Consider the following 55,474-nt stretch of genomic DNA (forward strand, 5'->3'; position numbering starts at 1 on the left):
TGCGCCTGTTGTGGGCATACTGCGAAGGATAACCGCCAGACGCAAAGCCAGTTTAAATGCGCTGCGTGTGGTTATGAGGCGAACGCCGATGTGAACGGCGCTCGCAATATTTTAGCGGCGGGACACGCCGTTTTAGCCTGTGGAGGCGTGGTGCAATCAGGCCGCCCGATGAAGCAGGAACCCGGTACTGCGCGAGCAGCTATCACCCAGTAATGGGAATCCCCCTCCTGTGACGCGAAGCGCTAAGGTGGGGGAGGATGTCAACGAATCGGTCTATTGCCTGGACCCGGATTAGAACCTCATCGAGATCAGCCGCTATTGCTGAGCTCTTGGCACCTTGCGATTTGTGTCATTGCTCCCTGGTGCGCCCCTTGCGCAGCAGAGGGATCACGGTGAGCACCATGCCGGTGAAGAGCAGCAGATAGCCCAGGGGCAGCAGGGCAAAGGGCTCGTGCAGGAAGCCCTGGGCATCGAGGGTGGAGCCCAGCAGGTTGAAGGCCACAAAGCAGCCGAGCCCGGCCAGGATCAGCAGGGCACCTGTTTTCATCGTCATCTTGTCATCCTCGTCAGCGAGATGGAGCGGATGGGAGACTTTCATGCCTGGGTGAAGAGAGTGTGAAGTCGCGCCAGGCACAAAACACAACGGCAGCCCAAGGGCTGCCGTTGTGTTGAGGGTGAAGCCCCGGGCCAGGGCGCTCAGCAGACCCCTTGCGCCAGCATGGCGTCGGCGACCTTGACGAAGCCGGCAATATTGGCGCCGCTTTCGTAGTTCACATGGTCATCATCCTGACCGTAACGGACACAGGTGGCATGGATACTGGTCATGATCCCCTTGAGGCGGGCGTCCACCTCCTCCCGGGTCCAGGAGAGGCGCTGGGCATTCTGGCTCATCTCGAGGCCCGAGGTGGCAACCCCGCCGGCGTTGGCCGCCTTGCCCGGGGCGAACAGCACCTTTGCTTCGTGGAAGAGGCGGATGGCGGCGGCGCTGGAGGGCATGTTGGCCCCCTCGGCCACCAGCTGCACGCCGTTGGCAATAAGCTGCGCCGCATCTTCGGCATCTAGCTCGTTCTGGGTGGCGCAGGGGAGGGCGACGTCGGTCGCCAGGTGCCAGGGGGTGCGGCCGCTGAAGAACTCGAGCCCGAGCTCGTGGGCGTAATCCGCCACCCGCTTGCGCTGCTCGTTTTTAAGCGCCATCAGACGGGCCAGCTTCTCGGGGGTGAAGCCGTCCGGATCATAGACGGTGCCGCCGGAGTCGGAGGCGGTGATGACGCGGGCGCCGAGGGCCATCGCCTTCTCGATGGCGTATTGGGCCACGTTGCCCGAGCCCGACACCGAGACCCGCAGGCCATCGAGGGACTGGCCGCGATGGGCCAGCATGGCGTCGACAAAGTAGAGCAGGCCGTAGCCGGTGGCTTCCGGACGAATGAGGCTGCCGCCAAAGGAGAGTCCCTTGCCGGTGAAGACGCACTCGGCGCTGTTGGTGAGCTTCTTCATCATGCCCGCCATGTAGCTCACCTCGCGCCCGCCCACCCCGATGTCGCCCGCCGGCACGTCGGTGTTGGCCCCCAGGTGGCGATAGAGCTCCAGCATGAGGGCCTGGCAGAAGCGCATCACTTCTCCTTCGCTCTTGCCCTTGGGATCGAAGTCGCTGCCCCCCTTGCCGCCCCCCATGGGCAGGGTGGTGAGGGCGTTCTTGAAGGTCTGCTCGAAGGCGAGGAATTTCAGCACCGAGAGATCCACCGAGGGGTGGAAGCGCATGCCGCCCTTGAAGGGGCCGATGGCGGAGCTGTGCTGCACCCGGTAGCCGCGATTCACCTGCACCTGGCCCTGGTCATCCACCCAGCTCACCCGAAACTGCACCAGGCGCTCGGGTTCCACCAATCGCTCCAGCAGGCCGTGTTGCAGGTAGCGGGGGTGGCGCTCCACATAGGGCCAGATGGAGGCGATCACCTCGCTCACGGCCTGGATGAACTCGGGCTGGTGAGGGTTGCGGCTGGCGACCTGGGCCAGGAAGGCCTCCTGGGAGAGGGAATGACTCATCTTTAACTCCTGTCGTGAATGATGAAAGTGGCGTCCTGCCAGAGAGGGGACCATGCCCGTCTTCAGGGTTCGCGGGGCTCAAGGGGCCCGTTGTTGCGCCCCGATGGGGGTGTCATTTCCCGTCGTCGGCGGGTCAGAGCAGATAATTCGCGATGACCAAAATCTTTTTATGCATTTTTTCTGGATAAATATCAAGCGTTAGATCATCTGGCTATCTGCCGAAGGCCGCACCCTATCTTCGGCGGCGGGGGCCCGGCCCATGAAGTGAGCACCATGAAGTGAAAAGAGGCGGGGAGTGCGCGGTGCAGCCCAATCAGGGCCGCGGCGTCACCGCACGCTGGATAATGGGGGGCCTGCTGCTGCATCAGGGGCAGCACCCCCTGTGAGCCAGCGGGCAGGGGGCGACGGGGCCGGGCGCGGGCCCGTGCAATGTGCTACTGTAGCGGCGTTTTTTGCCGAACATGCAGGGCGCAGGCCCTTATTTCATGGAGTTGTATGCAGACGAACCCGACCACAGCGCGGCTGATCCAGCCAGCCATTCTCAAGGCCCATCCGACCCGGGAGGTGACCCATGCTGGCCGATGAATCCATGCGCCTGAACAAATACATCAGCGAGAGCGGCATCTGCTCCCGTCGTGAGGCCGATCGTTTCATCGAGCAGGGCAACGTCTTCATCAACGGCAAGCGGGCCGGGGTGGGAGATCAGGTGTTTGCCGGGGATCTGGTCAAGGTCAACGGTCAGGTGATCGAGCCGCGCGAAGCCGACAGCCTGGTCTTCATCGCCCTCAACAAGCCGGTGGGCATCGTCAGCACCACGGAGGCGGGGGAGAAGGACAACATCGTCGACTTCGTCAACCACAGCACCCGCATCTTCCCCATCGGTCGCCTCGACAAGGACTCCCAGGGGCTCATCTTCCTCACCAACCACGGGGATCTGGTGAACAAGATCCTGCGGGCGGGCAACGATCACGAGAAAGAGTACCTGGTGACCGTGGACAAGCCGGTGACCGACGAGTTCGTCCGGGGCATGGCGGCCGGGGTGCCCATCCTCGGCACCGTCACCAAGAAGTGCAAGGTGAAACGAGAGGCGCCCTTCGTGTTTCGCATCACCCTGGTGCAGGGGCTCAACCGCCAGATCCGCCGCATGTGCGAGCACTTCGGCTTCGAGGTGACCAAGCTCGAGCGCATCCGCATCATGAACGTCAGCCTCAAGGGGCTGCCGGTGGGGGAGTGGCGCGACCTCACCGACGACGAGCTGATCGAGCTGTTCAAGCTCATTGAGGACTCCTCCTCCGAGGCGAAACCGGCCAAGGGGGCTCAGGTTGCCAAGCCCAAGGCGGCTGCGGCCGGCACCCCGGCCCAGGGCAAGAAGCCGCGGCGCAGCGACGATCACGAGATTGGCGGGCGGCCCAATGTGCCGGGTCCCGAGGCCTTCGAGAAGAAGAGCCCCGCAGGCAAGGGCGGGGCGGGCAAAGGGGCTGCCAGCAAAGGGGCAGCAGGTAAAAGCGCGCCCGGCAAGGGGGGCAAACCCGCCCCGGGCAAACCGCGGCCAGGGCAGGGCGGGCGCCAGAAGAAGGGGCGCTGAGCGCCAGGCCTTCCCGCACCCTGATGCACAACACCGGCCTTGGCCGGTGTTGTGCTTTCTGGCCCCCAAGGCCGGTGCTCGCCGGATCAGGCAGGTTTGTGGCCTGCCGTCTGCACAGCCATGGCCTGCTCCGGGGGCAGGCCCATGGCCCTTGGGTAGTGGCGCGGGTTGAGACGCACCACCAGCAGGCTCATCAGGACCAGGGCGCCGAGCTGCCACTGCCAGGCGGCGGCGAAGTCACCGCTTGCATGGTGCAGGCGGGCCGCCACCCAGGGGCCGGTAGCCGCCACCATGAAGCCGACGCCCTGCATCAGGGCGCAGAGGGCGCCCGCCCGGCGCGGGTCGGGCAGGTGATCCAGCGCAATCACCATGATGAGGGAGAAGCTCCCCCCAAGCCCGGCGCCGCACAGCAAACACCAGAGCAGGGGGGCGGTCTGAGGAGCGAGCCAGAGGCCGCCAAAGCCCGCCAGCTGCATGGCGATGGCCAGCGCCATCCAGGGGCGGCGGTCCAGCCGACCGGCTGCCAGCAGGGGCAGGCCAAGGCCGCTCGCGGTCTGGGCCAGGGCGAGCCAGGCCACCAGCTCGCCCCCTTGCTGGGCGCTCCAGCCCGCCGCCATGTAGGCCGGGGCCAGCCAGGCTACGACGATGCCGTAGCCGCTGTTGATGATGCCAAAGCAGGCGATGAGCAGCCAGGTGCGGGGCAGGGGGAGCAGCCGCTGCTCCCCGGTGGGGGCGGGCGTGCTGGCCGGGGCAGGCAGGGGCACCCGCCAGGCCAGCCAGCCGAGGGCCAGCAGCACCGGCAGGCCCCAGAGCGCCAGCGCCCGAGACCAGTCCAGATACTCGGCAAGGCGCGGGGTGAGCACGGCCCCGAGCGCCCCGCCCCCCATCATGCAGGCGGAGAAGATCCCCATCACCAGGGGCACCTTTTGGGCGAACCCCTCCTTGATGAGGCCGGGCAGTACCCCCTGCACTAGGGCCGAGCCCAGCCCGCACAGGGCGGCGCTGGCGATGAGCAGGGCGCCGCTCGCCAGATCGACGCGCAGGGCGCTGCCAAGGGCGAGCAACAGCAGGGCCGTCCCGAGCAGGGGGCGCGGGCCCGTGCGACCCAGGAGCGCCGGGGTGAGCAGCACGCCGACCCCGATAAGCCAGAGGGGCAGCAGGGTGACCCAGGCCAGGGTATCTACCCCGAGGGCCAGCCTCGCGTCGATGCGAGGGGCCAGGGGGCCGATGGCGGTGAGGAAGGGGCGCAGGTTGAGGGCGATGAGGATCACCAGCACCAGCAAGGCGCCGCTGCCCGGGGGGAGGCGGCGCTTATGCATGGGGCAGGGGACCGTAGAGGGTTTCGGCCGCGATGGGGCTCGCCAGCTTGATGAGGGGCAGGGGCGGCGGGCACAGGGGCAGTCGCAGGGCCGCGTAGGCCGCGCGGCTGTCATAGCCGAAGGGGGCGGCATCGTCGTTGTCAAAGGCGTAGTAGACCGCCTGGATGCCGTTCATCACCAGGGCCGACAGGCACATGGGGCAGGGGTGCCCGCTGGCATAGACGATGGCCCCGGCCAGCGGCCCCTGGCGACTCCCTTCCCGCAGCGCTTCCAGCTCCGCGTGACGGGTGGGGTCCCCCGCCTCCAGCATGCGGTTGACGGCGCTCGCCACCAGCCGGTTCTCCCTCACCAGCAGGGCGGCGAAGGGGCGCCCCCCTTGCTGGCGATGGGTCAGGGCCAGGTGCAGGGCCTGCTCCAGCCACTCCTGATGGCTGGGGGCCGAGGCGGCGGTGAGGGAGTTGAGGAGGCGGGCACCGGACTGGGAAGGAGGTGGCATGGTCATATCCTGGCAAAAAGGGGGAGGACAGCAGCCTAGAGGGTCGCCGCATCATTTGGAAATTAAATGATAAAATGACTTCCAGTGGTTTTATAAATGGAGATTGCTCATGGAGCGCCCCCTGCTGGACCCCCAATTGCTGCAGAGCTTCGTCGCCATCGTCGAAACCGGCAGCTTTACCCGCGCCGCCGAGCGTATCCACCTCACCCAGTCCACCCTGAGCCAACAGATGCGCCGCCTGGAGCAGCAGCTGGGTTGCACCCTGCTCGACCGATCCGGCCGCCAGGTGGTGACCACGGCCCAGGGGGAGACCCTGCTCGGGCTGGCGCGCCGCATCCTGGGGCTGCTGGCCCGGGCGGGGGAGCGGGTGAGCGAGGCGAGCCACCCCCTGCGCCTCGGGGTGCCGGAGGATTTTGCCGCGGGGGCCATGACCCCGGTGCTGGCCGCCTTCGCCCGCACGCACCCTCAGGTGCGGCTGGAGGTACAAAGCGATCTCAGCCATGCCCTGTGGCAGGCATTCGAAGGGGGAGAGCTGGATCTGGCCCTCATCAAGCAGGGGCGCGGCCAAGGGGAGCCCATCGCCCGCTGGCGCGAGCCCCTGGCCTGGGTTGACAGCCGGGAGTGGCCCGCCGCCGGGCGCGACCCCCTGCCTCTGGTGGTGTTTCCAAGTGAGGGGCTCTACCGGCGCCAGATGACCGACGCCCTGGATGCCGAGGGGATCCCCTGGCGCATCGCCTACGTGAGCGGCAGTCTCGCCAGCCTGCAAGGGGCGGTGAGCGCGGGGATCGGGGTCAGCCTGCTGCCGGCGCGCCTGCTGCAACCGGATCAGGTGGTGCTGGCCCACTGGCCTGCGGTGCACTCGGTGGAGCTGGCCCTGCACCAGGGGCCGGGCACGAGCGAGCCCCTCGCCCGGCTGGGGGAGGCGCTGATCGCGCTCTGTGACGAGGTGATGGGGCCGAGGTAGCCCGGGCGGCCAGGGGTCAGGCCAGGGCCTGTTTTGGTACCACGGCGAGCCAGATTTCCACTTCGCCGCTGCCGGTGACGGCGTCAAAGCGGGCGCCGTAGCGCTCGAAATCCGGCTGCTGGGCAGATTGATAGTCCGATTGCGCGAGCCACGCCAGGGCCTGGCGCCAGGTGTGTGGCAGGGTCGCGACATGCCCCTCATGCAAGAAAATGGCGTAGGTCTGGGGGGCGATGCGCATGCGGCCAAGCCCGGGAGGCAGCACCTCCAGGGCGGCGACCTCCACCCCGCAGAGGTATTCGCAGTGGGTGTCGGTGGCGGCGCAGATGACGCCATAGGCGTGCTCCCCGAGCTGGCCCGGCAGGGGAAGCAGGGCGCTGAGGTCGCGCCACTGGCCGGCGAAGTCCCCCTGCTCGAAGGGGTGGTGACGGCGCAACCCCCCGAGGAGCATGGCGCGGCCTTGTTCGATGCGAATGGGGGCTGACATGGTGCCTCCTGCGGGGGCGCTCAGGCCTCCCGACCTTCCTCGAGCTTGCGCTCATAATCCCGGCGAACGATGGCGAGTGCCGCCAGGGCCAGCGCGGGGGCGATGTGGTTGGTTTCCAGCAGTTCGATCAGATCCACCGCGAGCTGGACCTCGGGGGGGGCATTTTCCAGGGACATCTTGGGTTCTCAAGGGCAAGGGTGGTCGCCATTATAGCGCCCGGCGGCGCGAAGACACGCCCCGGCTGCCCGGGGCGGGACGGGTCACATGTGCTGGCGCATCTCCTTGTCCAGCTCCTCGCGCAGGGCCATCAGCTTTTTGGCGTACTGCTGCAACTGCAGATCGCTCTCGCTCACCGGCTGCCACTGGGGCACCGGGGTGGGTTTGCCATGCTCGTCCATGGCCACGAAGATGATGATGCAGTGGGTGGTCTTGCGCCGCTCCGGGTCGGTGGGGTGGCGGCTGTAGACATCCACCGCCAGGTGCATGCTGGTGGTACCGGTGTGGATCACCTTGGCGTGCACCTCCACCAGCTGGCCTATCTGGATGGGGCGCAAGAAGCGGATGCCCCCCACATAGACGGTGACGGCATAGCCGCCACACCAGCCGGCGGCGCAGGCGTAGCCGGCCTGGTCAATCCACTTCATCACCATGCCGCCATGGACTTTGCCGCCAAAGTTGACGTCGGCGGGTTCGGCGAGAAATTGCAGGGTCAGTTCACGGGCGCTCATGGTACTTCCTTATGTCGAGGCAAGGGGGGACTCCTTGGCTGTCCCCCGGGGACAATAGCAGCGGGCGGGGCCGACACTGATCCAACCAGCGCCTCTTCTTGTCTGCGCCGTCATTCACCTTGAGTTCAGCGCAGGCGGCCCAGCATGACTCATCACGCGAGGGAGGAGGCCCCATGAAACAGATGCTGGAGCAATTGATGGGAGCTGGCAAGGGCTGGCTCAACGACGGTGGTGACACGCGCAAGGCCCAGATGAAGGGCATGGCGCAGGGGGGATTGGCCGCCGGGGCCATGGCGCTGCTGCTTGGTAACAAGAAGATGCGCAAATATGGCACCAAGGTGGCGGCGGTGGGAGGCGCGGCGGCTCTCGGGGGACTGGCCTACAAACTCTATCAGGACTGGCAGACCCAGCAGTCCACCCCGGCCCAGCCGACCCAGCCCCTGGACACCCTGGAGGGCAAGGCCCTGGATGCCCGCGCCAACCTGCTGGTGCGCGCCATGGTGGCGGCAGCCCGGGCCGACGGCCACATCGATGCCGCCGAGCGCCAGAAGATCCAGGAGTACCTGACCGAACAGGGGGAGCGGGATGCGGCCCGCTGGATTGACGCCGAGCTCTCCCGCCCCCTCGACCCCCATGTCCTGGCGCGAGAAGTGACCGACATGGAGCTGGCGACCGAGGTCTACCTCGCCTCTCTCCTCACCATCGAGGTGGATCACTTCATGGAGCGCGGCTATCTGGACGAGCTGGCGCGGGCCTTGAAGCTGGATGACAACCTCAAGGGAAGCATAGAGCGCCAGGTGGCCCAGCTGGGGGCGTCGGGCTGAGCCCGGGAGTCAGCGGATGCACAAGGCCCCGTCATGGGGCCTTGTCGTTGCCGGGGGCTGTTGATTGCCGTGACGAGCCGATAAGATGCGGGTTCCAAAGGGTGACCGCCGAGCCTCTTTCCTCGCTGGCGACCCTCACTGCAAGGAGCATCAGGTGGACATTCGCAAGGCAACTGAACAGGATATCGACGCCATTCTGGCCCTGAACCGGCAGATAGGTCAGCTCCACTTCGAGCAGGTGCCCGAGGTGTTCTGCCCCCCGTCCCCGGAGGACAGGGCCTTCTTGCTCGGCGCCATTGCCGACGAGGCACGTCTTTTCTGCGTGGCGGTGGTGGCGGGGGAGGTGGCGGGTTTTCTCACCGCCCGCATCGACCTCAACGAGAGCGTCCCCTTTCTCAGCAAGCTGCCCGTCTGCCGCATCACGACCGTGGTGGTGGATGAGGGGCTCCGCTCCCGGGGCATCGGTCGGGCGCTGATCGCCCACGGGGACCAGTGGGGCAAGGCGCGGGGCGCAAGCCAGTTGCGCCTGGAGGTGATGGCTTTCAACGAGCGGGCCAGGGCCCTCTACGAGCAACTGGGCTTCAAGGCCCAGTCACAGACCATGGCCAGATAAGGCGCACTCGCTTGCAAAAGGGCCCGTTACGGGCCCTTGTCGTATGAGGCGTCAGGGGGGCTCTGCCAGGTTTCCCGTTGCCGGGCGATGAGGTCCGCAAGCCGGTTGAGCGCCGCGTCCAGTTGCGGGCTCCAGGGATGGGAGCTGTTGAGGCGCAGGCAGTGGTTGTGCTGGCCCTGGCTGGAGAAGAGGGCCCCGGGGGCGATGGAGACCCCCTGTTCGATGGCGCTGGCATAGAGCGCCCGGCCATCGAGGCGGGCGTCAAATTCGAGCCAGAGAAAGTAGCCCCCGTCGGGGGAGGAGATACGTGCCTCGGGGAAGAGGCGCATCAGGGCTGCCCGCATCTGCTGCTGGCGCTGGGCCAGGGTGTGGCGCAGGCGGCGAAAGTGGGCGTCCACCCCGCCCTGGCGCAACATGTCAGCCAGCGCCAGCTGACTGGGCACATTGGTCGACAGGGTCGACATCAGTTGCAGCCGCTGGATGCGCTCGGCGTGGCGCTTCGCCACCACCCAGCCGACCCGAAAGCCCGGCGCCAGACACTTGGTCCAGGAGCCGCACAGCAGGCTCTCTCCCCGCGCATCCCAATGGGTGATGGGCCTTGGCCGCTCGCGCCCGACATAGAGCTCCGCGTAGACGTCATCCTCCACCAGGGGGACCTGATGGCGGTTGAGCAGCCCCATCAGCGCCTGCTTGTGCTCATCCGGCATGGTGTGGCCGAGGGGGTGCTGCACATTGCCCATCAGCCAGCACGCCTTGACGGGGCGCTGGGCGAGGGCCTCCTCCAGCAGGGCGAGATCGATGCCCACCCCGGGGATCACCGGGATCTCCACCACCTTGAGCTTGAGCCGCTCGATGGCCTGCAGGGCGCCGTAGAAGGTGGGGGACTCCACCACCACCCAGTCGCCGGGCTCGGTCAGCACCTGAAGACTGAGGGAAAGCGCCTCCATGGCCCCCGTGGTGATGATGATCTGCTGGGGATCCACCGCCATCCCCTCGCCGGCGTAGCGCCGGGCGATGGCGCGGCGCAGTGCCTCGTTGCCGGGGGGCAGATCTGCCACCGTGCTGAAGGGATCGAGGCGGCGCATGCAACTGCCGAGGGCCCGACCGAGCTGGGGGTGGGGGAAGAGGGTCGGGTCCGCCACCGCCATGCCAAGGGGCACCAGCTCCCGTGACTTGCTCGCCTGCAGCACCTCGAACACCAGATCGTTGATGTCCACCGAGCCGCTGTAGCGGGCCTGCTGGGGCTGACTCTCCCGCCGGGCCGTGCTCGCGGCCTTGACGTAGTAGCCGGACTGGGGCCGCGCCAGGATGAGGCCCCGGCTTTCGAGCAACTGATAGGCCTGGAGCACCGTCATGGGGCTGAGGCCATGGGTCTTGCAGCTCTGGCGGATGGAGGGGATGCGCTCCCCCGGCTGCCAGAGCCCGCTCGTGATCTGCTGTTGCAGCTGGTCTGCCAACTGGCCGTAGCGGGACATGGTGGGCCCAAACTGTTATAGGTGTTTTTCACTATAACTGCATCTGTTATAGGTGTCATGGACCATGGTGTACTTGGCGGGCGAAAACCTGTCCGTTAAATGCAACATAGAGAGTCATGCATGATAAGCCTGGATGATGTGGTCAGCCTCTCCCGAATACAGTTCGGGGCGACGGCGATGTTCCACTTTCTGTTTGTGCCCCTCACCCTGGGGCTGTCCTGGATCCTGGTGATCGCCGAGTCGGCCTACGTGATGACCGGCAAGGTGATTTACAAGGACATCACCCGCTTCTGGGGCAAGCTGTTTGGCATCAACTTCGTGATGGGGGTGACCACTGGGATCACCCTGGAGTTCCAGTTCGGGACCAACTGGGCCTATTACTCCCACTATGTCGGCGATATCTTCGGCACGCCGCTGGCGGTGGAGGGGCTGATGGCCTTCTTCCTCGAATCCACATTGGTGGGCCTCTTCTTCTTCGGCTGGGACAAGCTCTCCCGCGGTCAGCACCTGCTGGTGACCACGCTGGTGGCGCTCGGCTCCAACCTCTCCGCCCTCTGGATCCTCATCGCCAACGGCTGGATGCAGAACCCGGTCGGCGCCGAGTTCAACCCCATGACCATGCGCATGGAGCTGGTGGATGTGGCCGCGGTCATCTTCAACCCGGTGGCCCAGGTCAAGTTCGTCCACACGGTGGCGGCGGGCTATGTAGCGGCCTCCCTGTTCGTGATGGGGGTGAGCAGCTGGTATCTGCTGCGCGGCATGGAGGTGCGCTTCGCCCTGCGATCCTTTGCCATCGCCTCGGGCTTTGGCCTCGCGGCCATCCTATCTGTCATCGTGCTCGGGGACGAGTCGGGCTATCGCTCGGGGGAGGTGCAGAAGGTCAAGCTCGCCGCCATCGAGGCGGAGTGGGAGACGGAGCCCGCCCCGGCTTCTTTCACCCTGTTCGGCCTGCCGGATCAGCGTGCCGAGACCACCCACGCGGCCATCAAGATACCCTATCTGATGGGCATCATCGCCACCCGCTCCCTGGATGAGCAGGTGACGGGCCTCAAAGATCTGAAAGCGCAGCACGAGGCGCGCATTCGCAGCGGCATGCTGGCCCACGAGGCGCTCGAAGCGATGCGGGCAGATGGCAGCAACCAGGCGGCGCGAGCCACCTTCGAGCGCCACCGCGGCGATCTGGGCTACGGCCTCTTGCTCACCCCCTATGCCAAGGAGATTGGCAAGGCGGACGAGGGGGCCATCGCCAAGGCGGTGGAGGACTCCATCCCCCAGGTGGCGCCGCTGTTCTGGAGCTTTCGCCTGATGGTGGGCATCGGCGTGGCGCTGCTGGCGCTCTTTGCCGCCGCCTTCCTGCAACTGTGCCGGGGCAGGTTGGTGCAATCCCCGCGGCTGCTCAGGGCCCTGCTCTGGTTTATTCCGCTGCCCTGGATTGCCATCGAGGCGGGCTGGTTCGTGGCGGAGTTCGGTCGCCAGCCCTGGACCATCAGCGACGTGCTGCCGGTGTCGGCCTCCGTCTCCCTGCTGCAACCGGGGCAGCTCTGGTTCAGCCTCATCGCCATCTTCTTCATTTACAGCAGCCTGCTGGTGGTGGAGCTGTTCTTGTTGCGTCATGTGATCCGCAAAGGGCCTGCCAGCCTGCAGACGGGTCGTTATCAAGGTGAAGTGTTGCAAAACGGGAGTCCTGCCTGATGGATTACGAAACCCTGAAAGTGATCTGGTGGGGGCTGGTGCTCTTCCTGCTGGTCGGCTTCGTGGTGATGGATGGCTTCGATCTCGGGGTCGGCATGCTGCTGCCCGTGGTCGGCAAGACGGATGACGAGCGGCGGGTGCTGCTCAACAGCGTGGGGCCGGTGTGGGAGGGCAACCAGGTGTGGCTCATCGCCGGTGCCGGCACCCTGTTTGCCGCCTGGTCCCTGGTCTATGCCGCCGCCTTCTCGGCGCTTTACGTGCCCTTCATGTTCCTGCTGTTCGGTCTCTTTTTGCGACCGGTGGGCTTTGACTATCGCAGCAAGCTGCCGGACCCGGTCTGGCGCCGCTGGTGGGACCGCGCCCTGGTGGTGGGTGGTCTGCTGCCGACCCTGGTGTTTGGTGCCACCCTTGGCCTAGTGCTGCAAGGGCTGCCGTTTCGCTTCGATGCGGCCCTTCGCATCCACTATGGCGCCTTTGCGTTCCACTGGCCGCTGCTGTTGACCGCCATGGGGACGGCGCTGGCGCTGCTCTTGCTGCACGGTGCCAGCTTCCTGCAGTGCAAGACCCAGGGGGCCATAGCGGCGCGCAGCGCCCGCCTCGCCCTCTGGCTCGGCCCCCTGGCGAGCGTCCTCTTTGCCCTTGGCGGCGTCTGGCTTGGAGAGATGGCGGGGTATCGCATCACGGCCATCGGCGATCTCAACGGCGCCCTCACTCCGCTGATGAAAGAGGTGGTGGCGGTGCCGGCGGGCTGGCTTGGCAACTTTGTCGCTCATCCGGTGCTCTGGGCCGTGCCTGTGCTCGGGCTCCTGCTGCCCCTGGTGTGCGCGCTGGCAAGCCGCCTCGGCAAGTCCGGGCTGGCGCTCGTTGCCAGCGGCGGTGCCTGCGCCGCCATGATGCTGACCGTGGCCATCGCGCTCTTCCCCTTCGTGCTGCCCTCGTCCCTGGATCCGGCCAGCAGCCTGACCCTGTGGGACAGCACCTCCAGCGAGCGCACCCTGCTTATCATGCTGGGGATCGTCGGGGTACTGATGCCGGTCAACATCGGCTACACCCTCTGGGTATACCGGGTGGTGCGCGGCAGGGTCAGCGCCGAACAGGTGCGCCAGCACGGCCACAGCCTCTACTAATCCGCTTCAACACAAGGATCAACGCGATATGTGGTATTTCACCTGGTTGCTGGGGCTGGGGTTCGCCTTGCTCTGCGGGCTGGTCAACCTGCTCTGGCTGGAGGCGCGCTGGGCCGCCGATGAGGATCTCAAGGAGCCCTGAGTCTCGCATCTTGCCCATGAAAAAGGCCGACACAGGATGTCGGCCTTTTGCTTGCCCGGGGGTCAGGCAAGGGCGGCGCGGCGCTCGCCCGCTTCGCTGACATGGGTGAGGCCGTAGGCCAGCAGCACGATGAGGGCGCCAATCCAGGGGGTGTGCATCAGGCCGAGGTGCTCCACCACGAAACCGCCGACCACGGAGCCCAGCGCAATGCCGACGTTGAAGGCGGCGATGTTGAGGCCGGAGGCCACATCCACGGCATTGGGGGTGTGGCGCTCGGCCTGTTTCACCACCAGTACCTGAAGACCCGGCACGTTGCCAAAGGCGAAGGCGCCCCACACCAGCACGGTGAGTACCGCCAGCACCGGGTGCGGCGCGGTGAAGGTGAGCACCAGCAGCACCAGGGCGAGACCTGCAAACAGCAGCTTCAGCGCAGGCAATGGGCCCATCCGGTCGGCGAGCTTGCCGCCCCAGATATTGCCGACGGCGACCGATACCCCGTACACCAGCAGAATGAGGCTCACCGCGCCGGCGCTAAAGCCGCTCACCTGTTGCAGGATGGGGGCGAGGAAGGTAAACGCCGTGAAGGCACCGCCGTAACCGAGCGCCGTCTTGGCGTAGACCAGCAGCAAGGGCTTCCTGGTGAGCACCGAGAGCTGCTCGCGAACGCTGGAGGCGGCCCCCTTCGGCAGGTTGCCGGGGATCAGCAGCAGGCTGCCCACCATGGCGACGAGGCCGAGCAGGCTCACCACCAGGAAGGTTTCGCGCCAGCCAAAGACCTGACCAATCCAGGTGCCAAGTGGGACGCCAGTCACCAGGGCGACCGTGAGGCCGCTGAACATGATGGCGATGGCGCTGGCCGCCTTCTCTTTGGCCACGAGACCCGTGGCGATGGTGCTGCCTACCGAGAAGAAGACCCCGTGGGCCAGCCCGGTGAGGATGCGGGCCACAATCAGGCTCTCGTACCCGGGGGCCTGCCAGGCCAGCAGGTTGCCGACAGTGAAGAGGGCCATCAGTCCCACCAGCAGCCACTTGCGCGGCAGCTTGCCGGTGAGCGCCGTGAGCACGGGGGCGCCGATGGCCACCCCAAGGGCATAGAGGCTGACCAGAAGGCCCGCCGAGGGGAGCGAGACATTGAGCTGCTCGGCGATGGTGGGGATGAGCCCCACGATCACGAATTCGGTGGTGCCTATAGCAAAGGCACTTAAGGTGAGGGCAAATAACGCCAGTGGCATAACAACTCCTTGGATTGGGACTCCCGACGGGAGAATGGCGCCAGTATGCCGAGGGTGTTTGTTGGTAAAAATGACGACAACGTCAAATTACTTTTGCCAAATCAGCAGCAATGGGACCGTGAAAGTGGGAGTGGCTGAGGTTGCAGAGAGAAGAGGGGGCCGTACAGCGCGAGTTGAGTGCAGAGGTAAAGCGTACAGACCGAACTGGGAATAAAGAGGGAAGGGCAGCGGAAGGTTGCAGGGGAGGGGGCCAGCGGCGCGGGTGGCAGTGACGCGCGGTATTGGGTACAAAAAAAGCGGGAGGCATTGTGCCTCCCGCTTCTGCTGAAAAATACCGTTGAGCGTTACCTGCCCCCTTCTCCCCTTGCGGGAGAAGGGCTGGGGATGAGGGGGATCAATCCCAATCCGGCGCAAAATCCGGGTTGGCACAGCGCTCACCCCGATCCAGGGTGGCGATGGCGGCCATCTCGTCGCTGCTGAGCCGTACCTTCAGCGCAGCCAGGTTGGCGGCCAGATTCTCCCGTTTGGTGGAACTCGGGATCACCGTCATGCCCTGGGCCAGCAGCCAGGCCAGCGACACCTGGGCCGCCGAGACGCCGTGGCGCTTGCCGATCTCCATCAGCAGCGGCTCGGCGAGCACCTTGCCATAGGCGAGCGGCATATAGGCGGTGATGGCGATGCCGTGGGCCTGGCAGAACTCCACCACCTTGCGGTTTTGCAGCAGGGGGTGGATCTCCACCTGCTGGTGGGCGATGGCGCCCGGCCCCAGAATATCGATGGCCTGTTTAAGCTGGGCCACGGTGAAATTGGAGACCCCGATCTCCCGGGTCAGGCCCCGGGCTTTGGCCTCGGCGAGCTGCTCCAGATAGATCGCCATCGGCACCTCATCCTGGGGGGAGGGCCAGTGAATGAGCGCCAGATCCAGATAGTCGGTGCCGAGTTTTTCCAGGCTCACTTCCAGGCTCGGGATCACCTTGCCCGGACCGAACTCGCTGGTCCACACCTTGGTGGTCAGGTAGATATCCTGGCGGGGCACGCCACTCTCGCTCATCAACTGGCCGACTTCGGCCTCGTTGTCATAGATCTGGGCGGTATCGATATGGCGGTAGCCAAGTTCCAGCCCCTGCAGCAGGGAGTCGCGAAGGGGCTGATCTTTCAGGCGGAAGGTTCCAAGACCCAGGTTGGGCATCTTCATCATCAAATTCCTCAAGTTATTGTTTCTACGCTCAATGCTTTGTCTGTTTGCCGGGCCTGCGGTGCAGATCCGGCGGGGAGGGCGCCGGCAGCCTCAGACCCTGTGATAGCGGCGCACCAGGCTGCTGGCAAACCACTCCTGGGTGTCGGCCACGAAGGCGAGAAAATGGGGCTGCTGCTGGTGGGCGAGCAGGGCGGCTTCACTCTCCCACTCCTCGTACAGCATCCAGCCGTGAGGGCTCTCCAGGCTCTGGTGAAGCCGGTAGCAGAGGCACCCCGGCTCTTGCAGGGTAGCCGCAATCAAGGGATTTAAGGCTGCGTGAAACCGGTCGGCAAATTCGGGTTTGGCGTCAAGCTGGGCAATCACAATCAGGGGGGATGGCATCTGAACCTCCTCGTTAAGACGGGAGTCAGTATGCCCGCCCCAGACTGGGGGATACAGGGCAGCAGTCGCAAAACACTATTGAGGTGAGTGCAGCAATGTGGCCTCCCCATGGCTGGTCGTGGTGCAGGTGGGCCAGGGGAGGGCGGAGTATTATCAAGCGCTGGCCGGTTCGGACCAGACCGCAAATTCATTGCCGCTGGGCTCGACAAAGTGAAAGCGGCGGCCACCGGGGAAGTCGAACAGGGGGCGCACTATGGTGCCGCCATGCTGGCTCACCTTGCCCTGGGTCGCCTCGATATCGGCGCTGTAGAACACCAGCAGGGCACCCCCCTGCGCCGTGTGGCTGCAGAGATCGGCACGATAGAAGCCGCCATCCAGCCCTTCTCCCTCGAAGGCGCAGTAGTCGGGGCCGTAGTCGGCAAACTGCCAGCCAAAGACGGCCTGAAAGAAGGCCTTGGTGGCGGCAAGATCCCTGGCCGCAAACTCCACATAGTTCAGTTTTTCATGGGCCCTGGTCATAAGGGTTTCCTTGTCGATATCGGTGGTTATTTCGGTTGCCAGCGCTTTTGCGTGCGGCTCGTGGAGTGGGGCAAGGCGTCCCAGGGGGTCAGCTTGAGCTGCTTGCGCCGACACCAGAGCCAGGTCGCCATCAGCAGACCAACCCCTATGCCGAACAGCAGGCTCTGGCGCAGGGCGAATGCCGGGCTCACCTCATCCTGCCAGCCGAGGTACCACATCAACACCCCCCAGATGGCACCTGTTGGCAGACCAAAGGCAAGCAGGTTGACCATAAAACGTTCATAGTGGGGCGGTCTTAGCCGCAGGCCCAGCCTGCGCAGCAGTCTGAGCAAGGGGGGATTGTAGTTGGCGTGCCACACGCCTTTGCTTTCAAGCTCCTGGTGGGCTGCCGCCAACCGCTCTGCGAAGTTCATGATGTTCGTCCTTGTGATGGATTGGTGCTATACGATGCCTTCTTGGCGGCATTGTATCGGCAAAGTGTGGCGGCGGTTTGAGCTGGTTATCACGTTATTTATCTGTGGAAATAAAGAATTTGGTATCCTGCCGTCCTTGCCAACTCCCGGCCACTGCGCCTATAAAGCCCCATGACTCTTGCCAGGATAACAACAATGAAGACCCATTCCGATGAATTGACCCTGTTTGTGGCGGTGGTGGAGGCGGGCAGCTTTCGCCAGGCGGCGGAGAATCTCGGCATGGACAATTCCGTGGTGAGCCGCGGCATCAAGCGTCTCGAAGAGAAGCTCGCCACCGTGCTCCTCAACCGCACCACGAGGCGGGTCAGCCTGACCGAGGAGGGGAGCTGGTTCTATCAGCGGGCGGTGAAGATCCTGACCGAGATGAGCGAGGTGGAAGGGTTGCTGCTGATGCGCCGGGAGCAGCCGGAGGGCATATTGCGGGTGGACGCCGCCACCCCCTTCATCCTGCATAGATTGGTGCCCATCATCGGCGAGTTTCGCCGCCGCTACCCCGCCATCGAGCTGCAACTGCACAGCTCCGAGGGCTTCATCAACCTGATGGAGCGGCGGGTGGACATGGCCATTCGCATCGGCGAGCTCACGGACTCCTCCCTGCGGGCCCTGCCGCTGGGCCGCTCGCGGCTGCGGCTGCTGGCCTCCCCCGACTATCTGAAGGCACGCGGTACCCCGCGCCAGCCGGCTGACTTGCTGGCGGGCCACGAGCTGCTCGGTTTTTTGCACCCCGATCACCTCAATCATTGGCCCCTATTGAGCGAGGAGCAGGGGGACCGATTCGCCATCACCCCGACCCTGCGGGCCAGCAGCGGGGAAACCTTGCGTCAGCTGGCGCTGGCGGGGCAGGGGATCGTCTGCCTGTCGGACTTCATGACGGGGGATGACAGGGCGAGCGGGGCGCTGGTGGAGGTGCTGGCCCGCAGCAACAGCGGCGCCTCGCGCCCCATCCATGCGGTCTTCTACTCCGATGCCCAGCGGGACATCCGGCTGCGGGTCTGGCTCGATTTCCTGAAAGAGCAGCTCGGTGCTGAGGCGTTGTAAAGGGCATGTCGACAGCTCCAACCCCCTCCCAGCCTCCCCCTCCACGAGGGGGAGGGGCCATCTTTTCCCACTCCTCAAAGGGAGGGGGCCGAGGGGCTTGCGAGCGCCAAAAAAGAGGCCGACATCGCTGTCGGCCTCTTTGCTTTTTTCATCTCAAGGACGCGTTGGTTACCCCATCACTCCTCTTCGGCCCAGCGGCGTGAGCGTTCCACCGCCTTCTTCCAGCCGCTGTAGCGCTTGGCGCGATCGTCGCGGTCCATCTGCGGAATGAACTCGCGGTCCACGCTGAACTTGTCTTCCAGCTCGTCGGAGCTCTTCCAGAAGCCCACGGCGAGGCCGGCCAGGAAGGCGGCGCCCATGGCGGTGGTCTCGATGCGGGTCGGACGCACCACAGGGGTGTGCATCATGTCGGCCTGGAACTGCATCAGGAAGTCGTTGGCCACGGCGCCGCCGTCCACCTTCAGGGCTGCCAGCTTGATGCCGGAGTCCTGCTGCATGGCATCCAGCACGTCGCGGCTCTGGTAGGCGATGGATTCGAGCGCCGCACGGATGATGTGGTTGCGGTTGGCGCCACGGGTCAGGCCGACCATGGTGCCGCGAGCATACGGATCCCAGTAGGGGGCGCCCAGGCCCACGAAGGCTGGCACCAGGTAGACGCCGTTGGTGTCGCCTACCTTGCTCGCGAAGTAGTCGGTATCGCGGGCATCGTGGATGATCTTGAGCTCATCGCGCAGCCACTGGATGGTGGCACCGCCCATGAAGACCGCCCCTTCCAGTGCGTAGTTCACTTCCCCTTTCGGGCCGATGGCGACCGTGGTCAGCAGGCCGTTGCTGGAGCGAACCGGCTCGGTGCCGGTGTTCATCAGCATGAAGCAGCCGGTACCGTAGGTGTTCTTGGCCATCCCTTTTTCGAAGCAAAGCTGGCCGAACAGGGCGGACTGCTGGTCACCGGCGATACCGGCGATGGGGATGCGGGCGCCGCCGCCACGGGTGGTGTAGCCATAGACCTCGGAGGAGGGTTTGACTTGCGGCAGCATGGAGGCGGGGATGCCCAGCTCGTCCAGCATGCGCTCATCCCACTTCAGGTCGCGGATGTTGTAGAGCATGGTGCGCGAGGCGTTGGTCGGGTCGGTGACGTGCACCTCGCCGTTGGTCATCTTCCACACCAGCCAGGTGTCGATGGTGCCGAACAGCAGCTCGCCGTTCATTGCCTTCTCGCGGGCCCCTTCCACGTTGTCCAGGATCCACTTCACCTTGGTACCGGAGAAGTAGGCATCCAGCACCAGGCCGGTGTTTTCGCGAACGTACTCTTCAAGGCCCCGGGCCTTGAGCTCTTCGCAGATGGCCGCGGTGCGGCGGCACTGCCAGACGATGGCGTTGTAGATGGGTTTGCCGGTGGCCTTTTCCCATACCACTGTGGTTTCACGCTGGTTGGTGATGCCGATGGCGGCGATCTGCTCGCTGTGCAGGCCGCTCTTGGCCAGCACTTCGGTGAAGACGGAGGACTGGGTCGCCCAGATCTCCATGGGGTCGTGCTCGACCCAGCCCGCTTTCGGGTAGTGCTGGGTGAATTCGCGCTGGGAGGTCGCGACGATGTTGGCGTCCTGATCGAAGACAATGGCACGGGAGGAGGTGGTGCCCTGGTCCAGCGCAACGACAAATTTCTTTTCAGCAGACATGATGTTCTCCACGTTTTTATTTTCCACGTTGTTACACGTTGGGGAGGGCCGCTCTCAGGCGGCGGCCTCTTCTTTGTTAGACAGCTTGGCGGCTTCTTCGGTGGCGACGCGGTTGCCCGGGACGCAGGGAGCCAGCACTTTCACATACAGGGCGGTACCGATCTGGGCGCCGACGATGGGGCCAAGGATGGGGACCCAGAAGTAGGGGTTGTCACGACCACCGGTCAGGGCCACGTCACCCCAGCCAGCCACGAAGGCGAACAGTTTGGGGCCGAAATCACGGGCCGGGTTCATGGCAAAGCCGGTCAAGGGGCCGAGTGAGGCGCCGATCACCGCGATCAGGATACCGATGAGCAGGGCGGCGGCGAAGCCTTTGGGGGCGCCGTTGTTGTTGTCACCCAGTGCCATGATGCCCAGCATCAGGACGGCGGTGATCACCATCTCGACCGCGAAAGCCTGCATGTTGGAGAGCAGGGCATTGGGGTAGGTGGAGAAGATGCCTGCGGTGCCGAGGCTCTCGACGCTGCCGCGCACCACGTTGTGGGTCAGCTCCCACTGGGTGAACAGGTTGCTGTAGAGGGCGTAGACCAGGGCGGCGGAGGCGAATGCCCCGGCTATCTGGGCGATGATGAAGGGCACCACCTTGCGCTTGTCAAAGCCGCAGAAGGTCATCAGCGCCAGGGTCACGGCAGGGTTGAGGTGGGCACCGGAGATGCCACCGGTGACATAGATGGCGATGGCGACACCCAGGCCCCAGGTAATGGAGATTTCCCATTGCCCGAAGTTGGCGCCAGCCAGCACCAGGGCGGCCACACAGCCGACGCCGAAGAAGATCAGCAGGCCGGTGCCGATAAACTCGGCGAGGCACTCGCCAAGCAGGGTATTGGGTCTTTGTATGCTCATAGTTGTTATTCCTTATATCCACCCACAGTAGGTTTGATGTTCCGTTTTGTTATCTTTCATTCCCATTCATTGCGCCCGAAAACGTTTCTTCTTGTTTTTTGAGCTTGCGCAAACGTTATGCTCGTTTGCGCTCGTTCTTGGACGAGAGAGAAAATAAACCTTCTGCGTCAATTCACCATACCCCCGCCACCGGAAATGTGGGCAAGATCCCATTCATTGCTAAGAAAATGTGACGAAAAGCAACAGTTGTCGGCCATATTACTCCTTAGTGAGTAGCCAAAAGCCACGCCATGCGTGGGCTGACCCTGGATGCGCGTTCACTCACTGCGTCACAATTTTTGTAATAAAACTGCAATAATTTAGCGCTCATCACAGATTAAATGTTCACAAATGAGCACAATAGGCTCGCTTGCGAATCAAGACGCGTCTGATCGCCGGCATGAGCGGGGCGTCCTCAACCGCCCAGAACAACAATAAAAGGAAGCAGAACATGCTTAGTCTCTTCAGGCCTGCACCCCATATCGACCGGCTGCCGGCCGACAAGGTGGATCCCTTCTACAAACGCATGCGTTGGCAGGTGTTCTTCGGGATCTTCTTCGGGTATGCGGGTTACTACCTGGTACGGAAAAACTTCAGTCTGGCGATGCCCTACCTCATCGAGCAGGGCTTCTCCCGCGGGGATCTGGGTCTGGCCCTCTCCGGCGTCTCCATCGCCTACGGTCTCTCCAAATTCCTGATGGGGAACGTGTCGGACAGATCCAACGCGCGCTACTTCCTCTCCGCCGGTCTGCTGCTCTCGGCAGGCATCATGTTCATGATGGGGACCATGCACTGGGCTACCTCCAGCATTGGCATCATGTTCGTGCTCCTGTTCCTGAACGGCTGGGCACAGGGCATGGGCTGGCCCCCCTGCGGCCGTACCATGGTGCACTGGTGGTCGCAGAAGGAGCGGGGTGAGATCGTCTCGGTCTGGAACGTGGCCCACAACGTAGGCGGCGGCATGATAGGCCCTCTGTTCATCCTCGGCATGGGCTGGTTCAACGACTGGCGCAGCGCCTTCTATGTGCCTGCGGCGGCGGCGGCGGCCATCGCGGTGATCGCCTTCTTCGTGATGCGCGATACCCCGCAGTCGGTCGGTCTACCTCCCATCGAGGAGTACAAGAACGACTACCCGAAGGATTACAACGAAAGCCACGAGCAGGAGTTCTCCGCCAAGGAGATCTTCATGAAGTACGTGCTGCACAACAAGCTGCTCTGGTACATCGCCATCGCCAACGCCTTCGTCTACCTCATCCGTTACGGCGTGCTGGACTGGGCGCCCACCTATCTGAAAGAGGCCAAGGACTTCAGCGTGGATCACTCCTCCTGGGCCTACTTCCTCTATGAGTGGGCGGGGATCCCGGGCACCCTGCTGTGCGGCTGGATCTCCGACAAGATGTTCAACGGCCGCCGTGCCCCGGCAGGCATCCTGTTCATGGTGTTGGTGACCCTCTCCGTGCTGGTCTACTGGTTCAACCCGGCGGGGAACCCGACCATCGACATGATGGCCCTGGTCGCCATCGGCTTCCTCATCTATGGCCCCGTCATGCTGATCGGCCTCTACGCCCTGGAGCTGGCGCCCAAGAAGGCGGCCGGTACCGCGGCGGGCTTCACCGGCCTGTTCGGTTATCTGGGTGGCGCGGTCGCGGCCAACGCCATGCTGGGCTATACCGTTGACCACTTCGGCTGGGACGGCGGCTTCATGGTGCTCACCGTCTCCTGCGTGCTCTCCATCATCCTGCTGGCCATGACCCTCAAGCACGAGAACGAGTCGATTGCCGCCAAGGCGGCTGCCCATAAGGCATAAAACGTGATCCTGCCCTTATCGATTGGAAAAGGGATCAGGTACACTGCCAAAGGCCCCGCACCTGCCGGGGCCTTTTTTCGTCTCATCTGCGGAGTGCAAGCGTGAAGCAAACCCAACGACATCTGGAGATCCTGGACGTCCTGACCCGGCAGGGTTTCGTCTCGACCGACGATCTGGTGACCCATTTTGACGTCAGCCCCCAGACCATTCGCCGGGATCTCAACGATCTCGCCGAACAGAACAAGATCCGGCGCCATCACGGCGGGGCCTCACTGCATTCGAGCACCGTCAACACCGCCTACAGTGCCCGCAAGGTGATGCAGCTCAAGGAGAAGGAGCGCATCGCCCGGGAAGTGGCCGCCAACATCCCCGACGGTTCGTCGCTCTTTATCGACATCGGCACCACCACCGAGGCCATCGCCCGGGCCCTGCTCGACCACCGGGAGCTGCGCGTTGTCACCAACAACCTGAACGTCGCCAGCATCCTGACCGCCAAGGATGACTTCACCGTCATCATCGCCGGCGGCGAAATTCGCAACCGGGATGGCGGCATCGTCGGGGAGGCGACCCGCGACTTCATCGGCCAGTTTCGCATGGACTACGGCGTCATCGGCATCTCGGGCATCGACAGCGACGGTTCCCTGCTCGATTTCGACTATCACGAGGTGAAAATCGCCCAGGCCATCATCGCCCACTCCCGCCAGGTGTTCCTGGCCGCCGACCACACCAAGTTTGGCCGCAACGCCATGGTCAACCTCGGCAACCTCAACCAGATCCACGCCCTGTTCACGGATCAGGAGCCGCCGGAGAAGCTGATGCGACTGATGTCCCAGCATCAGATCGCCTGCCATATCTGCTGAGCTTCCCCGCACAGGCATCAGGCCGCCTCGGGGCGGCCGCTTTTTTTTTCTGCCCCCTCCCGGCCTGCGGCGTCTCCCTTGCGTCGCCTAAGCGGCCAGTTCCTGGCGCTGACACTCCTTCTTTGACCCCCTGATGTTGCCCCCGCACTCGGGCACCCGGTTTGCACCGATGCTAGGCGCCTGCGAGGGATTCACGCCATCGCGTTCATCACCTTGCCCCATGGGCGCCCCCATCCGGGACTCTTTGTTCTCCTCCCTGCCCGAAATGGCTGTTTCCGGCAGACCTTAGCCTTGCCAGGCCGTCACCGACTGGCAGCATTTTTAGCATTGTGAAAACAATCGCGATCACATTTCTCTCACGAAATGTTCGTTTATTGGTTTTTCATGTTCTAATATGAGCGAAATCAAACATTGCTGTCATGGCAAACACAAAATAAGAAAGTAGGTGAACATGAGCGAACATTATGATCTGGTCGTCGTCGGCGGCGGCATCAACGGGGTCGGCATCGCGGCAGATGCGGCGGGGCGGGGGCTGAAGGTGGCGCTGTTCGAGGCGAGCGATCTCGCCTCTGCCACCTCGTCCAACTCCAGCAAGCTGATCCACGGCGGCCTGCGCTATCTCGAACATTACGAATTCCGGCTGGTGAAAGAGGCGCTGGCGGAGCGGGAGGTCCTGCTCGGCATGGCTCCCCACATCGCCCGTCCCATGCGTTTTCGTCTGCCTCATCGCCCGCACCTGCGTCCGGCCTGGATGATCCGAGCCGGTCTCTTCCTTTATGACAACCTGGCCAAGCGGGACAAGCTCAAGGGGAGCTGCGGCCTGCGCTTCCTGCCACAGGACGGTCTCAAGAGCGGCATCAACAAGGGCTTTGAATACTCGGACGCCTGGGTCGACGACGCCCGGCTGGTGGTGCTCAATGCCATGCTGGCGCGGGACAAGGGCGCCGATGTGCAGACCCGTACCCGCTGCGTCAAGGCGGTGCGCGGTTCCAAACACTGGACCCTGACGCTGGAGCGGGAAGGGGGCGAGCAGTTCACCGTCAGCTGCCGTGGTCTGGTCAATGCGGCGGGCCCCTGGGTCAAGACCTTCTATGACGAGAGCCTGAGCGAGAAATCCCCCCGCGGCATTCGCCTCATCAAGGGGAGCCACATGATAGTGCCGCGCATCCATGAGCGCGAAGAGGCCTACATCCTGCAAAACGAGGACAACCGCATCGTCTTCGTCATCCCCTACCAGCAGGACTATTCCCTCATCGGCACCACGGACGTGGAGCACAAGGGCAGCCCGCGGGAAGCCAAGATCAGCGATACCGAGATCAACTACCTGTGCAAGGTGGTCAATGCCCACTTCACCAGGCAGATAAGCCCGGCAGACGTGGTGTGGACCTATGCCGGGGTGCGCCCCCTGTGTGACGACGAGTCCGATTCACCTCAGGCGGTGACCCGAGACTACACGCTCGAGCTCAGTGGTGAATCCGACGGCGCGCCGCTCTTGTCGGTGTTTGGCGGCAAGCTCACCACCTATCGCAAGCTGGCCCAGGCCGCCTGCAACAAGCTCAAGCCCTGGTTCAGCCAGATGGGAGAGGACTGGACCGCCTCCTGCCGGCTGCCCGGTGGCGAGTTCGACTGCTCGGTGCGTGAACTGGCGCGCGCCTTTGCGCTGGAATTCGACTGGCTTGACGATCGCAGCGCCCTGCGCATCGCCGAAGCCTATGGCGCTCATGCCCGCCTCTGGCTGAAGGAGGAGCGCGGCCAGCACTTTGGCGCCGGCCTGTATGAATCCGAAGTGCGCTATCTCATCGCGCGCGAATGGGCCCACTCCCTGGAGGACATCCTGTGGCGCCGCAGCAAGCTGGGGCTGCGCCTGTCGGAATCTGAACAGCAGCAGCTCGGTGCCTGGCTGCTCGAACACCACCACGCCCTGCCCGAAGCCTGCTGATGACCCATGGCGGGCGGCCTTTGCCGCCCGCCGTCAAACAGCAATAAACCCCTGCTATAACAATTACCTGCATCCTACACACCATAACAACGAGACCTCTTGATGAAGCAACCTCACCGTACCCTGATAGCCCTTGGCCTCGGGGCCGCCTTGGCGCTGCCCGTACTGGCGGTCGATGAAGGCAAGATAGTGATCGCTCACCGGGGGGCCTCCGGCTACCTGCCCGAGCACACCCTGGAGTCCAAGGCATTGGCCTATGGCATGGGGGCCGACTATCTGGAGCAGGATCTGGTGATGACCAAGGATGACCAGCTGGTGGTGATGCACGATCACTTCCTCGATGGCATCACCGATGTGGCCGAGCGCTTCCCCGGCCGGGCCCGCCCGGATGGTCGCTACTATGTGGTGGATTTCACCCTGGACGAGGTGCGCTCCCTGCGCATGACCGAGCCGTTCCAGCTGGTGGAGGGCAAGCAGGTGCCGGTCTACCCGGCCCGCTTCCCGCTGTGGAAGTCGAGCTTCAAGATCCATACCTTCCAGGAAGAGATCGAGATGATCCAGGGGCTCAACAAGAGCACCGGCAAGCACATCGGTATCTACCCGGAGATAAAGGCTCCCTGGCTGTTCCGCCACGAAGGCAAGGACATCTCCAGGGCGGTGCTGAACGTGCTCAAGGAGTACGGCTACACCAGCAAGAGCGACAAGGTCTATCTGCAGTGCTTCGATGCCAACGAGCTCAAGCGCATCAACGGCGAGCTGATGCCCGCCATGGGCATGGATCTCAAGCTGGTGCAGCTGATGGCCGAGACCGACTGGAACGAGACCATGGTCTACGACGCCAAGGGCAAGGCGACCCCCTATGACTACGACTGGATGTTCAAGCCGGGGGCCATGAAGACCATAGCCACCTATGCCGAGGGGATAGGTCCCTGGAAACCCATGGTGGTGACCGAGCCGGGTACTCCTGGCAAGCCGGTCTTCACCGGCATGGTGAAAGAGGCCCATGCGGCCGGTCTCAAGGTGCATCCTTATACCTTCCGTCAGGATGAGGGGCAGATCCCGGCCTATGCGAAAGACTTCACCGACCTGCTCAACATCTTCCTCTATCAGGCCGATGTGGACGGGGTATTCAGCGACTTCCCCGACAAGGCGGTCGAGGCTATCAAGGCCCACGGCAAATAATAAAAGAAGAGCAACACGGGAATGCAAGCGGGGCCAGGTGCCCCGCTTTTTTGTGCCCGGCGTCATCGCCGGGATGAGGGGCCATGAGAGGGGGGCAGAGAGATGATATTGAAATGGATGGGTGTAATTAAATGTTTACGATTCGGGGCTGATTTGGCCTCGCGAGTCGCTACTTTTGAGTTGTTTCACTCTGCATTCTTGGTCATTTATCCATCTGTCAGCGTGCAAAGACGCTGGTTTCACTTGATTGTTTGTTTTTCCTTGGTAAGGTGGGGGCGGTTGCGTAACAAAGCGCTGACTTGTGTAAACAAAAATATACGGTCAGCGCCCTTGGCTTGAAACAGTAGAGAGAATGAGAAGATGCAAAGAGATCCCCTGAACAACATCCATATCCAGTCCGAACAAGTGATGATCACGCCTGCCCAGCTCAAGGAGAAACTGCCCATCTCCGATCGCGCGCTGGCATTCGTGCAAGGGGCCCGCAATACCATCGCCGACATCATCCACCGTCGCGATCACCGCTTGCTGGTGATCTGTGGTCCCTGCTCCATCCACGACATGGACGCTGCCAAAGAGTACGCAACCAGACTCAAAGCGCTGCATGACGCCTATCAGGACACTCTCTACATTGTCATGCGGGTCTACTTTGAGAAGCCGCGCACCACAGTCGGCTGGAAGGGCTTTATCAACGATCCGAACCTGGACGGCACCTTTGACGTGGAGCTGGGTCTGCACCGCGCCCGCGAGCTGCTCTGCTGGCTGGCCGAGCTGGAGTTGCCGCTGGCGACCGAGGCGCTCGACCCCATCAGCCCGCAATACCTGGCGGAGCTCTTCTCCTGGTCGGCCATCGGTGCCCGCACCACCGAATCCCAGACCCACAGGGAGATGGCCTCCGGCCTCTCCATGCCGGTCGGCTTCAAGAACGGCACCGACGGCAACCTCGGTACCGCCATCAATGCACTGCAGGCCGCTTCCAGCCCCCACGCCTTCATGGGGATCAACCAGCAGGGTCAGGTCGCGCTGCTGCAGACCCAGGGTAACCCGGATGGTCACGTGATCCTGCGCGGCGGCAAGCACCCGAACTACGACTCGGTCAATGTGTCGCTGGCGGAAGAGGCGCTGGAGAAGGCGGGCCTGCTGCCCGGTCTGGTGGTGGATTGCAGCCACGGCAACTCCAGCAAGGATCACCGGCTGCAGCCCAAGGTGGCCGACAACGTCATTCACCAGATCCAGGAGGGCAACCGCTCCATCATCGGGGTGATGCTCGAATCCAACCTGTTCGAAGGCAACCAGTCCAGCGAGCAGCCCAAGTGCGAGATGCGCTACGGCGTCTCCATCACCGATGCCTGCATCGACTGGGAGACCACGGATGCGCTGCTGGCCCGCTGCCACAGCCAGCTGGCGGCACCACTTTTGGCCAGAACATCGGCATAAGCCGTGGTATCTTGTTGTAACTGATTGAACCATCGAGGTATCACGGCCCACGCAGTGATACCTTGTTGCCTCTTGAACGACAGGGCGTCGCTGCGGGCGGCGCCAGCAGGGACTGGACATGGCGGAAGAGTTGAATGCCCTCAGGGACAAGATAGATGCGGTGGACAAGCAGCTGATTGATCTGCTGGCCGCCCGTCTCGCCCTGGTGGGGGAAGTGGGGGAAGTGAAAAGCCGACACGGCCTGCCCATCTACGCGCCGGATCGGGAGGCGAGCATGCTGGCCCGCCGCCGCGCCGAGGCCGAGGCACTGGGGGTGCCGGGGGACCTTATCGAGGATGTGCTGCGCCGGGTGATGCGCGAGTCCTATATTCTGGAGTCCGCCAGCGACAAGGAGCACCATTTCAAGTGCATGAAGCCTGAGCTCGGCAAGGTGGTGATCATCGGTGGCCAGGGGCAGCTTGGCCGCCTGTTCGGCAACCTGTTCAGCCTCTCGGGCTACCGGGTCGAAACCCTGGGTCAGGCCGATTGGCCGCGCGCCGACGAGATCCTGCACGGCGCCGGGCTGGTGATGGTGGCGGTGCCCATCGACGTCACCTGCGAGGTGATCGACCGGCTCGGCAACCTGCCTGAGAACTGCCTGCTGGTGGACGTGACCAGCGTCAAGAGTGAACCGCTTGCCCATATGCTGGCAGTACACCAGGGGCCGGTGCTGGGGCTGCACCCCATGTTCGGGCCGGACGTGGCGAGCCTCGCCAAGCAGGTGATCGTCTGTTGTCAGGGGCGCGAGCCCGCCGCCAGCCAGTGGCTGCTGGAGCAGATGACCATCTGGGGGGCGCGTTTGCAGCAGGTGGAGGCCAGGGCCCACGACGAGGCAATGACCTTCATTCAGGCGCTGCGCCACTTTGCCACCTTCGCCTACGGCTGGCACCTCTCCCGCGAGCAGGCCAACATCGACCGCCTGCTTGCCTTAAGCTCTCCCATCTACCGGCTGGAGCTGGCCATGGTGGGACGGCTGTTTGCCCAGGATCCCCATCTCTACGCCGACATCATATTGTCGTCGCCCCAGAACCTCGCGATGATCCGCCGCTACTACCAGAACTTCGGCGAGGCGCTTGGGTTGCTGGAGCGGGGAGACAGAGAGGGCTTCATCGAGGCCTTCAGCCAGGTTTCCGGCTTCTTCGGCGAGCGGGCGGAGGAGTTCCTGCGCGAGAGCCGCACCCTGCTGGCCCAGGCCAACGATCGTCGTCATCACGGCTGATGCACAAAGATATCCATACAAAAGGGGCCTGATGGCCCCTTTTTCATGTTGTTTGTGCTGCACCGATAACCACGGCAGATGAAAACACAGGTCTGGGCGTGAAATCGCCCTGTTTCATTCGGCAGACGGTTGACGCAAGTCGGCGTCATGCCAGCCCAGCGGCAGGGTCAGCAGCTGATCGATCAGCTCCCGGCGGTCGGATTTCTCCAGATAGGCGAGGTAGAGCGGGCGGCTCAGGGATTGGCCCCCTTCCACCAGATGAAGCTGCCCCTGCTCCAGGAAGGGGCTCACCATGCGCCTTGGCAGGTAGGCTGCGCCGCCGTTGGCCAGCACGAATTGCAGGGCCATGCTGGCGGAGCTCGAATGCAGCACGGGGGTCTTCTGCAGGCTCTGCAACCGGCTCGATGGCGGTTCGAAGCTGGTGCCCCAGTCGAGATGAATGTGGGGCATCTGCATCAGGCTGTCGGCGTTTGCGGCTGGCTCCCGGCTCACCAGTTCGAATACCAGCTCGCCGATGGGGTGCAGGGCAATCTCGTCGATCTTGGTCGGCTCGGAGAGCAGGGCCAGATCGAGGGAGCGCTCCAGCAACTGGCGACAGAGGTGCTCGCGGGAGGCGGTTTCGAGGCGCACCGCGAGGCCGGGGGCCAGGGCATAGACATGGTTCAGCCAGTCGTTGAAGTCGAGCTCCCAGAAGACGGCGGGGGCGCCGATGGCAAGCTGCTGGCTAAAACCGGGGGAGAGGGCCACGTCCTGCTTGGCGCGCCCCAAAGTATGCAGAATGGCGTCTGCGTAGGGCAGCAGACGCTCACCGGAGGCAGTCAGGCGGATGTTGTTGCGATGACGGGCAAACAGGCTGACCCCGAGTTGCTGCTCGAGCTGGCGGATCCGGAAGCTCACCGCCGACTGGGTCAGGTAGAGATTTTCAGCCGCCCGGCCAAAGTGCCGGGTCTTGCTGACCTCGATGAAGGTCCGAAGCAGCTCGGTATCCATTAATCGAGGGACTCGTCGCTGCCGCCACCGCCGCCTTCAAAGCTGCCACCAGCATCTTCATTGGCGCCGCCTGCGACGGTGCACAGACGGTGCACGCGCTTGGGACCAATCACCTTCAGGTATTTGAACCACACCTTGGCGTGGGGGTTGTTGCCGGCTGCGCCGGATTTGACCTGTTCGATAAAGGCACTTTCTACGTCATCGCGCGGGGCCAGGTTGCCCTGATAGAGCGCCAGCATCACGGTGCCATATTTTTCCAGACTGTCCGCTTCTGCCACGGTGAATTCGCCACTGCGACGCAGGCCACGGGGAAAATGTTTGAAGTCGTTGAAACGCTTGTCTGATTCGAAGCTCATAGTGCTCTTGTTCTGGTTAGTTTGACCTTTGCGGGCAAGTATCATCAGGCCGTCGCAGAGTGCAAAATCAATTTTCTTACTATGTTAATAAATATCTTTTATCGAACAGGGTTTGTCGCATCCCGAGGGGGCATTTTGCGGTGCGCTGCACAAAAAAGCCTGAAAAATAGTGGAGTTATGTCAGATTTTGTACAGGAAAAACCGCTCAAAAACGGGCTCGGAAGCTAAAAATAAGGCGCCGTATGGCGCCTTTTTGTCATCATGACTGAGCTGAACCCGAGTGCGCGGCACTCACTCAATCATGGCTGGCTGTGCCAGGTTGTCGGCACGCCACAGACGATAGCGCACCTCATACTCCTGGGGCACATAGATGACGAAGGGCAGCTTGGAGTTGTAGTTCACGAAGAAGCCCTGACCGTAGATCTGGACGAAACTCTCCTTCTTCTGGCCGTCCGGGCAGGCCATCAGGGTGCTGACGGGGCCGGTGACCTGGCCCAGAGTCAGGTAGTTGTAACCCCAGCCCTTGACGCTGTGCTGTTCCAGATTGCCCGCGAAGCGGGGCAGGTTGCAGTCGACCAGCATCTTCTTGCCGACTTGCAGCTCGACCATCATGTCGGCTTCGTTCTCGACTTCCGGCAGACGGATCACGACACGTTCCTGGTTCACTTCGGCGGCAGGGAACATGCTGATATCAAATTTTTTCGGTTCGGCGGCGAAGGCATGGCCACCCAATAACAAGGCGCCCAGCAGGCTAAAACGCAACACGGTTTTCATCTGTACCTCTTGGGATTGGTTCAACGCCGCTAGACTAACCGCTCTGCCGGTTTCATGCCAGCGCTGCGGCGTGCAAAACCGCCCTGAACAGGCATCACATGACGCAATTTGATGCTTTTTTGACGGCCAGGGTCACCTTGGCGCTTCTTGCCTCGTGTCAAACAGGGGGCCGGGTGGCCCCCATGGCCAGGCTGTCACCTCACCAGCAGAACCTGTTTCGCCCAAGAGCGGGGGGCGCGCTGGGCGACGGAGCCGCTGGTGATGTCCAGGTAGGCGACGCCCTGAAGGGCCGGCACCGGGGTGGAGGACCAGAGATAGACATAGCCGTCGTTCACCTCCTTGCCATCCCCGGCCATGGCGCGGGGGAAGATGGTTTCGTTCAATGCCGGTTTGTAACAGGCGGACTCCAGAATGCTGGCGAGCTCTTTGATGGTGGGCAGGCGCCAGTCGTGATGACCACCAAAGCCATACAGGGCGTGGCTAGGTTCGGTACGGATCCGTTCCGCCGTCTGCAGTGCCTGTTGCCAGTAGAGGCGGGTGGGTTCCCCCTCGCAGCTCTGGTTGCGCCAGATCTGGCCGAGCTGGCAGCGCATCCAGGTCAGACCGGTGCCCCTGTCGGTGACGGTGCCGTTGCCGTGATCCTGGAAACGGGCGGTGGGACTGGTACGGGGCAGGGCGTCGTCGCAGATGGCGATGGCCAGTGCCAGGGGGCTGCACAGGGTGAGCAGCAGGGTCAGAAGATACTTGTTCATCGGGTTACCTCGGCCACCAGGCGCAGTTGCAGACCGTTGGCGTCATTGCTGTTTTGAACTGGGGTGGGATAGTCGGCACCGGCGTCCTCGCCGAGGAAGATGTGGGCGATGGCGCTCAGAGGCGCGCTCTCCAGCCGGCGGGACGGGGTCAGGGTCTGGCTCCAGTAATAGCCATCGAAGCCATTGAGTCCGGTGCCGACATCGGGGAAGTAGCGCACATCCAGGGTGACGAGCTGGCCATCCTGGCGGGCGAGGGAGCCGTAGTGCTGCAAACTCATCAGCTCACGGGCGTGGGGCAGGCGCCAGTGGGTGATGCCGCACAGTTGCTGTGCATTGAGCCACTGACGGTACTGCTCCGTGGTGCAGATGGCCTCCCCCTCGGGACAGGCGTAATCCCGCTCCTCCTGGGTCGGGTGATAGTCGTCGAACTCCCAGGCGAAGGTGCGGTGCAGATCCCTCGGACTGTCCGGATCCGCCAGCTTCTTCTCCCAGACGAGGCCGGTGTTGAGATCCTCCACGCACTCCCACTCGTCGGCATTGTCCGCCAGGGGTTGCCCCTTGCCGTCCAGCTTGCGATAGCGCAGGGGCGCCTGGCCCAGGCTCGCCTCCTGGCCCGGGTGATCCGCAGGCTCCTGGGTCAGCAGATAATCCACCCCGTCCGTGTAGGTGGTGACGCCACCTGCGGTCACCAACGCCCGGGGTTGCTGCTGCATCAGCACGGCGGCGAGTCTGGCCTGCTGGCTCAGTAGCTCGGGGCTTGCGGCAAAGTGCCGGGCGAGCTCGGGCAGCAGGGTGACCAGCCCCTGCCAGATCTGCTGGCGGCGTTCGCTGGCGGCAAAGGTGGGCAGGGTGGCCTTGTCATCTAAGGCGGCGAGGGCCAGCTCGGCGAGGGCGCGGTTGAAGTCGCCCAGCTGCGCCAGTGCCGCCAGATCTGGGCCGGGGTGAAGGGGGGCCAGGGCGAGCAGCACGTCCGTCAGGGCCTGAGCCGGTGGCAGCCCGTCCGAGATACGCGTCTGCAGCAGGGTGCTGAGGGGGCTGGGGGTGAGGTGCTGGTTGTCCTGGCGAGCCGCCGGGTGGGCCAGGGGCAGGGCGGCGGGATCCGCCGGAATGAACAGCAGGGGAGTGGTGAGCAGATCAGGGTGGCGCCGGGTCAGGGAGTGGGCGCCGGCCTCGCCGCTGACGGCGGGCTCATTGGCTTCGCAGCCGTCGTTCTGGTTCAGGTTGATGCACAGGGTGCCCGCAGCGGGCAGGCTGACCGTCAGGCGGTAGTCCGGCGCGGTCAGGGGTGCCTCGTCCGAACCGCCGCCACAGGCGCTGAGCAGGGGGGCCAGCAGGCAGACGATCGGGGTCATTCTCATGGTCATGGTGTGTCCTTGGAGGGGCCTTGGCCCCTCTCTTCTTTATATAGGGAGAGTCAGCGGCGACGCAGACAGCGCCACAGGGCCAGCGGCAGCAGCCAGAGCAGGGAGAAGGTCCCCCCGCCACTGCTGTCCGAGGTATCGAAGCGGATGATGCCGTCATCCGGCACGGGCACGGTGTTGCCGCACTGGGCGCCGGTACGCTGACTGATGCTCCACCCGTTCAGGAGACCCTGATTGCCCGGTTTGCTGTCCACCACCTCCAGGGTCCAGCGACCGGCCAGGGGTTCTCCTTCGAAGGCGCTGAAGGGTTGCAGGGACTGCAACTCGGTGGGGAAGACCCCTTTCAGGCTCGGCAGGGGGCTGTAACCCTTGTCCCAGATCTGGACCCGGGTGCCGGCGGGGGAGCTGAGCCAGATCTCCAGCTCATCCAGCGCCTCGTGCTGCAGATCCAGGCTCAGTTGCAGCCTGTCGCTCACACGGGCATCGCTCTTCTCCAGCAGCAGGCTGGTTTCGCTCAGGCCGCGCACCTCCTCGCTCTGGGCATCGTTCAGTCGCTGTGACCGACCACTGGCCCGGCTGATGACGGGGGTGCCGATGGGCAGGGTCAGGGATTGCTGCCACTGGCGCTCGGTGGGGCTGGTACCGCTCATGGCGAGATTCACCGAGAGGCTCGCCTCGTCGCCGCAGGCGAGCGGGCTCTGGGCCAGCAGGCGCAGGGTGGTGGTCATGCTGGCACCGGCGGCCAGAGTCGCTGGTTGCCAGTTGTCAGGATCGGCCTGCAACCCGGTTGGCAGGGTGAGGGCCAGCTCGTTGAGGGTCACTTCCCCCTTGCCCGGGTTGCTGAGGGTCAGCTGCACCGATTGGCGCCGCCCCAGCGGGATGGCGCTCCCCTCGGCGAGGGCGATATTGACGGGAGCTTGCAGCAGCCCGTGCTGGCGAAATGCCTGCTCCAGCAGACGGGCATAGGCTCGCGTCGGGTAGAGACGGGCGGCGGTATCCACGGTGATCCGGGCCAGTTGCGGCATGCGAATAGCCGGCCCCAGGCCGAAGTGGGATTCGATGATGACGCGATCAAACTCGTCCCTGGCCGCCTCGCCGTGCTCGGCCACCGCTGTCAGCAGGGCCTGGAACAGCGGGGTGCCCCAGAGCTGATCCCCGTTGCTGCCGTTGATGGTGCGGTGGGCGGGGTATCGGTAGTCCGGATGGTAGCGGGCGCGCAGATCGTCGAGCTGGCGCGGGGTGCGGTCGGTGAAGCGGGCATCCCAGTTGAACACCATGGCGGGTTCGAACTGGCGACCGGCTTCGCTGCGCTGGCGATGACTGGCGGCCAGGTAGTCGCCAAAGCCCTCGCCGATGGCCCCCCAGTCTCCCTCTTCCCCGAGATCCGGCAGGATGTGGTGCTGCACCCCGTGGCCGAACTCGTGCCAGATGACCATGGGATCCTCGGCATCGGGCACGCCGCTGCGACCCAGCTCCAGCCTGCGTTCGAACGGATCGTAGAGGGAGTTGTCCTGATAGCCCGCGTCCGTGTCGATGTCGAGCGCCCCGGGGATGAGATCGGTGAAGCCGAGCGCCTTGAGGTGGCGCTGGGCGAGATCCAGATGGTAGTAGGCGTTGATGTCCGCAAAGCCGCGATCGTCACGGGTCAGGCGAAAACCCTGCACGTCACTGCTGCTGTAGGGGGCCGATTCGGGGGCCATGACATCCACCACCCTGGCATGGGGGCCGCTCAGGCGATACTGCCCGGCTTGCAGGCTCACCGGCAGGGGAACCGGATCCTGGTAGGCGGCCTGTGCCAGCACCAGCGCGTCGTGCCAGACCAGGCTGGCGTCCTGCAGGCGGGTGCGGGGATCGGGGTCGAACACCCGGGCCTGAACCTGCATATCGCCTGCGTCGGCGACATGCAGAGGGCGGGTAGTTGCCTGATCCCCGAGACGGCCAAGCTCCTGCTCCCCGTCGCAACGGGCAAACAGCTGCACCTGGCTGGCCTTGGCATTGCCAGCCTTGTGCTCGCGCACCCGCTGGCGCAGGGCAGGCACCAGGGTATCGCCGTCTCGCCAGTACCAGGCTTCGACCGGCCCCAGCGTCTCTATCTGGTTGTCGTCGGTGCGCAGGGTGGCGAGCAGGGGATCCAGGGTGCCGCTGGCATCGCAGCCGGGCGCTGTGCTCTGCAAGGGGCGCAGGTTGTGGTAGAGGCGCCAGGGGCGGCCGTCCCCGTCGACACTGACGGCGGCCTGGGTGGCGGCCACCGGCAGGCCGTTCACCAGCTGGCGAAAGCTGTAATGGTGGCCGAGCAGGCTGGCCCTGTCGTAGTCGGGGGCGAGGAGCACACCGAGGCGCTGCTCGAGCCAGCGCTTCGGCGTCGTGGTCAGGGGTTGTTCATCGACAAACTGCAGATCGGCCGCCAGCAGCGGCGATGAGATCAGGGTTGCCGCCAGCCAGAGGGCCAGGGAAGAGGGTTTCATGGTTCACTCCAGAAAAAGAGGGCAAGGGGTCAGTGGTTGACGCCCGCCAGGGTGAGCAGGAAGGCAAACTCCTGCGCCGCACGCAGCGCCGCCGTTCGGGGGGCGCCCAGGTGGCCGCCGTCGAGTTCGGTGCGCAGCAGATAGGGGCCTGTTCCCGTGCTATGGGATCGCAGGCGGGCTATCCACTTGAGGGGTTCCCAGTAGGGCACCTGACTGTCGTGCAGGCCGCCCGTCACATAGACGGGGGGATAAGGGGCCTTGTGCAGGTTGTCGTAGGGGCTCAGGCGGCGCATCGCGGCATAGTCACCCGGGATGGCCGGATTGCCCCACTCGGCGTACTCCTGCCGGGTGAGGGGCTGCTCGGGATCCTGCATGGTGCCCAGCAGGTCGACGAAGGGAACTTGCAGCACGGCCCCGGCGAAACGGGTGGGCGCCTGGTTGAGTGCCGCTGCCACCAGCAGGCCGCCGGCGCTGCCGCCCATGGCAAACAGCCGGGCGGGATCGATGGCGGGATCCCGTGCCAGGGCATCGGCCACGGCGAGAAAATCATCCACGCTGTGCTGTTTGTCCCGGCCACGACCCTCCCGGTACCAGGATTCGCCGAGCAGACCGCCCCCGCGCACATGGGCGATGGCGTAGACAAAGCCGCGATCCAGCAGGCTCAGCACCCGGGGCTGGTAGTAGGGACGCATGGGGGTGCCGTAGGCCCCATAGCCGTAGAGCAGCAGTGCCCTGGGGTGGGTAATGCCCTTGCGCCAGACCAGGGAGACAGGCACCTTGACCCCATCCTTGCCCGCGATCCAGCGTCGCTCGCTCTGATAGGGAGAAGTGTCCCTGCTCTCGGGTGTCCCCTCCCAGGCGCCGGAGGCGAGATCCAGCCAGCGCTGGTGAGGTGGCTCGGCCATCCCCTGGCGGCGAATGAGCACCTTGTCGCTGGCCGGTTCCTGGCTGCCCTGGATCCAGGCCGTGCCTGCGCCATCGGTGAGCGGCAGGCTGTGGATCAACGCACCTTTGGCATCCAGCACATCGAGCCAGTCATCCCCTTCCTTGCGGTATTGCAGCACGGTGTGCCGGGCAAAGAGGCGCCACTTCTCGAGTTCCCGGCCCTCGCCGGACCAGAGCCGTTGCCACTCTCCCTTCGCAACCTGGCTCAAGTCGGCCACCTGATAGAGGCCGAGGGCGCCGTCCCGGTTGCTCTTGAGCAGCACCCTGTCCCCCTGGGTATCCAGGTAGTATTCGAGGCCGCGCTCGCGCCCCTTGAGCAGGTCGGCCCGACCCGCGTCCAGCAGGTATTGCTCCGAGCTGTCGTGGTTGTTGCTTTGCAGCACCAGGTGGCGGCGATCCGTGGTGCGATAGAGGCCGAGCAGCCAGGCGGGATCGCGCTCCTCATACACCAGGGTCTCCTTGCCATCCTGCCAGGCCAGCAGTTGCCAGGGGCGCAGGGTCTGGCGCTCGTTGGCGAGGGTGTAGAGGGTCTTGCCATTCAGACTCCAGAGCAGATCGCCGGCGCGGTGAGGCAAAGAGGCCAGTGTCTCGCCGCTCGCCAGATCCAGCAGGGTGATGCGGTAGTCCCGATCTCCCCTGCGGTCTTCGGCCAGGGCAAGCAGTTGCCCGTCCGGGTGCAGGGCCCAGGCGGCGAGCTCGTAATACCCCTCGGCCGGCTGGCGGGGAGCCAGCCGCTTTCGAGGGGCGGCATTGGCGTCGCTGCGTTGCCACAGGCTGCCGTCCGCCTCCATGCGCCACTGGCTGCCAGCCTGGCTCAGCCAGTCGTCCGGCACGGGTTCGCCCCGCTCCCGGCCCTGCCACTCCGTCTGCAGGCGCTGCACCAGTGGCGTCTGGTCGGCGAGCTGCCGCTCGGTCCAGCGGTTCTGCTCGCGCAGCAGCGTCAGGAGGGCGGGATCCTGGCGGCTGTCGTCACGCCAGCCACCATAGGGATCGAGACGGGCTATCTCCCCCTTCATCAGTTGCGGGCGCTCGGGGATGAGGGGCGCGGCCTCCAGGGTTGCCTCAGGCAGGGGGGAGGCGGGGGCCGGCGTGGCCAGCAGACTGGCCAGGATCAATAGGCTGTGCATCAGATCCCCACGAAGGTGTAGCGCAGGCTGGCACTCAGGGTGCGGCCGCTCTGGGTGAAGAGGGAAGCATCGGTCCCGGCTTCCAGCCCGGCCACATCCTGATAGCGGGTGTAACGGGTGTCGAACAGGTTGTCGAGCTTGAGGTTGACCTTGAGGGCGTCGGTGACCAGCCAGTCGGCCGTCAGGGCGAAACTGAGCCAGCCGGCACTTTCGAGGCAGTCCCCCTGGCGGCCGGTCAGGCTGTTGCCGCAGGTGGGCACCCGGCTCATGGCGGCGGCATAGTCCGCCTGAATGCCCAGACTCCACTCATTGGCCTGATAGCTCAGACGGGTGTTGCCCTCGAGGGGTGTCAGGGTGCGCAGCGCTTCACCTTTGTTGTCCTCGCCATCGACCCAGCCGAGCTTGGTGGTGAGCTCCCACTCCTGGGTCAGCCAGTAGCTGGCGGCGAGTTCGGCCCCCCAGGTTTCGGCCTTGGCGACGTTGCGATATTGGCGCAGGATGACGCCATCGCTCAGGCGCAGCCCCACCTCGCGCCAGTCGATGAAGTTGTAGTAACGGTTGTAGAAGAGCGCTGGCTTGATGCTCCAGTTGTCCCCCTCGCCACTCAGCCCCCACTCGATGCTGTGGCTGGTCTCCTCCTTGAGCCCTGTGTTGGCGATGATCTCGAAGGGTGGCAGAGCGAAGTAGTGGGGGATGTTGCCGTACACCTTGTCGTAGGAAGGCGCCCGGAACCCGTTGGCATAGCTGAGCCAGCTGCGCCACTGGTCGTTGAAGCGGTAGCTGGTGGCCAGGCTCGGGGAGAGGTGCCAGCTGTGGTTGCTGTCGTGGCTGCCGTCCAGCGGCGTGAGCCACTGGTGATCCATGCGCAGGGTGGGGGTGAACTGCCACTGGCCCAGGCTGGCCACGTCGCCGAGCCAGACTCCGGCCCTGTCGGTACGGGCGCGGCTGAAGGGGGCGGACTGGCCGGGTTGGGGAATGCCGGCCTCCAGACTCAGCTTCTCCACCGGCCGCTCGTGGGTGGTGCGCTCGAGCTCGATGCCGTAACTGAGCTGATGGGCGAGAGGGCCGGTGGCGAGATCCCGGCGCACATCCAGCTCGGTACCGATCCTGTCTTCGGTGAAGGTGGCGAGTTCCCGTTCGCTGCGATAGCGCGGATAACCGCTCAGCAGATCGTTTTGCAGCAGGCTGCGCTTGTTGGCGGTGTTTTTCGAGTGATTGCCGTAGGCACTCCAGGTGAGACTGTCGGCCAGTATTGTGTCGAGGTTGCTCGCCTCCCAGGCCAGCTTGCCCCCCTGGGTGCGTTGGCTGCCCTGCTCGTGGTACTGGCGCACCTGCCACTTGCCATCGGGCTGGGGCACTTCACGCGGCCCCTGATCCCGCTCGGCGTTGTCCTCGAAGTAGTCGAGTTCGAGGCGCAGCAGATGATGTTCGTTCAGCTGGATGCGAGAGCTGGTGGAGGCGCTGAGGCCATCCAGATCCGCCGGGATGCGGCTCTCGTCGTAGTTGGCGGTCTCATGTCCCTGCCAGCCGGAGAGGCGCAGCAGGTGTTCGGTATCCAGTATCCGGGCGGCGCCGGTGGCGCTCAGCTTCTGCTTGTCACTGCTGCCATCGTGCAGCACCTTGCTGCCGAGATAGGCATCCTGGCCCTGAAGGTAATCTTCCGGCTGCTTGGTGCTGATGACGATGGTGCCGCCGATGGCATCGGAGCCATGGAGGGAGGAACCGGCTCCCTTGGCCACCTCTATCTGTTTGACGTCGTCGAGATCGAAGCTGAAGCGGCCCACCTTGTCGTTGAGGTCGTCGGCGCCAAAACCGTCGCTGACCCGCACCCCGTCCTTGATGATGAGCACCCGGTTGCCGCCCATGCCGCGGATGAGGATGTTCTGGGGGCGGCCGGCGGAGCCGGTCACCGAGACGCCGGGTTCGTTCTTGAACACATCGGTGAGCTCGGTGGCAACCTGGCGATCCAGATCCTCCTCCGTGATGACGGTGATGGAACCCGACACGTCGGAGAGCTTCTGCTCGATGCGCTGTCCCTTGACCACGATGGTTTCCCGCCCCTTGAGTTCGGGGGGCATGTCCGTTGTGTCGACCCCGGCGGGATCGCTGGCAGCCAGCGCCGTACCGGACAGCAGCATGGGCCAGTAGTGAAGAAGTCGAATTTTCATATTTGAGAATAATTATTATTTAAGCCTGAGGGCGCGGATTATTGCAGAGGGCGTCAAGTAGATCAATAAATGACAATCATTATCATTTTGTTTTTATGATATTGATCGAATTGAATTTTTTGAGAGATAAATCAGTAAGGTGGTGGCATACGTTTGCGAATGACGCCATGGGAAACAGGAGGACGGGTGTGGTGCGGGCAAGAAAAAGCCCGCCATAGGGGCGGGCTCAAGGAGGTGGGCTGGCGCTGATCAGGGGGCGCGATAGAAGCGATTGAGCTCGTTCATCACCTGGATCAGGGTGCCCATGTCCGGGGTGCCGTGCTTGATGGGGCGATAGGTGTCACGGTCCAGCAGCTCGAAGTCCCCCTGCTTGTTGAACTGGGTGATGGTGTTGCCCTGATAGATGGCGAAGTCATGCTGATCCCCCGCCAGCAGCCAGGTGCGTGTACTGGCTTCGAACAGGTTGCGCCCCGTGCTGTAGTCACGATAGGGGTTGCGTACACCCAGCATGTTCTTCATCAGGGTCGGTACCAGATCCAGGTGGCTGCTCGCCTGCGCCTGGGGCGCAGGTTCGGCACCAGGCCAGGCCAGCACCAGGGGGACCTGCACCTGATAGGTCGAGTAATTGCTGCCATAGCCCCAGCTGTTGCTCTGGGTCTCGTTGAACTCCTGACCGTGGTTGGAGGTGATCACGACGATGGTCTGATCATCAAGCCCCTGCAATTGCAGTTGGGTCAGCATCTGCTCCAGCAGTTGATCGGTATAGAAGACCGCGTTCTTGTAGCGGTTCTCCAGCTTCTGCAGGTTCTCGGGCCGATAGGCAGTGGCCGGGTTGAAGCGGGTCAACTCGGGCTGGAAGGGGCCCTTGATGCTGGCTGGCACCTGATAATCCCCCGGGCTAGAGAGATAGACCAGAGAGAACCAGGGTCTGTCCGCGGTGCGCGTGCCAAGCCACTGCTGCCAGTCGTCGATGAGCCTGCGGTCATCGGTCTGGCGGGAGACGAAGACCTGCTTGCGCAGACCCGCAAGCAGACTTTGGCGATACTGCTTGGCATCTTCCAGTGCACCGAACAGGCCGAACTGGTAGTCCTGACGCAGCATCTCGTCGAACAGCACAGGGGGGCGCTTGTCGGCCCGGATGTCCCCGTAATAGTGGCCGGGCAGCCCGTAGAAGAGGCTGAACATCCCCATGGCTTCATCATTGCCACCACTCATGTGCTGGCGGAAATTGAAGTGGTTGTCCGCGTAGCGTTGCAGATTGGGCATGTTGATGTTGTTGAGCATGTCGGCTCGCAGGGAGTCGACCACCACCACCAGCAGGTTCTTGTGATCGCTGGGTGCGCTCACGCTGAGGGGGCGCAAGGGATAGAGCAGACGGTGCTCAGCGCTTCCCTGATCTTCGGCCTTCTTCTCATACTGCTCGAGGTCGAGCCAGCCATGCTTGGCCAGGAAGCTCCTGGCGGTCATGGGGTAGGAGAGGGGGAAGTTGGCGCGCTGCATGGTGATGGGTTGATACAGGGTCGCATCCGCCCAGCTGTTGACCAGATGGGTCAGGATGAAGCAGACCAGCAGGGCCAGTCCCACCTGATTGCCGTACTGGCGGCGTTTGCGCTTGTTGATCTTGCGCCACACATAGGCCGACAGCAGCAGTTGCAGCAGGAAGATGGCGGGCACCGCCACGAAGATGATGCTCCAGATAGAGCCCTCTTCGGTCTGCGCCTGATCCAGCAGCAGTTGCCACACCTGGCCATTCAAGTGGAACTTGAACAGCTGGAACACCTGGGTGTCGATAAGCAGCAGCACCAGAGCCAGGGTGGCGATGATGGATGAAATGAAGCGCAGCGGCTTCTCCCTGGGCAGGATGAAGCTCAAGGGGAAGATGGTCAGCAGATAGGTGACGAAGCTCAGGAACGAGAAATGACCTATCCAGCTGATGACGAGATAGGTCACGCCGAGCGTGGTCGACGGCCAGCTGATGGCGCCCAGGTAACGGGTCGAGATCAGCATGGCCAGGATGATGTTGAAGAAGGAGAACCAATGCCCCCAGGTGATCAGGCGAGAGACATTATCGCGATAGGGGTTGCCGGTTTCGACCATAATGATCCATCTGCTTGAAAAACATCAAAGAATGCGAAGAAACTCAGTGCGCATCGTGGCGATGGCCCACCGAGGCGGTGAGTGCCTGGATGAACTTCTCGGTGATCGCCTGGCGCTGGGCCGGGGCCATGCCGTTGATGATGTTGGTGGTCAGGTTGCCAAGGACCATCAGACTGAGATCCACCGGTGCCTTGTGTTTCTCCAGGGCGGTGATCAGGTCGTTCATCAGGGCGTCAAACTGCTCGTTATTGTACTTTGATACGATGGGCATAATCTTGGGTTCACCTCGGTTCAAAGCGCCTTATAATACTTCACCCTTTCGGCTAACACTATGGCTTTGTGACATGAGTCTCGATATCGACAAGATCATTCTTCACTCCCTGCGGGCGGGCAACGATGGCCAGCCCCACGCCGATACCCGCAGCCAGACCCTGCCTGCCGACGAGGCGGTACAAGGGCTGATGGCGGAGCTGCATCGCATCTACAACGGCAAGGGGGGAAAGGGCTTTGGCTTCTTCGCCGATCCCGAGGCCGCCGTCGCCGAGCTGGCGGAGGGGGAAGACGCCCCCAAGCAGCCTTCCCCCGCCTTTCGCATCGCCCTGGAGCAGCTGCTGGCGGAGCAGACCGAGTTCGTCCCCTTTTCCGTCAACCTGACCCAGATGCTGGTCAAGCAGCTGGTGGAGCATGCCCTGGACGAGCAGGGGGTGTTGCTGATTGCCAAGTACAACTATGTGGGGGTGGATTACCTGATGATCGCCCTGCTGGAAGGCAAGGAGAGCGTCACCGTGAGCGAGGCGCTGGAGTTGCGCCACATCCAGTACCTGGATATCGGCAAACTCAATCTGGTGGCCCGCATCGATCTCACCGAGTGGAAAACCCAAGGGGATTCGCGTCGTTATATCACCTTCAGCAAGGGCCGGGTCGGTCGCAAGCTGGGGGATTTCTTCATGGATCTGCTGGGGGCCCGGGAGGGCATGGATGCCAAGATCCAGAACAAGGGGTTGCTGCAGGCGGTGGACGATTACTGCGACAGCCGCCAGCTCGAACCGGCCGAGCGCAATGACTACAAGAAGCAGGTCTTCAAATATTGCACCGAGCAGGCCAGCGCCGGCGAGGAGATCGAGATCAAGGAGCTGTCGGCGGAATTGCCCGGTGATGGGGACCTCGATTTTTACAGCTTCATCGGTCAGGAGTACGAGCTGGAGGAGCGCTTCCCGGCGGACCGTTCCACCCTGCGGGGCTTGACCAAGTTTGTGGGCTCCGGTGGCGGCCTGACTCTGAGCTTCGAGCAGAAGTTGCTCAACAGCCGGGTCTTTTACGATCCCCAGACCGACACCCTGACCATCAGGGGAGTCCCGCCCAATCTCAAGGATCAAATGCTGCGCCAGTCGTAATGTGATCCAGCCGTCATTTCTTGCAAAAAGGCACCGGAGTCCGCTCCGGTGCCTTTTTATTTAAGGGGGTGATGTAGATGGAAACCACCTCAGTACTTTTGTTAACACATTGAACAAAATATCGGGAATGAAAGGGTTTTCAGTGGGGTGAAATCCCTTTCAATGACGTCAATTAATTTCCTTTCTGTAATTTAATTTCCATATCTTGGCAAAAATATGGGGATATCCCTTCCTAAGTCGCTGAAATAAGAAAATGTTTTCATAACTTTCTGGAAGAAAATACGTAATTGCATTTCAAAAATGCGAGGCGTGTCATGTGAGGCATTGACTGCTTGGGATAATATTCATCTGCACACAATGCTCTTACAGCGCGGAACTAATACAAGGAAAGGCTCATGAAAAAGAAATTGCTGTCATCCCTGATCGGTCTGGCTACCCTGGGCGTGGCCTGCTCTGCCACTGCTGCCATTGATGAAGGTCAGCTGACCATCTGGATCAACGGTGACAAGGGCTACAACGGCCTGGCCGAAGTCGGCAAGAAGTTTGAAGCCGAAACCGGCATCAAGGTCACCGTCGCCCACCCGGATCAGGTTGAAGTCAAATTCCAGCAAGCCGCCGCCACCGGCAACGGCCCGGACATCTTCTTCTGGGCTCACGACCGTTACGGTGAGTGGGTCAAGTCCGGTCTGCTGGTTCCCGTGACCCCGAATACCGCCACCAAGGCCAAGTTCGAGCAATTCGCCTGGGATGCCATGACCGTCGATGGCAAGACCTATGGCTACCCGGTCGCGGTAGAAGCCGTCAGCCTGATTTACAACAAGGATCTGTTGCCCAACCCGCCGAAGACCTTCGAAGAGATCGCCAAGATCGACGAAGACCTGAAGAAAAATGGCAAGCGCGCCATCATGTGGGCCTATGACACCCCCTACTTCAGCTACCCCCTGGTGGCTGCCAACGGTGGTTACGCCTTCAAGAAGACCGCCACCGGCTATGACGTCAAAGACACCGGCGTGAACAACGCAGGTGCCAAGGCCGGCGTCGGCTACATCTCCGAGATGATCAAATCCGGTCACCTGGAGAAGGGCATTGACTACGGTGTGATGGACGCCAAGTTCAACAAGGGCGAAGTGGCCATGATGATCAACGGTCCCTGGGCCTGGAGCAACCTGGACAAGAGCGGCATCAAGTATGGCGTAGCCCAGCTGCCGACCCTGAAAGGCAAGCCCGCCAAGGCCTTCGTTGGCGTACTGGGTGCCACCATCAACGCCGCCAGCCCGAACAAGGATCTGGCCATCGAGTTCCTCGAGAACTACCTGCTGACCGATGCCGGTCTGGCGCCGATGAACGCCGACAAGCCGCTGGGTGCCGTGGCCCTGAAGTCCTTCCAGAAGACCCTGGAAGCCGACCCCAACATCAAGGCCACCATGCTGAACGCCCAGAACGGCGAACCGATGCCGTCCGTGCCCGAGATGAGCCGTTTCTGGTCCTCCTTCGAAACCGCCCTCAAGAACGTCACCTCTGGCCGTCAGGGTGTTGACGAAGCCCTGGATACCGCTGCCAAGCGTATCGTCCAGTAAGCATGCACTACCCGGGAGGCCTTCGGGCCTCCCACTCTCTCAATCTCTCTTGGCGCAATAAAGGTTAATTGGCATGGAAGTAGTACCTTCTATCGAATCCTATGCCGGTCCGAAGAAAGACAAGTACGTCTGGCTGAAATGGACCATGGCGGCACTGATCGCAGTGCTTAATGGTTATGCGGCCGTGATGATGTATGCCAGCGGCGAGTGGGTATTTGCCCTGCTCGATCTGGTGGTCGTCTCCGTCGGTCTCTATGTCTTCATGAACAAGAAGACCTATGCCCACCGTTATATTTTCCCCGGTGTGGCAGGCATGGTTGTTTTTATCATCTTCCCTCTTGCCTACACGATCGGCATCGCCTTCACCAACTATTCGGGATCCAACTTGCTCTCCCTTGAGCAGGCACGGGATTACCATCTGAAAAAAACCTACAAGGTGACCGGCGGTGAATTCGATTTCACCCTCCTGGGTGGTGAGAACAATCAGTTTCAGCTGCTGCTGAAACAGGACGACCAATCCTTTATCAGTCAACCCCTTACCTTGCTGAACAACAAGGCGCGTACCCTGGCCGTCCGTGAAGGACGGGTACGTGACGAGCCCCAGGTTGTTCAGTTGCAACCCCTGGCCGGGGAGGCGACCGACAAGGCGGCACCCATTCGTGCCATCGTCGATCACCGCACCCACCTGAGTGCCCTGGATGTGGTACTGCCCGAAGGCAATATCCATCTGACCCTGAGCAGCCTGCGCAAGTTCGCCGCCCAGAAACAGCTCTATACCCAGCTGGTCGACGGCGCCGTGCTCAAGTCCGGCGTCATGATCAAGGACAGCAACCTGCTGCGTGACAACCAGAGCGGCGAGCTGATGCTGCCCAACGGTGACACCGGCTTCTACCAGTACATCGATGCGGAAGGTCACTTCGTCGGCAAGGGCATTGCCCCCGGTTTCGTGGTGAGCGTGGGTTGGAAAAACTTCATGCGCATCATGACGGACCCGGGTATCCAGAGTCCCTTCATGCAGATCTTCGTCTGGACCGTGATCTTCTCCGCCTGTTCGGTGGCGTTCACCCTGGCGATCGGCATGGTGTTGGCGTGTCTGGTGCAGTGGGAGCAGCTCAGGGGGCGTGGTTTCTACCGGGTCATGCTGATCCTGCCCTATGCGATACCGGCGTTCATCTCCATCCTGGTGTTCAAGGGCTTGTTCAACCAGAACTTCGGTGAAATCAACCTGTTCCTGGAAGCGGCCTTCGGCATCAAGCCGGACTGGTACACCAATCCCTTCCTGGCCAAGGTGATGATCCTCATCGTCAACACCTGGCTCGGTTACCCCTACATGATGATCCTCTGCATGGGCCTGCTCAAGGCGATTCCGGAAGATCTCTACGAGGCGTCTGCCATGGACGGGGCGGGGCCGGTACAGAACTTCTTCAAGATCACCGTACCGCTCTTGATGAAGCCGCTGACACCGCTGTTGATTGCATCCTTTGCCTTCAACTTCAACAACTTCGTACTTATCCAGTTGTTGACGAACGGGGCGCCGGACATCATCGGGGCCACCACGCCGGCCGGGACCACCGACTTGCTGGTGAGCTACACCTACCGGATCGCGTTCCAGGGCTCGGGTGGTCAGGACTACGGTCTGGCCAGTGCCATCGCCACCGCCATCTTCCTCATCGTGGGTGCGCTGGCCTTGCTCAACCTGAAATTGTCCAAAGCCGACAAGCAACTGTAAGGAGGCTTCAACATGGCAATCGTACAACCCAAATCAGTCAAATACCGGGTGTGGGCAACCCACCTGGTGATGTGGGGCTTCCTGGCACTGATCATCTTCCCGCTGATCATGGTCATCGCCATCTCGTTCCGTAACGGCAACTTCTCGGTGGGGGAGATCATCCCCACCAATCCGACCCTGGATCACTGGAAGCTGGCGCTCGGAATGTCCATCACCAACGCCGATGGCAGCATCACGCCGCCGCCGTTCCCGGTGCTGACCTGGCTGTGGAACTCCATCAAGGTGGCGGGCATCACCGCCCTGATGATAGTGGTGCTCTCCACCACCTGTGCCTACGCCTTCGCCCGTCTACGGTTCCGTGGCAAGTCCACCATCCTGCAGGGCATGCTGATCTTCCAGATGTTCCCGGCGGTGCTGGCACTGGTGGCCATCTACGCGCTCTTCAACAAGATCGGTGACTACATCCCCTGGCTGGGTCTCAACACCCACGGCGGCCTGATCCTGGCCTACATGGGGGGCATTGCCCTGCACGTCTGGACCATCAAGGGCTACTTCGAGACCATCGACTCTTCCCTGGAGGAGGCGGCGGCCATCGATGGCGCTACTCCGTGGCAGGCGTTCCGCCTGATCCTGCTGCCCCTGTCGGTGCCCATTCTGGCGGTGGTGTTCATCCTGGCCTTCATCGGCTCCATCACCGAGGTGCCCATGGCCTCCATCCTGTTGCAGGATGTGAACAATCTGACCCTGGCGGTCGGGGCCCAGCAGTACCTCTATCCGCAGAACTACCTGTGGGGTGACTTCGCCGCAGCCGCCGTGCTGTCAGGCTTCCCCATCACGGTCGTCTTCCTGCTCGCCCAGCGCTGGCTGGTGGGCGGTCTGACCGCAGGCGGCGTGAAAGGTTAACGGTTCATGGCCGGGGGAGCTGGCTCCCCCCGTCATCACGATTTGCAAAGATTCAAGAGCGGAGCTCGACATGGCTGAAGTAGTACTCAACAACGTTCGCAAAAATTACGACCCGGCTGTCCACAAGGACACCCTGCGCAGCATCAACCTCGACATCAAGGAAGGGGAGTTCATCGTCTTCGTCGGCCCGTCCGGCTGCGGCAAGTCCACCCTGCTTCGGATGATCGCGGGTCTGGAAGACATCACCAGCGGCGAGCTGACCATCGGCGGGCGCTACATGAACGACGTGCCGCCGGTGGAGCGCAACGTGGGCATGGTGTTCCAGTCCTACGCCCTCTACCCGCACATGAACATCTACGAGAACATGGCTTTTGGCCTCAAGCTCAAGAAGATGGACAAGGAGAACATCCACAAGCGGGTGATGCGCGCCGCCGAGATCCTGGGTCTCGAGCCTTTGCTGGACAGAAAGCCCAAGGCCCTTTCTGGCGGTCAGCGTCAGCGGGTGGCCATCGGCCGCTCCATCGTGCAGCAGCCGCAGGTGTTCCTGTTTGACGAACCGCTGTCGAACCTCGACGCCGCCTTGCGGGTCAAGATGCGTATCGAGATCGCCAAGCTGCACAAGGAACTCAACTCCACCATCATCTACGTGACCCACGACCAGGTGGAGGCCATGACGCTGGCCAACCGCATCGTGGTGCTGAGCCCGCTCAAGGGCGAGGCGGCCACCAACCTGGAGCAGTTCGGCACCCCCCTCGAGCTCTACCACAACCCGGACAACAAGTTCGTGGCGGGCTTCATCGGCTCCCCCAAGATGAACTTCCTGGCGGGCGAGCTGGTGGAGATCGGCGAGCAGGAGTGCGTGGTCAAGCTCACCTCCGGCGATACCGTGCGTGCCCGGGTGGATGCCCGTCGCGGCGCGGTGGGTGACAAGGTGGAGCTGGGCATTCGCCCCGAGCACCTGGTGCCGCTGGGTCATGCCCATGCCGACAGCCGCGTGAGCGGCGTGGTGCAGGTAGCCGAACACCTGGGGGCAGAATCCTTCGTCTACATGGACGTGGATGGTCACGACTTCACCGTCAAGGCGAGCTCCGACATCGACGTGGCCACCGGCCAGGAGTACAGCGTCGGCATCCCGGCCGAAGCCTGCTACCTGTTCGATGCCAAAGAACAGGCGTTCCCGCGCACGGCCAAATATATCCGCGCCTGAGAGGGCGAGAGTGCCAGGTTTTCCTTTCTATACGTTCAATGCCTTTTGCCGGTCGCAAGACCGGCTTTTTATTGCCCGTCATCCGAAGCCCGGGCCCGGCCAGCGGGTGCGGCTGGCCGGGGCCCGTCACTGCCCGTGCTTGTCTGACTCGAGGGCGGCGGTGACGTCCGGCACGAAGTGCTGGCTGGTGAGCGGCGGGCGCTCATAGCCTTCGGTCTTGATGGGGGGCAGGGTGATGGGCTCGTAGTGGATCGCCTCGTAGGGCACCTTGCCAAGGAGGTGGGAGATGCAGTTGAGGCGGGCGCGGCGCTTGTCGTCGGCGTCCACCACGAACCAGGGGCAATCCTCGGTATCCGTGTAGGTGAACATGTCATCCTTGGCGCGGGAATACTCCACCCAGCGGGAGCGGGACTGCAGATCCATGGGGCTGAACTTCCAGCGTTTGATGGGGGTGTTGATGCGCTCCTTGAAGCGTTTCTCCTGCTCTTCGTCGCTGACCGAGAACCAGTATTTGATGAGGGTGATGCCGGAGCGGATCAACATCCGCTCGAATTCGGGGCAGGCACGCAGGAATTCGCGATACTCGTCGTCGCTGCAAAAGCCCATCACCCGTTCGACCCCGGCCCGGTTGTACCAGGAGCGATCAAACAGCACCATCTCGCCCGCCGAGGGCAGGTGCGCCACGTAGCGCTGGAAGTACCACTGGGTACGCTCCCGATCCGAGGGGGCGGGCAGGGCGGTGACCCGGCAGACCCGGGGGTTGAGGGGTTCGGTGATCGCCTTGATGACGCCCCCCTTGCCCGCGGCGTCGCGCCCCTCGAACAGCACCACCACTTTGAGCCCCTCCTGCTTGACCCACTCCTGCAACTTGACCAGCTCCTCCTGCAGGTGGGCGAGGTGATGTTCGTAGGTCTTCTTGTCCAGACGGGGGCGTTTCTTGCTCTTTTCCTTGGCCATTATCCTCTCCTTGGTGACTCCTCGTTGTGAGTCTCTCCAGCTTGCACCAGGCGGGCACCCCTGCCAAGGGTGGCGTGTTACACTGCCGCCTCATCAGCCGCTGGCAACAGAAAAACAGGAAAGCCAGTTTCATCGCCGCTGGCAACAGGAGAAAACATGAAGCAGTTTATGGAGATAGCGGGCCGCCGCATGGCCTATCTGGACGAGGGGCAGGGTCCGGCACTGCTCTTTGGCCACAGCTACCTGTGGGACAGTGCCATGTGGGCACCGCAAATCGAGGCCCTCAAGGGGCAGTATCGCTGCATCGTGCCCGAGCTCTGGGGCCACGGGGATTCCGATGTGCTGCCCGAGGGGGCCTGCACCCTGGCGACCCTGGCCCGGGATCACCTGGCGCTGCTCGATGCCCTTGGCATCGACGAGTGCGTGCTGGTGGGGCTCTCCATCGGTGGCATGTGGGGCGTGGAGCTGGCGCGCATGGCACCTGCTCGCCTCAAGGGAGTGGTACTGATGGACAGCTTCGTCGGTCTTGAACCCCAGATCACCTGCGAGCGCTATCTCGGCATGCTGGCGATGATCGAGCAGGTCGGCGCCGTGCCTGCGCCTATCGCCGATCAGGTGGCTCCGCTCTTCTTCGCCCATCAACCGGACGCGGCCCTGATGGCCGGTTTCAAGGCCCGGCTGGCCCAATGGCCCGCCGACAAGGTGGCGAGCCTGGTGGCGGTGGGGCGCAGCTTCGTGACCCGGGAGGATCGCATCGACTGGCTCGAAGAGATGAGGCTGCCCGCACTGGTGATGACGGGTTGCGAGGACAAGGCTCGCCCTGTGCTGGAGGGGTATCTGATGGCCGAGGTGCTGGGGTGCCCGTTCAGGGAGATCCCGGGGGCCGGTCACATCTCGACCCTGGAGAATCCCGTGTTTATCAACCGGGCGCTGGCGGCATTTCTCGCCGAAGTGGCAGGGTGACGCTGCGCCGGATAGCCGTAAAAAAGGAGCCATGGGCTCCTTTTTTGTTTCCCAGTCCGGATGGGGCTACCAGATGTAGCCCACCCCGAAGCCTGCATAGAGTTCTCCCTGATGCTGGACGATGGGGCTGTCCGCGATGTCGTCGTCGTAGCGTTCGTAGTTGATGCCAAAGCCGCCAATCCAGTTGGCGCTGAAGCGATAGCTGCCGATGAGGGAGACCATGGGGGAGAGGGTGGTGCCCGTGTTCCACGCCGGCCTGTCCGCCCTCGCTTCGTCTTGCGAGACACCGCCGAAGTAGTAGTTGGCGAGGTTGTGGCTGCGCAGCATGACGCCGGCTCCCGGCATCAGCAGCAGGGGACCGCGGATGATGGGGAAGTTGGCCCACAGCATCAGCTCCTGACCGTTGCTGGTGCCGGTCACATCCGTGGTGGCCCGCACGCTCCAGAGGGCGTAGGGAGTGATGAGATCGGCCCCGAACCCCGCTTCGAACTGCCCCTTGCGCTTCTCCATGCCATGGAGGAAGGGGTCGTCGTCCGGGTCCAGGTTGCCAAAGCGCATCCGGCCGAAGGCATAGGTCGAGAGGTTGCCATCCCGGCTGAGGTAGTAGCGGGCCCGATCCCCCAGATACATCAGGTTGTCACCAAAATAGAGGGCCCCCGGGATGGGCATCAGGGTGTCGTCCTGGTGCTGGTAACGGGCCTGACCGCCGATGACGGCCCCGCCCAGCACCAGCCCCTTGGGAATGGGGCTGTCAGGGCTGTCGCTGGAGAAGGCGCTGAGGGCCCCGATGTCGAGGTCTGCCCGGACGGGTGAGCAGAGCAGCAGTGCCAGAAAGGCACCCAGAGAGGCATGGCGCAGGGCAGGGAGTGGGGGCATGACAGATCCTTGTCGGTGGGTGGGCAGTGGGAACGAATCAGACCTGCGTAGCAAGTCAAACGGATGTCGGTTTTCAATTAAACCCGACAAGGCAAGCATGAGCCAGCGTCACGGAGGTGCTGCTGGTGGCCGGTATCTGGAAGGGGCGAGACCCAGCCTCGCCCCTTGCCAGGGTCAGGGGGCGGGGCGGGGAAGATCTTCCCGCTTGGGCCAGGCATTGAGCACCGCCTTGACCAGGGTGGCGAGGGGAATGGCGAAGAAGACGCCCCAAAAGCCCCACAGACCACCAAACACCAGCACGGCGATGATGATGGCCACCGGGTGCAGGTTGACCGCCTCGGAGAAGAGCAGGGGGACCAGCAGGTTGCCGTCGAGGGCCTGGATCACGAGATAGGCCACCATCAGCCAGGCGAAGTCGGGGGTCAGCCCCCACTGGAACAGGGCCACCATGGCCACCGGCACGGTCACCGCGGCGGCGCCGATATAGGGGATGAGCACGGAGAAGCCCACCGCGACCGCCAGCAGGGCGGAGTAGCGCAATCCCATCAGGGCGAAGGGCACATAGGTGGCGATGCCGACGATGACGATCTCGATCACCTTGCCGCGGATGTAGTTGATGATCTGGTCGTTCATCTCCACCCAGACCCGGTTCACCAGGGTGCGGTTGCGGGGCAGGAAGCGGCGCAGGCCTCCCATCAGCACCTGTTTGTCCTTGAGCATGAAGAAGACCATCAGGGGCACCAGGATGGCGTAGATGAGGATGGCCACCACGTTGATGAGGGAGCTCAAAGAGGCGCTCACCAGTTGTTCGCCGCCGGTCAGGATGCGCTGGCGAATGTTGTCGATGATGGTTTCTACCAGGCTGACGTCGATGATCTCGGGGTATTTTTCCGGCAGGGTGCGCACATAGTCCTGGGCATGGGCCAGCATGGCGGGGGCCTCCTTGGCCAGGTTGACCCCCTGGCTCACCAGCGTCGGGATGAGGCCCAGCAGCATCAGGGTCGTCACCGTGATGAACAGCAGCAGGACCAGGCTGGTGGCGACGGTGCGAGAAAGACCGCCCCGTTGCAGGCGACTCACCGGCCACTCCAGCAGATAGGCCATCACCAGGGCCACCAGCAGCGGTGCCAGCAGATCCCCAAACAGCCAGAGCACGGCAAAGCAGAAGACCAGCAGCAGGAAGAGGGTGACGGCATCGGGGTCGGAAAAACGGGTCTGATACCAGCGCTTCAATACATCTAACATCGAGGCTTCCTTGAATGGCGGCTCACGGGGTGGGTGGCATGGGCTCGGGGGCGAGCAGGGCGTCCCGGGGGGGACAGGCAACGACGAGCAGCAGGGAGAGGCGGGCAGCTGACTCTTCCCGGGTCTGGACATGGTGACCCTGACGGCGCAGATAGGCGGGAATGTCCTGCCGGGAGCCTGCATCCCCGAGCTGGATGCACACGGATTGACCGGGCCGGGCCTGGCGCAACCAGAGCTTGAGCCGGATGAGGGGCTCGGGACAACGCCAGGGGGTCAGGTCGAGCTGTTCCATGAGAACTCCATCGCGTGCGTGGCGGTCATTATGGCCGTGATGAGAGGATGAAACAACGCTTGTGGGCCTTGAATGGCAAGGGTATTCTGCCGATGCCCGCTGGGGTCTGATTGGAGATAGAGATAACGTGGCACGTTTTTCCCCCCTGATAGCATCGCTTCCCCTGTTGGTCACCCTGATGGGGGCGACCTTCCACGCCCAGGGGAGCAACCAGTTGCCCGACATCGGTACCGCCGGGGTCGCCGCACTGCCCATCGAGCAGGAGGTGCGCTACGGCAACGCCTTCATGCGTTTTGCCCGGGCGGGCCTGCCCATCATCGATGACCCCGTGCTCAACGAATACATCGACGATCTGGGCCAGCGGCTGCTGACCAATGCCGACGGGGTGCGCTTCCCGTTCACCTTCTTCCTCATCAACGATCCCAGCATCAACGCGGCGGCCTTCCTCGGTGGCCGGGTCAAGGTGCACACCGGCCTCTTCCTCTACGCCGAGAGCGAGAGCGAGCTGGCCTCGGTACTGGCCCACGAAATCACCCACGTGACCCAGCGTCACATCGCCCGTTACATGGAGGCGCAGGCGAGCAGCTCCGCCATGACCCTGGCCGGCCTGGTGGGCTCCATTGCACTCGCGGTGATCAACCCCACCGCCGGCATCGCGGCCTTGCAGACCACGCTTGGTTTGTCGATGCAGTCGGCCATCAACTACACCCGGGACAACGAATACGAGGCGGATCGCATCGGCATGAAGACGCTGTATGACGCCGGGTTCGATCCCATGGGCATGGCCAACTTCTTCCAGAAGCTGGCGGCGGAGTACCGCTATGCCAGCAAGCCGCCGGAGATGCTGCTGACTCACCCCCTGCCGGAGACCCGGATCAGCGAAGCCCGTGCCCGGGCCGGGAGCTATGGCGCGCGCGCCCTGCCGCCGAGCCTGGACTTCTGGCTGGCCAAGGTGCGCATCCAGGTGCGCTATGGCACCGAGACGCCCCAGGCGCTGCTCACCTACTTCGACAGCCGCCTGCAGAAGGGGGATTACCCCCTCAAGGATGCCGCCATCTATGGCAAGGCGCTGGCCCTGTTGCAGCTCAAGCGCACCGACGAGGCCGACACCCTGATGCAGGAGCTGGCGACTCGTCACCCGGAGGATCTCTTCGTGGTGGATGCCCTGACCGACATCGATCTCGCCAAGGGGCGCAGCGCCCAGGCCATCGCCAGACTGGAGCGCTTCCGCACCCGGATGCCGGACAACGAGGTGGTGGTGGTGAACCTCGGCAACGCCTATCTGGAGGGGGGCAACTACAAGAAGTCCATCGCCATCCTGGACCCTTATGCCCGGGAGCACGACGAGAACAGCCTGGCCTGGAGCCTGCTGTCGGACGCCTACCGCAAGGCGGGCAGAATGACGGACCTGCACATGGCACGGGCGGAGACCCTTTCCCTGCGCGGGGACTACCAGGCGGCCATCGACGAACTGATCGTGGCGCGGGGCACCACCAGTGACAAGCTGACCCTGGCCCGCATCGAGGCGCGCATCACCCAGCTGGAGCGGGCCAAGAAGGATCTGGACAGCCTCAAGGGCTGAGTCCGGAGCGGGTTGATGGCAGGCGGGGTGCTCCTTTGGGGGCACCCCGCCTTGTTTTGCAGGCTAAAATAGGGCCTTTCATCGGTTTCAACGCATCTTGATGATGAAGAAATGAGAGTGATGGATGGCTCTGCTATGGGGCGCTCGCCACGCGGCGTTTTATCTCGGCGAGCTTCTGTTCGTCCAGCTCCCCCACCAGGGTCTCCAGCAGCGTGCCCCTGGCATCGAGCAGATAGCTGGTGGGCAGCGCCCCGGGCCTTGGGAACGGGAGGCGGGCGTCGTC

General features: G+C 63.3%; 52 protein-coding genes (1 of these 52 cut by a window edge). 22 read left to right on the top strand and 30 right to left on the bottom strand.

Going from position 1 to position 55,474, the window contains the following annotated elements; all coding sequences use genetic code 11:
* The coding region (locus AB5Y70_RS15230; RefSeq protein ID WP_368175974.1) for a zinc ribbon domain-containing protein at window positions 1-213 on the top strand (213 nt) is incomplete at its 5' end.
* Between the two features lie 136 nt (window positions 214-349).
* Here AB5Y70_RS15230 and AB5Y70_RS15235 read toward each other — a convergent pair.
* Together AB5Y70_RS15235 and gdhA are read right to left on the bottom strand one after the other, a co-directional pair.
* The gene (locus tag AB5Y70_RS15235; protein ID WP_049636791.1) at window positions 350-553 is read right to left on the bottom strand and encodes a DUF3955 domain-containing protein; all 204 of its coding nucleotides are present in this window, start codon (window positions 551-553) and stop codon (window positions 350-352) included.
* A gap of 143 nt (window positions 554-696) precedes the next feature.
* Window positions 697-2,040 (bottom strand): NADP-specific glutamate dehydrogenase, encoded by a 1,344-nt coding sequence (gene gdhA / locus AB5Y70_RS15240; protein ID WP_041212764.1) that lies wholly within the window; start codon window positions 2,038-2,040, stop codon window positions 697-699.
* Between the two features lie 571 nt (window positions 2,041-2,611).
* Between gdhA and rluF the strand changes: the two genes are divergently transcribed.
* The gene (gene rluF, locus AB5Y70_RS15245; protein WP_010674196.1) at window positions 2,612-3,625 is read left to right on the top strand and encodes a 23S rRNA pseudouridine(2604) synthase RluF; all 1,014 of its coding nucleotides are present in this window, start codon (window positions 2,612-2,614) and stop codon (window positions 3,623-3,625) included.
* An 86-nt stretch (window positions 3,626-3,711) separates the two neighbouring features.
* Here rluF and AB5Y70_RS15250 read toward each other — a convergent pair whose 3' ends face one another.
* Window positions 3,712-4,944 carry an MFS transporter gene (locus AB5Y70_RS15250; protein ID WP_049636792.1) on the bottom strand — a complete coding sequence of 411 codons (1,233 nt, stop codon included), beginning with the start codon at window positions 4,942-4,944 and terminating at the stop codon, window positions 3,712-3,714.
* Window positions 4,937-5,446: a nucleoside deaminase gene (locus tag AB5Y70_RS15255; RefSeq protein WP_041212766.1), complete on the bottom strand. Its 510-nt coding sequence runs from the start codon at window positions 5,444-5,446 to the stop codon at window positions 4,937-4,939. Before AB5Y70_RS15255 ends, AB5Y70_RS15250 begins: the two co-directional genes overlap by 8 nt.
* A 115-nt stretch (window positions 5,447-5,561) precedes the next feature.
* Between AB5Y70_RS15255 and AB5Y70_RS15260 the strand changes: the two genes are divergently transcribed.
* Window positions 5,562-6,404, top strand: a complete 843-nt coding sequence (locus tag AB5Y70_RS15260) for a LysR family transcriptional regulator (protein WP_336580367.1) — start codon at window positions 5,562-5,564, stop codon at window positions 6,402-6,404.
* 16 nt (window positions 6,405-6,420) lie between these two features.
* Here the strand turns inward: AB5Y70_RS15260 and AB5Y70_RS15265 are convergent, their stop codons facing one another.
* From AB5Y70_RS15265 to AB5Y70_RS15275, 3 genes are all read right to left on the bottom strand, one after another.
* A complete protein-coding gene (locus tag AB5Y70_RS15265; protein WP_141116469.1) occupies window positions 6,421-6,888 on the bottom strand; it encodes a GyrI-like domain-containing protein in 468 nt (155 codons plus the stop codon).
* Between the two features lie 20 nt (window positions 6,889-6,908).
* Window positions 6,909-7,064 carry a pleiotropic regulatory protein RsmS gene (gene rsmS, locus AB5Y70_RS15270; protein WP_010674200.1) on the bottom strand — a complete coding sequence of 52 codons (156 nt, stop codon included), beginning with the start codon at window positions 7,062-7,064 and terminating at the stop codon, window positions 6,909-6,911.
* Window positions 7,065-7,148: 84 nt separating this feature from the next.
* Entirely contained in the window at window positions 7,149-7,616 is a 468-nt protein-coding gene (locus AB5Y70_RS15275; RefSeq protein WP_010674201.1) for an acyl-CoA thioesterase, read from the bottom strand.
* A gap of 173 nt (window positions 7,617-7,789) precedes the next feature.
* Here AB5Y70_RS15275 and AB5Y70_RS15280 point away from each other — a divergent pair, with 173 nt between their 5' ends.
* Both AB5Y70_RS15280 and AB5Y70_RS15285 read left to right on the top strand, forming a co-directional pair.
* Entirely contained in the window at window positions 7,790-8,440 is a 651-nt protein-coding gene (locus AB5Y70_RS15280; protein ID WP_323908724.1) for a tellurite resistance TerB family protein, read from the top strand.
* Between the two features lie 154 nt (window positions 8,441-8,594).
* Window positions 8,595-9,053, top strand: a complete 459-nt coding sequence (locus tag AB5Y70_RS15285; protein WP_171865592.1) for a GNAT family N-acetyltransferase — start codon at window positions 8,595-8,597, stop codon at window positions 9,051-9,053.
* A gap of 26 nt (window positions 9,054-9,079) precedes the next feature.
* Here the strand turns inward: AB5Y70_RS15285 and AB5Y70_RS15290 are convergent, their stop codons facing one another.
* On the bottom strand, window positions 9,080-10,528 hold the full coding sequence (locus AB5Y70_RS15290; protein ID WP_319902773.1) for a PLP-dependent aminotransferase family protein: 1,449 nt from the start codon (window positions 10,526-10,528) through the stop codon (window positions 9,080-9,082).
* A gap of 120 nt (window positions 10,529-10,648) precedes the next feature.
* Between AB5Y70_RS15290 and AB5Y70_RS15295 the strand changes: the two genes are divergently transcribed.
* From AB5Y70_RS15295 to AB5Y70_RS15305, 3 genes are read left to right on the top strand one after another with little or no spacing between them, the layout of a single operon-like run.
* Window positions 10,649-12,220 carry a cytochrome ubiquinol oxidase subunit I gene (locus AB5Y70_RS15295; protein ID WP_319902772.1) on the top strand — a complete coding sequence of 524 codons (1,572 nt, stop codon included), beginning with the start codon at window positions 10,649-10,651 and terminating at the stop codon, window positions 12,218-12,220.
* Entirely contained in the window at window positions 12,220-13,347 is a 1,128-nt protein-coding gene (gene cydB / locus AB5Y70_RS15300; protein WP_319902770.1) for a cytochrome d ubiquinol oxidase subunit II, read from the top strand. The genes AB5Y70_RS15295 and cydB overlap by 1 nt, the downstream gene beginning before the upstream one ends.
* Before the next feature lie 28 nt (window positions 13,348-13,375).
* Window positions 13,376-13,489, top strand: coding sequence for a CydX/CbdX family cytochrome bd oxidase small subunit (locus AB5Y70_RS15305; protein ID WP_010674207.1), 114 nt, complete (start codon window positions 13,376-13,378; stop codon window positions 13,487-13,489).
* A gap of 62 nt (window positions 13,490-13,551) precedes the next feature.
* Here the strand turns inward: AB5Y70_RS15305 and AB5Y70_RS15310 are convergent, their stop codons facing one another.
* The 5 genes from AB5Y70_RS15310 to AB5Y70_RS15330 form a co-directional block, all read right to left on the bottom strand.
* The gene (locus AB5Y70_RS15310) at window positions 13,552-14,721 is read right to left on the bottom strand and encodes an MFS transporter (protein WP_319902769.1); all 1,170 of its coding nucleotides are present in this window, start codon (window positions 14,719-14,721) and stop codon (window positions 13,552-13,554) included.
* A 394-nt stretch (window positions 14,722-15,115) separates the two neighbouring features.
* Window positions 15,116-15,919 (bottom strand): 2,5-didehydrogluconate reductase DkgB, encoded by an 804-nt coding sequence (gene dkgB / locus AB5Y70_RS15315; protein WP_319902767.1) that lies wholly within the window; start codon window positions 15,917-15,919, stop codon window positions 15,116-15,118.
* A 90-nt stretch (window positions 15,920-16,009) separates the two neighbouring features.
* Window positions 16,010-16,300, bottom strand: coding sequence for a putative quinol monooxygenase (locus AB5Y70_RS15320; protein ID WP_368176075.1), 291 nt, complete (start codon window positions 16,298-16,300; stop codon window positions 16,010-16,012).
* A gap of 153 nt (window positions 16,301-16,453) precedes the next feature.
* Entirely contained in the window at window positions 16,454-16,819 is a 366-nt protein-coding gene (locus AB5Y70_RS15325; RefSeq protein WP_109422424.1) for a VOC family protein, read from the bottom strand.
* 26 nt (window positions 16,820-16,845) lie between these two features.
* Window positions 16,846-17,232, bottom strand: a complete 387-nt coding sequence (locus AB5Y70_RS15330; protein ID WP_043155268.1) for a DUF6404 family protein — start codon at window positions 17,230-17,232, stop codon at window positions 16,846-16,848.
* A 195-nt stretch (window positions 17,233-17,427) separates the two neighbouring features.
* Between AB5Y70_RS15330 and AB5Y70_RS15335 the strand changes: the two genes are divergently transcribed.
* Window positions 17,428-18,330 carry a LysR family transcriptional regulator gene (locus AB5Y70_RS15335; protein ID WP_109422423.1) on the top strand — a complete coding sequence of 301 codons (903 nt, stop codon included), beginning with the start codon at window positions 17,428-17,430 and terminating at the stop codon, window positions 18,328-18,330.
* A gap of 176 nt (window positions 18,331-18,506) precedes the next feature.
* Here the strand turns inward: AB5Y70_RS15335 and glpK are convergent, their stop codons facing one another.
* Together glpK and AB5Y70_RS15345 are read right to left on the bottom strand one after the other, a co-directional pair.
* On the bottom strand, window positions 18,507-20,009 hold the full coding sequence (glpK, locus tag AB5Y70_RS15340; protein WP_043155270.1) for a glycerol kinase GlpK: 1,503 nt from the start codon (window positions 20,007-20,009) through the stop codon (window positions 18,507-18,509).
* Window positions 20,010-20,063: 54 nt separating this feature from the next.
* A complete protein-coding gene (locus AB5Y70_RS15345) occupies window positions 20,064-20,912 on the bottom strand; it encodes an MIP/aquaporin family protein (protein WP_039038615.1) in 849 nt (282 codons plus the stop codon).
* Between the two features lie 490 nt (window positions 20,913-21,402).
* Here AB5Y70_RS15345 and glpT point away from each other — a divergent pair, with 490 nt between their 5' ends.
* The 6 genes from glpT to tyrA all read left to right on the top strand — a co-directional run bounded on the left by glpT (window position 21,403) and on the right by tyrA (window position 29,431).
* On the top strand, window positions 21,403-22,758 hold the full coding sequence (glpT, locus tag AB5Y70_RS15350) for a glycerol-3-phosphate transporter (RefSeq protein ID WP_010674232.1): 1,356 nt from the start codon (window positions 21,403-21,405) through the stop codon (window positions 22,756-22,758).
* Window positions 22,759-22,859: 101 nt separating this feature from the next.
* A complete protein-coding gene (locus AB5Y70_RS15355; RefSeq protein ID WP_010674233.1) occupies window positions 22,860-23,618 on the top strand; it encodes a DeoR/GlpR family transcriptional regulator in 759 nt (252 codons plus the stop codon).
* Between the two features lie 451 nt (window positions 23,619-24,069).
* The gene (glpD, locus tag AB5Y70_RS15360) at window positions 24,070-25,557 is read left to right on the top strand and encodes a glycerol-3-phosphate dehydrogenase (RefSeq protein WP_161646979.1); all 1,488 of its coding nucleotides are present in this window, start codon (window positions 24,070-24,072) and stop codon (window positions 25,555-25,557) included.
* Between the two features lie 102 nt (window positions 25,558-25,659).
* Complete coding sequence (gene glpQ, locus AB5Y70_RS15365; RefSeq protein ID WP_161648204.1) at window positions 25,660-26,739, top strand: glycerophosphodiester phosphodiesterase; 1,080 nt, start codon at window positions 25,660-25,662, stop codon at window positions 26,737-26,739.
* Window positions 26,740-27,099: 360 nt separating this feature from the next.
* Complete coding sequence (locus AB5Y70_RS15370) at window positions 27,100-28,173, top strand: 3-deoxy-7-phosphoheptulonate synthase (RefSeq protein WP_103259857.1); 1,074 nt, start codon at window positions 27,100-27,102, stop codon at window positions 28,171-28,173.
* A 118-nt stretch (window positions 28,174-28,291) separates the two neighbouring features.
* Window positions 28,292-29,431 carry a bifunctional chorismate mutase/prephenate dehydrogenase gene (tyrA, locus tag AB5Y70_RS15375; RefSeq protein WP_049636195.1) on the top strand — a complete coding sequence of 380 codons (1,140 nt, stop codon included), beginning with the start codon at window positions 28,292-28,294 and terminating at the stop codon, window positions 29,429-29,431.
* 114 nt (window positions 29,432-29,545) lie between these two features.
* On the opposite strand, the gene hdfR is transcribed toward tyrA, so the two are convergent.
* The 10 genes from hdfR to AB5Y70_RS15425 form a co-directional block, all read right to left on the bottom strand.
* A complete protein-coding gene (gene hdfR, locus AB5Y70_RS15380) occupies window positions 29,546-30,421 on the bottom strand; it encodes an HTH-type transcriptional regulator HdfR (RefSeq protein WP_161648203.1) in 876 nt (291 codons plus the stop codon).
* The gene (locus AB5Y70_RS15385) at window positions 30,421-30,777 is read right to left on the bottom strand and encodes a DUF413 domain-containing protein (RefSeq protein ID WP_010674239.1); all 357 of its coding nucleotides are present in this window, start codon (window positions 30,775-30,777) and stop codon (window positions 30,421-30,423) included. Before AB5Y70_RS15385 ends, hdfR begins: the two co-directional genes overlap by 1 nt.
* Before the next feature lie 291 nt (window positions 30,778-31,068).
* Entirely contained in the window at window positions 31,069-31,551 is a 483-nt protein-coding gene (gene eco / locus AB5Y70_RS15390; protein WP_010674240.1) for a serine protease inhibitor ecotin, read from the bottom strand.
* Between the two features lie 194 nt (window positions 31,552-31,745).
* A complete protein-coding gene (locus tag AB5Y70_RS15395; RefSeq protein WP_039038621.1) occupies window positions 31,746-32,303 on the bottom strand; it encodes a DUF1566 domain-containing protein in 558 nt (185 codons plus the stop codon).
* Complete coding sequence (locus AB5Y70_RS15400) at window positions 32,300-33,667, bottom strand: DUF1566 domain-containing protein (RefSeq protein WP_161646977.1); 1,368 nt, start codon at window positions 33,665-33,667, stop codon at window positions 32,300-32,302. The genes AB5Y70_RS15395 and AB5Y70_RS15400 overlap by 4 nt, the downstream gene beginning before the upstream one ends.
* 50 nt (window positions 33,668-33,717) lie before the next feature.
* Window positions 33,718-36,129, bottom strand: a complete 2,412-nt coding sequence (locus AB5Y70_RS15405; protein ID WP_161648202.1) for a proprotein convertase P-domain-containing protein — start codon at window positions 36,127-36,129, stop codon at window positions 33,718-33,720.
* Between the two features lie 29 nt (window positions 36,130-36,158).
* Window positions 36,159-38,201, bottom strand: coding sequence for a prolyl oligopeptidase family serine peptidase (locus AB5Y70_RS15410; protein ID WP_368176076.1), 2,043 nt, complete (start codon window positions 38,199-38,201; stop codon window positions 36,159-36,161).
* Window positions 38,201-40,369: a TonB-dependent hemoglobin/transferrin/lactoferrin family receptor gene (locus AB5Y70_RS15415; RefSeq protein ID WP_202606781.1), complete on the bottom strand. Its 2,169-nt coding sequence runs from the start codon at window positions 40,367-40,369 to the stop codon at window positions 38,201-38,203. Before AB5Y70_RS15415 ends, AB5Y70_RS15410 begins: the two co-directional genes overlap by 1 nt.
* A 249-nt stretch (window positions 40,370-40,618) precedes the next feature.
* On the bottom strand, window positions 40,619-42,466 hold the full coding sequence (locus AB5Y70_RS15420; RefSeq protein WP_102948250.1) for a DUF3413 domain-containing protein: 1,848 nt from the start codon (window positions 42,464-42,466) through the stop codon (window positions 40,619-40,621).
* A 43-nt stretch (window positions 42,467-42,509) separates the two neighbouring features.
* Window positions 42,510-42,737 (bottom strand): YejL family protein, encoded by a 228-nt coding sequence (locus AB5Y70_RS15425; protein ID WP_039038627.1) that lies wholly within the window; start codon window positions 42,735-42,737, stop codon window positions 42,510-42,512.
* A 73-nt stretch (window positions 42,738-42,810) separates the two neighbouring features.
* Here AB5Y70_RS15425 and yejK point away from each other — a divergent pair, with 73 nt between their 5' ends.
* The 5 genes from yejK to AB5Y70_RS15450 all read left to right on the top strand — a co-directional run bounded on the left by yejK (window position 42,811) and on the right by AB5Y70_RS15450 (window position 49,276).
* A complete protein-coding gene (yejK, locus tag AB5Y70_RS15430) occupies window positions 42,811-43,860 on the top strand; it encodes a nucleoid-associated protein YejK (RefSeq protein WP_161648200.1) in 1,050 nt (349 codons plus the stop codon).
* Between the two features lie 395 nt (window positions 43,861-44,255).
* Entirely contained in the window at window positions 44,256-45,437 is a 1,182-nt protein-coding gene (malE, locus tag AB5Y70_RS15435; RefSeq protein WP_102948252.1) for a maltose/maltodextrin ABC transporter substrate-binding protein MalE, read from the top strand.
* 73 nt (window positions 45,438-45,510) lie between these two features.
* Window positions 45,511-47,166 carry a maltose ABC transporter permease MalF gene (malF, locus tag AB5Y70_RS15440; RefSeq protein WP_102948253.1) on the top strand — a complete coding sequence of 552 codons (1,656 nt, stop codon included), beginning with the start codon at window positions 45,511-45,513 and terminating at the stop codon, window positions 47,164-47,166.
* Between the two features lie 12 nt (window positions 47,167-47,178).
* Entirely contained in the window at window positions 47,179-48,069 is an 891-nt protein-coding gene (malG, locus tag AB5Y70_RS15445; protein ID WP_010674251.1) for a maltose ABC transporter permease MalG, read from the top strand.
* Between the two features lie 70 nt (window positions 48,070-48,139).
* Window positions 48,140-49,276: an ABC transporter ATP-binding protein gene (locus tag AB5Y70_RS15450; RefSeq protein ID WP_010674252.1), complete on the top strand. Its 1,137-nt coding sequence runs from the start codon at window positions 48,140-48,142 to the stop codon at window positions 49,274-49,276.
* A 126-nt stretch (window positions 49,277-49,402) separates the two neighbouring features.
* On the opposite strand, the gene ppk2 is transcribed toward AB5Y70_RS15450, so the two are convergent.
* On the bottom strand, window positions 49,403-50,233 hold the full coding sequence (gene ppk2, locus AB5Y70_RS15455; RefSeq protein ID WP_010674253.1) for a polyphosphate kinase 2: 831 nt from the start codon (window positions 50,231-50,233) through the stop codon (window positions 49,403-49,405).
* A gap of 156 nt (window positions 50,234-50,389) precedes the next feature.
* Between ppk2 and AB5Y70_RS15460 the strand changes: the two genes are divergently transcribed.
* A complete protein-coding gene (locus AB5Y70_RS15460) occupies window positions 50,390-51,196 on the top strand; it encodes an alpha/beta fold hydrolase (RefSeq protein ID WP_161648199.1) in 807 nt (268 codons plus the stop codon).
* Window positions 51,197-51,262: 66 nt separating this feature from the next.
* Here the strand turns inward: AB5Y70_RS15460 and AB5Y70_RS15465 are convergent, their stop codons facing one another.
* From AB5Y70_RS15465 to AB5Y70_RS15475, 3 genes are all read right to left on the bottom strand, one after another.
* Window positions 51,263-52,072 carry a MipA/OmpV family protein gene (locus AB5Y70_RS15465; RefSeq protein ID WP_223929721.1) on the bottom strand — a complete coding sequence of 270 codons (810 nt, stop codon included), beginning with the start codon at window positions 52,070-52,072 and terminating at the stop codon, window positions 51,263-51,265.
* Between the two features lie 174 nt (window positions 52,073-52,246).
* The gene (locus AB5Y70_RS15470) at window positions 52,247-53,317 is read right to left on the bottom strand and encodes an AI-2E family transporter (RefSeq protein WP_039038634.1); all 1,071 of its coding nucleotides are present in this window, start codon (window positions 53,315-53,317) and stop codon (window positions 52,247-52,249) included.
* A gap of 22 nt (window positions 53,318-53,339) precedes the next feature.
* Window positions 53,340-53,609, bottom strand: a complete 270-nt coding sequence (locus AB5Y70_RS15475) for a sulfurtransferase TusA family protein (protein WP_039038635.1) — start codon at window positions 53,607-53,609, stop codon at window positions 53,340-53,342.
* A gap of 127 nt (window positions 53,610-53,736) precedes the next feature.
* On the opposite strand from AB5Y70_RS15475, the gene AB5Y70_RS15480 reads away from it, so the two are divergent.
* Entirely contained in the window at window positions 53,737-55,191 is a 1,455-nt protein-coding gene (locus AB5Y70_RS15480) for a M48 family metalloprotease (RefSeq protein ID WP_223918331.1), read from the top strand.
* A gap of 133 nt (window positions 55,192-55,324) precedes the next feature.
* On the opposite strand, the gene AB5Y70_RS15485 is transcribed toward AB5Y70_RS15480, so the two are convergent.
* Window positions 55,325-55,474: the end of a TlpA disulfide reductase family protein gene (locus AB5Y70_RS15485; RefSeq protein ID WP_104452737.1), read on the bottom strand. It continues 330 nt past the right edge of the window; only the last 150 of its 480 coding nucleotides appear in the window; the start codon falls outside the window, past its right edge — the gene reads right to left on this strand; it ends in the stop codon at window positions 55,325-55,327.

Origin of the sequence: Aeromonas sp. s1(2024), from assembly GCF_040908005.1 — a bacterium.
GTDB classification, from domain to species: domain Bacteria; phylum Pseudomonadota; class Gammaproteobacteria; order Enterobacterales; family Aeromonadaceae; genus Aeromonas; species Aeromonas caviae.

Bases quoted from the DNA above. Each gene is read 5' to 3' on its own strand.
- AB5Y70_RS15275 (WP_010674201.1), bottom strand. From the start codon at position 7,616: ATGAGCGCCCGTGAACTGACCCTGCAATTTCTCGCCGAACCCGCCGAC.
- malE (WP_102948252.1), top strand. From the start codon at position 44,256: ATGAAAAAGAAATTGCTGTCATCCCTGATCGGTCTGGCTACCCTGGGC.
- AB5Y70_RS15450 (WP_010674252.1), top strand. From the start codon at position 48,140: ATGGCTGAAGTAGTACTCAACAACGTTCGCAAAAATTACGACCCGGCT.
- AB5Y70_RS15250 (WP_049636792.1), bottom strand. From the start codon at position 4,944: ATGCATAAGCGCCGCCTCCCCCCGGGCAGCGGCGCCTTGCTGGTGCTG.
- AB5Y70_RS15400 (WP_161646977.1), bottom strand. From the start codon at position 33,667: ATGACCATGAGAATGACCCCGATCGTCTGCCTGCTGGCCCCCCTGCTC.
- AB5Y70_RS15385 (WP_010674239.1), bottom strand. From the start codon at position 30,777: ATGAGCTTCGAATCAGACAAGCGTTTCAACGACTTCAAACATTTTCCC.
- AB5Y70_RS15330 (WP_043155268.1), bottom strand. From the start codon at position 17,232: ATGAACTTCGCAGAGCGGTTGGCGGCAGCCCACCAGGAGCTTGAAAGC.
- malG (WP_010674251.1), top strand. From the start codon at position 47,179: ATGGCAATCGTACAACCCAAATCAGTCAAATACCGGGTGTGGGCAACC.
- AB5Y70_RS15425 (WP_039038627.1), bottom strand. From the start codon at position 42,737: ATGCCCATCGTATCAAAGTACAATAACGAGCAGTTTGACGCCCTGATG.
- rluF (WP_010674196.1), top strand. From the start codon at position 2,612: ATGCTGGCCGATGAATCCATGCGCCTGAACAAATACATCAGCGAGAGC.
- dkgB (WP_319902767.1), bottom strand. From the start codon at position 15,919: ATGATGAAGATGCCCAACCTGGGTCTTGGAACCTTCCGCCTGAAAGAT.
- AB5Y70_RS15295 (WP_319902772.1), top strand. From the start codon at position 10,649: ATGATAAGCCTGGATGATGTGGTCAGCCTCTCCCGAATACAGTTCGGG.
- glpK (WP_043155270.1), bottom strand. From the start codon at position 20,009: ATGTCTGCTGAAAAGAAATTTGTCGTTGCGCTGGACCAGGGCACCACC.
- eco (WP_010674240.1), bottom strand. From the start codon at position 31,551: ATGAAAACCGTGTTGCGTTTTAGCCTGCTGGGCGCCTTGTTATTGGGT.
- glpT (WP_010674232.1), top strand. From the start codon at position 21,403: ATGCTTAGTCTCTTCAGGCCTGCACCCCATATCGACCGGCTGCCGGCC.
- hdfR (WP_161648203.1), bottom strand. From the start codon at position 30,421: ATGGATACCGAGCTGCTTCGGACCTTCATCGAGGTCAGCAAGACCCGG.
- AB5Y70_RS15470 (WP_039038634.1), bottom strand. From the start codon at position 53,317: ATGTTAGATGTATTGAAGCGCTGGTATCAGACCCGTTTTTCCGACCCC.
- AB5Y70_RS15255 (WP_041212766.1), bottom strand. From the start codon at position 5,446: ATGACCATGCCACCTCCTTCCCAGTCCGGTGCCCGCCTCCTCAACTCC.
- AB5Y70_RS15395 (WP_039038621.1), bottom strand. From the start codon at position 32,303: ATGAACAAGTATCTTCTGACCCTGCTGCTCACCCTGTGCAGCCCCCTG.
- AB5Y70_RS15345 (WP_039038615.1), bottom strand. From the start codon at position 20,912: ATGAGCATACAAAGACCCAATACCCTGCTTGGCGAGTGCCTCGCCGAG.
- ppk2 (WP_010674253.1), bottom strand. From the start codon at position 50,233: ATGGCCAAGGAAAAGAGCAAGAAACGCCCCCGTCTGGACAAGAAGACC.
- glpQ (WP_161648204.1), top strand. From the start codon at position 25,660: ATGAAGCAACCTCACCGTACCCTGATAGCCCTTGGCCTCGGGGCCGCC.
- yejK (WP_161648200.1), top strand. From the start codon at position 42,811: ATGAGTCTCGATATCGACAAGATCATTCTTCACTCCCTGCGGGCGGGC.
- rsmS (WP_010674200.1), bottom strand. From the start codon at position 7,064: ATGTCCCTGGAAAATGCCCCCCCCGAGGTCCAGCTCGCGGTGGATCTG.
- gdhA (WP_041212764.1), bottom strand. From the start codon at position 2,040: ATGAGTCATTCCCTCTCCCAGGAGGCCTTCCTGGCCCAGGTCGCCAGC.
- AB5Y70_RS15335 (WP_109422423.1), top strand. From the start codon at position 17,428: ATGAAGACCCATTCCGATGAATTGACCCTGTTTGTGGCGGTGGTGGAG.
- AB5Y70_RS15475 (WP_039038635.1), bottom strand. From the start codon at position 53,609: ATGGAACAGCTCGACCTGACCCCCTGGCGTTGTCCCGAGCCCCTCATC.
- AB5Y70_RS15405 (WP_161648202.1), bottom strand. From the start codon at position 36,129: ATGAAACCCTCTTCCCTGGCCCTCTGGCTGGCGGCAACCCTGATCTCA.
- AB5Y70_RS15410 (WP_368176076.1), bottom strand. From the start codon at position 38,201: ATGCACAGCCTATTGATCCTGGCCAGTCTGCTGGCCACGCCGGCCCCC.
- tyrA (WP_049636195.1), top strand. From the start codon at position 28,292: ATGGCGGAAGAGTTGAATGCCCTCAGGGACAAGATAGATGCGGTGGAC.
- AB5Y70_RS15320 (WP_368176075.1), bottom strand. From the start codon at position 16,300: ATGCCATCCCCCCTGATTGTGATTGCCCAGCTTGACGCCAAACCCGAA.
- cydB (WP_319902770.1), top strand. From the start codon at position 12,220: ATGGATTACGAAACCCTGAAAGTGATCTGGTGGGGGCTGGTGCTCTTC.
- AB5Y70_RS15420 (WP_102948250.1), bottom strand. From the start codon at position 42,466: ATGGTCGAAACCGGCAACCCCTATCGCGATAATGTCTCTCGCCTGATC.
- AB5Y70_RS15290 (WP_319902773.1), bottom strand. From the start codon at position 10,528: ATGTCCCGCTACGGCCAGTTGGCAGACCAGCTGCAACAGCAGATCACG.
- malF (WP_102948253.1), top strand. From the start codon at position 45,511: ATGGAAGTAGTACCTTCTATCGAATCCTATGCCGGTCCGAAGAAAGAC.
- AB5Y70_RS15235 (WP_049636791.1), bottom strand. From the start codon at position 553: ATGACGATGAAAACAGGTGCCCTGCTGATCCTGGCCGGGCTCGGCTGC.
- AB5Y70_RS15305 (WP_010674207.1), top strand. From the start codon at position 13,376: ATGTGGTATTTCACCTGGTTGCTGGGGCTGGGGTTCGCCTTGCTCTGC.
- glpD (WP_161646979.1), top strand. From the start codon at position 24,070: ATGAGCGAACATTATGATCTGGTCGTCGTCGGCGGCGGCATCAACGGG.
- AB5Y70_RS15310 (WP_319902769.1), bottom strand. From the start codon at position 14,721: ATGCCACTGGCGTTATTTGCCCTCACCTTAAGTGCCTTTGCTATAGGC.
- AB5Y70_RS15370 (WP_103259857.1), top strand. From the start codon at position 27,100: ATGCAAAGAGATCCCCTGAACAACATCCATATCCAGTCCGAACAAGTG.
- AB5Y70_RS15280 (WP_323908724.1), top strand. From the start codon at position 7,790: ATGAAACAGATGCTGGAGCAATTGATGGGAGCTGGCAAGGGCTGGCTC.
- AB5Y70_RS15265 (WP_141116469.1), bottom strand. From the start codon at position 6,888: ATGTCAGCCCCCATTCGCATCGAACAAGGCCGCGCCATGCTCCTCGGG.
- AB5Y70_RS15415 (WP_202606781.1), bottom strand. From the start codon at position 40,369: ATGAAAATTCGACTTCTTCACTACTGGCCCATGCTGCTGTCCGGTACG.
- AB5Y70_RS15325 (WP_109422424.1), bottom strand. From the start codon at position 16,819: ATGACCAGGGCCCATGAAAAACTGAACTATGTGGAGTTTGCGGCCAGG.
- AB5Y70_RS15460 (WP_161648199.1), top strand. From the start codon at position 50,390: ATGAAGCAGTTTATGGAGATAGCGGGCCGCCGCATGGCCTATCTGGAC.
- AB5Y70_RS15465 (WP_223929721.1), bottom strand. From the start codon at position 52,072: ATGCCCCCACTCCCTGCCCTGCGCCATGCCTCTCTGGGTGCCTTTCTG.